The following is a 55373-nucleotide window of genomic DNA, read 5'->3' as shown; positions in this document are numbered from 1 at the left end:
CGGAGATTCACAATGCTGTTGCGCGGCCTTTCCTGGCTGGTGCTGTGTCAATTATTGGGCACGGCACTGAATGTTTTATTTTTCCCGATTTTGCCGGGGCCGATTATCGGCATGATGCTGCTGTTTATGTTTTTACTTGTTCGTGGTGAGGTTGATGCGCCGTTGCGCGAAGCCGCGAGCAGCCTGCTCAAATATCTCCCGCTGATTCTTGTGCCGCCTGCTGTAGGCGTGATGGCCTACGCCAGCGATATCGCCGCTGACTTCTGGGCGGTGGTTGGTGCGCTGGTGCTTTCACTGGTCCTCTCGCTGGTCTTCGCTGGTTGGTTGATGCAGAAACTGATTGAGCGCCAGATACGTAAGCAGGGTGGTCTATGACTTTGGACTGGTTTGCAGCGTGGCAGGCAGTCACTCACCATCCGTTATTTGGCGTGGGCATCACCCTTGGCGCCTATCAACTGGCGATGGTGGGTTATGAGAGGACGCGCTGGGTATTCTTGCAGCCGGTATTGGTGTCGATGATTATCGTTATCGCGGTACTGCTGATCTGTGGTCTGAGCTACGCCGAGTACAAGCTCAGCGTTGAATCAATGACCTTGTTCCTCGGCCCGACCACCGTTGCCCTGGCAGTGCCCTTGTACCTGAACTTGCGCAGAATCCGCCAACTGTTCTGGCCAACTGTGGCAACGTTATTGGTGGGTGGTTTTGTTGCCACCTGCCTAGGCATTGGCATTGCGTGGTTGTTCGGGGCTGAACCCCTGATGCTGATGAGTATCGCGCCAAAATCCGTGACCTCGCCAATCGCTATGCTGGTGGCCGATCAAATTGGCGGCATCGCAGCTCTGGCTGCAGTATTTGTAATGCTGACTGGTGTTGTTGGCGCCATTCTTGGGCCATCATTGTTGCGTCTGTTTGGTGTACGCCACCACGCTGCGGTTGGACTTGCGTTGGGTATCACCGCGCATGCGGTCGGTACATCGCGAGCGATGCAAGAAAGTGAAGAGTGTGGTGCGTTTGCCGCATTGGCGATGAGTTTGATGGGCATGTTGACGGCGGTGCTGTTGCCGTTGGCGATTGTGTTACTAAGGTGAGGAGGTCGCTGTGCACCTGCCATTGTTTCCGTTGAATACGGTGTTGTTTCCTGGCTGCTTGCTGGATCTGCAAATTTTCGAAGCGCGCTACCTCGACATGGTCAGCCGCTGTATGAAGCAAGGCCAAGGCTTTGGCGTGGTGTGCATTCTTGAAGGCGATGAAATCGGGGCCGCGGCCTCGCAGTTCTCGGCAATAGGTTGTGAAGCCCTGGTTCGTGATTTCCAGCAGCAGCCTAATGGTTTGCTAGGCATTCGCGTGCAAGGCGCACGTCGTTTTCGCGTTGAGCGGGCACAGCTATTGGCTGATCAACTGACCATGGCCGATATCACCTGGCTGGATGAGGCGCCTGAACAGCCATTGCTGGAGGAGCACGCCGACCTCAATGCCTTGCTGCATGCGTTGGCTGTGCATCCTATGGTCGAAGCGTTAGGCATGGAAGGCCAGGCCAATGGTCAAGCTGATCTGGCCAACCAGTTGGCTTATCTACTACCGCTTGAACCTGAACAGAAAATTCAACTGCTGGGGATTGATCAGCCCTTGGAGCGCCTGTCGGTGCTGCAAGAGGTGCTTGATCAATTGCAGGCCGAGCTCAACGCCTGACCTGATGCCCGCATTGCTCATGTGCTCTTAATAGCGATATTGCAGGGCATTGATCGATAGCTGCCAAATCGAAATACCAGCCAGCAGCGCTGTGCAGGCTGGCACTATCAGCCACCAGGCTTTCATCGATAGCGGGGCAAGCGGGTGTTTGATTTGACTGAGCGCCAGACTGGCTGCACACAGTGTGCTTGCCAGTAACGCGCCTCCAATAATGTCGGTTGGCCAGTGTACGCCGAGGTACACCCGTGAGCAGGCGATCATCAGTGCAGGCAGGCAGCTGACTATCAGCCAGGTCAAGCGCAGTCGTGCCGGTTGTCCGCGTCCGGCGAGAACGCCTAGCACCAGGAAAAAGGCAAAGGCCGCCGAACTGTGGCCGCTGGGGAAGCTAAAGCTACTCAGTGGCTCGACCAGAACGTCTGGGCGCTGGCGAGCAAACATCAGCTTTAACACATTATTGCTAACCGCCGTGCCCAGCAGGGTCATTGCGCTGAATAATGCCGAGCGCCATTGCTTGGCTGCGATTAGCAACAGGCATAGAAGTATCCCGGCCGCGAGCTGTGTAGTGAAGTCGCCAAGGTGGGTGATGCTTTGCGCCAACATATCGGCATGGCTGCTACGTTGTTCCTGAATCAAGGCCATCAAGCCTTTATCCAGCTCATCCAGATGCGGCCAGCCAATCATCATGGCAATCAGTGCAACCAGACCTGTGCCGGCGGTTATGAGTCCGGCGTGGTGCTGGTCGCGCAGGTTACTTTGTGCGGCGACCAGCAAAAACAGGCCAACACCTGCGGCGACTATGGCGGCTTCTGTCCAAAAACCAGGGGGTAAAGGCAAGCGCAGTGCCGCGCCGGTCGCCCAGCCGGGCAGCAAGTAGGCGACCGACCAGCCAGCTGCGGCGAGCAGGCTGACCACGATAAATCGCGGCAGCGGCATGTTCAGCATCCCTGCGACCATTGGCAGCATTGGTCGCAGGGGGCCGATAAAACGCCCCACTAGCAGGCTGGCAATGCCGTAGCGTTGGAAGTAGTTTTCAGCGTATGCGAGCCAGTGCGCACGTTGTCTCAAGCCTGGTAGGCGGCGGATGTCTTCATGGAAAAAGCGCCCCAGCGCGTAAGACAGGGCATCGCCGAGTAATCCGCCACAGTAGGCCAGCAACAAGGTTTCACCGAGGCTCAAGGCGCCGCTGCCTGCCATTGCCGCTACGGCAAAGAGTAAAAATGTGCCAGGTACTATTAACCCCACAATTGCCAGGCACTCGGTCAGCGCGATCAAGAATACGGCAGCGGCTAACCACTGCGGGTTGCTGGACAGCCAGCCAGTCAAGGGTTCAATCCATTGGCTCATCGGTGTGCATCCTGGCGATCAAGTCGATAAAAATCATGGCCTTCAAGCTGCCCCCGCCGCAAGGGGTTGCGCGTGCAGTGTTGTGCATAGGCTGCATCAACAAACCGATAAGGCAGTTGTTCATCGCGGCCATGTGGAATGCCAAGGCGAGTGGTTTGAATAATATGTTGGGGGTATTCGCCAATGTCTTCGACAAATAAGCGCTTTGGATCGAAGCGTTGTGCGTCCCACTCGGGCACTTTCAGGCCGAGGGCTTTACACAACAGGGTTTGTCCTGAGCAGAGCTTTTCGCGCGTGCGCGGTTGTCCTTGGCTGTCCGGGTTGTTGCTTTGCATGCGCTCCAGGCTTTGAGGGCCGGAGAGTTCATCGAGCCAGGCGAAACCGGATTTGATCAAAACTGCATTGCCTGGGCCCTGTGCGCTGAAATTGAGGGAGTCTCCACCGCGCGCGTAATACATGTAGATATGCCCGCCATCGAGAAACAAGGCGCGGCGTTTTTCGGTATAGCCAAGCGATGCGTGACTGCCTTTTTCAGCGCAGTAATACGCTTCAGTCTCGATAATTCGTGCAGAAAGCCAGAGCTCGCCCTGACGATGGCGAATGACTTTGCCGAGCAGGTCGCGGGCCAGTTCACGTGCGTCGCGATTGAAAAAATCATCGCTTAACATCTTGTGTGGCTGACTTGCTGTACTTAAGGCGGGTTTGTCAGGCATGGGCTGTCGCTGTTGGGTCGTAGGGCATAGGCTGGCTTGGATAATAACAAGACGAGCCTTAAGCATGTCTGAACGAGTTCTTCATAGCCACATAAGCCCGAGTGCGCATTTCACTGCATATGTATGGTACCGGCACGGCTTGTCGGATGCTGCATTTATCAGCTCCTTTGGCCGTTTCTCCCACTCTGTCCTAAGGCCAGTGATGTGGGCGAGCAGGCGTTTTTTTGACCTGAATCTTGAAAACATGCTGCTGCTGCGTCATCTGCAAATTGATGCAGGCCTACACCGTGCCATCGAAACATACGGGGTTCGCCAGGTGGTTGAAATCGCCTGCGGGCTCTCGCCGCGGGGGCGGCGTTTCACTCAGCGGTATCCGCAACTTCACTATATAGAAGCCGATTTACCGGATATGGCCGAACGTAAGCGTCAGTTGTTGGCCAAGCACGGCTGGCTTGGTGATAGGCATCAGGTGAGCCCGGTTGATGTGTTCGCCCAGCATGGCACTAATAGCCTTGCCAGCGCCTTTGCCCAGCTCAATCGTGATGAACCTGTCTTGGTGATTACCGAAGGGTTGGTCAATTACTTCCCGCTTAAGCAGATCGAGTTGTTTTGGACACGCTTAGCCGCAGAGCTAAGCCCCTTTTGTGCGGCAAGCTATATCACTGACTTGTACCCGGAGTTGCAAGCGCATCCGCGTCACCGACAAATCCGCTGGGGTGTCGATTTGGTGGGGAAACTGACCCGGGGAGAATATTACCTGCATTACGCCGATGCTGAGGCTATTGATGCAGGTTTCAAGGCCTGTGGTTTTGCTGCTGTCGAGGTTGTTGATCCAAGCGTGCGTGCTACAGATTTGGGCCTGCCAATCGCGAAAGGGCCAGGCTTGGTGAGAGTCGTTCACGCCCATATGTAAGGCCCTGGTAGGCATAAATGCGCCGTATGTAGTGGGCCAGCGCCTGGCTGGCTCGTGCCTCGGCGTGGGTGAAGATAAACGCCGCTCCCTGCGCTGATTGATGAACTAGCAAAATACCCTGCGGCTCAAGTTCCTGAAGTAACAGCTGCCAGCCACGAACAGCCAGTTGCTGAGTGTCCTCGGTACGCAGCAGCCCACCGAAGAACCCCAGCTCAATAACTTCCGCATGCCATTCGCGACCATCAATGTTGCGCAGGCGAGCTTGAGGCTGTAGCGGCGGGGTGCGTGCTTCCTGGCGGCGTTCGAGCTGTAATAGTGAATGGCTCTTGATGCGCCTGATGCCTGTACATTGCGTTGGCAGCGCTCTGCCTTGCAGGAACGGGAGGTAAAGCTGGCTGCAGCTTGGGCGTTGTTCCAGTTGTGCAAGGTGATCGGCGCTGTTGATGATTGCGAATTCTGCATTCGTACAGGCTGCTGCAAAATATGCATGTTCCCAAGGTTGAGTGAAGTGGTCGTATTCTCCTGCGAGTATCAGTGTTGGGCATTTGGGGTGGGAGTCAAACCCGTGGAAGTCGAGCAGGCGCCGACTGTTTTGTTGGTAGCGCTGGATTTCTGAGCTGGATAAGCGCTGCAACTGACGCAACATGGCTTTTTGAAAGGTTGGGGATATTCCGGTTTCCTCTATGCGCAAGGGGTTGATCAAACCGCTGACAACACCTTGCGCAAAGAGCTTGATATCGCCGTGCTCAAGTATATGGAGACTTTCCTCCAGTAATAGCCGTGCGCCAGGCCTGCCGAATGCCGCGACGCCGGAGAGCAGCAAGCGGTAGCACTTGCTTGGGTGGCGGCAGGCAAACAAGGCTGCCAGTGCCGAACCATACGAAAGCCCTATTGGCATGACGGCGGGTAGATTCAGTTCGCTGATAAAACCTGCAATCAGATCCGCCAGATCCTCCAGGCTCAGTTCACTGGCAGGTTGTAAATTGCCACCCTGGCCGGGCAGGTCGAGCAGGATCACGGGATGATCGGCTAACAGTTCACTGACTTCGTGACTGAAAGAGCGAAAGCTCTGGAAGGCCCCGCCTATAAACAGTACCGGTTGGCGTTTGTCATGGCTGTTGATGGAGTATGCGAGATACTGCAGGCGCCAGGGACCGATCATCAGCGTCTGATGGCTGTTATTCAATTGTGTCGGGTTGTAGTCGGTTTGATAGCGCATGGGTCAATGGCTCCGACGGTGGTCCGCCTGTCTTTATTCTCGGTATTTAGCGCCTTGGCTTGGTCGGTATTGCGTTGCCAGGCACATGCAGATGAGTGAAGGCACGGGGTAAGTGCTTTTCTGTGTAGGTAGTTTTGAAAATAGACAGCTGCATTTCTTTTGGTTACCTATCCTTAGACCTGTCTGTTGCGCGGGCCGCTTTTGTTGGCGAAATAACGGCTGTTGCGACTGTTACGGTGGAAAAACCGTAACAAGCTGTTCGCCATCTGCCAGGCACCGCTGTGCGTGAGGGCTTGCGCTCGCTATAATCAGCCGCTTTCCTTGTTGCCTGGCTACCGAGACCATGACTGAGTCCGTGCTCGACTATATGACCCGCTTGGGCCGTGCTGCCCGTGAGGCTTCGCGCGTGATTGCGCGTGCCAGTACTGCCCAGAAGAACCGCGCCTTGCTGGCCGCCGCATCGGCGCTGGATTCAGCACGCGCCGAATTGACCGAAGCCAATGCCAAAGACCTCGCCGCAGGTCGTGAAAATGGCCTTGAGCCGGCGATGCTCGATCGTTTGGCGCTGACGCCGGCGCGTATCGACGCAATGATCGAGGGGCTGCGTCAGGTCGCGACATTGCCCGATCCGATCGGTGCTATTCGGGATTTGAGCTACCGTCCGTCGGGTATTCAGGTTGGCAAGATGCGCGTGCCGCTTGGCGTGGTGGGCATCATTTATGAGTCGCGCCCAAATGTGACCATTGATGCAGCGAGCCTGTGCCTGAAGTCTGGCAACGCGACTATTTTGCGCGGTGGCTCAGAAGCCATTCACTCCAATCGGGCGGTTGCGGCCTGTATCCAGCGTGGCTTGGCCGCAGCTGACCTGCCTGCCGCCGTGGTGCAAGTGGTTGAAACCACTGACCGCGCGGCGGTCGGCGCGCTGATTACCATGCCTGAATTTGTTGATGTGATTGTGCCGCGAGGCGGCAAAGGGCTGATCGAGCGGGTAAGTCGCGATGCGCGCGTACCGGTGATCAAGCACCTTGATGGTATTTGCCACGTCTATGTTGATGCTTTGGCTGAACTGGCAAAGGCGCAAAAGATTGCCTTCAATGCCAAAACCTATCGTTACGGTATCTGCGGTGCGATGGAAACCCTATTGGTTCATCAGTCGGTTGCAGCCGATTTCCTGCCGGCAATGGCCGCACAATTCACCGAGAAAGGTGTCGAGTTGCGTGGCTGCGAGCGTACGCGCGAGCTGATTGCGGCCAATCCGGCGACTGAGGACGATTGGGCTACCGAGTATCTGGCGGCGATTTTGTCGATCCGTATTGTTGATGATCTTGATCAGGCCATTGAGCACATCAATCATTATGGTTCGCATCACACCGACTCGATCGTGACTGAGCATCAGGGGCACGCTCGGCGCTTCATGGCTGAAGTCGACTCCAGTTCCGTGATGCTTAACACGCCAACCTGCTTCGCTGATGGCTTTGAGTATGGCCTGGGCGCGGAGATTGGTATTTCCACTGATAAGCTGCATGCCCGTGGCCCTGTTGGTCTTGAAGGCCTGACGTGCGAGAAGTACGTGGTGGTCGGTGACGGTCAGTTGCGCGGGCAGAATGCCTAAACGCATTGGCCTATTTGGCGGCACCTTTGATCCGGTGCACATCGGTCATTTGCGCGGCGCGGTAGAAGTTGCCGAGTTTATGGCGCTTGATCAGCTGCGTTTGATACCGAGCGCGCGGCCGCCGCACAGGGATACACCGCTAGTCTCGGCCCATGACCGTCTGGCGATGGTTGAGTGTGCAGTGGCTGGCGTAGAACCGTTGGTGGTTGATGATCGCGAGCTCAAGCGCGATAAGCCGTCCTATAGCATCGATACTTTAGAATCGCTGCGGGCTGAGTTGGCAGCGGATGATCAACTCTATTTGTTACTGGGCTGGGATGCCTTTTGCGGGTTGCCAAGCTGGCACCGTTGGGATGAGTTATTGCTGCATTGCCATATCTTGGTATTGCAGCGACCCGATGCTGACAGTGAAGCCCCAGAGGCACTGCGCGATTTGCTAGCGGCGCGCAGTGTTAGCGATCCACATGCGATGACCGGTGCATGTGGGCAGATTTCCTTTGTGTGGCAAACGCCGATGGCGGTGTCTGCCACGCAAATTCGCGGGCTGTTGCTCGACGGAAAATCGGTACGTTATTTGGTGCCAGATACGGTGCTGACTTACATCCAAGCGCACGGGCTGTACCGTGCAGCGAACTGAGAGCTTGCAGGCAAAGGCTATGCGAGATTGAAACGGCCTGGCAATCATCGATTGATGATGTGGGGCGTCGCGATCAATAGAGCATTTTAGCAACACGCGTCTGCAAGTTCTGACACATGAGGCAAACGAGTTACCTATGAAGAATCAAATCATGCCGAGCGAAGATCTGGTCAAATTGGCCATCGCTGCGCTGGAAGACATCAAGGCACAAGACATCATCACCATTGATGTGCGTGAAAAGACCAGCATCACCGATTTTATGGTGATCGCCAGCGGTACATCCAGTCGTCACGTTAAGTCGCTGGTCGACAATGTCCTGGAAAAAGTAAAGGAACAGGGTGTTCGTCCAATCGGCAGTGAAGGCCTGGATACAGGTGAGTGGGCGCTGCTTGACCTTGGCGATATCGTGGTTCACGTCATGCTGCCGACTGCGCGTCAGTTCTATGACCTTGAGCGCCTGTGGCAGGGCGCTGAGCAGAGCCGTGCACAGCACGCGCCAGAGCAAGGCCCAGAAGCTGAGTAAGGGCGTCTAGCTGTGCGTATCAAATTGATTGCCGTCGGCTCAAAAATGCCGCGCTGGGTCGAGGATGGTTGGCAGGAATATGCCAAGCGCATGCCTTCTGAACTGGCGCTGGAGCTGATTGAGATCCCGCTGACAACGCGAAGTAAAAATGCTGATGTTGCCCGTATGATTCGCCAAGAAGGCGAAGCCATGCTGGCCAAGGTTCAGCCGGGTGAACGGATTGTGACCCTGGAAGTCGAAGGACGACCATGGAGCACCGAGCAGTTGGCCGTCGAGCTGGATAAATGGCGGCTTGATTCACGAACAGTCAATTTGATGGTCGGTGGCCCTGAAGGGCTTGCGCCTGAAGTTCAGGCGCGCAGTGAACAACGCTGGTCGTTGTCGCCGCTGACCTTGCCGCATCCGCTGGTCCGTATCCTCATCGGCGAGCAGGTTTACCGTGCCTGGACAGTGTTGTCCGGCCATCCTTACCATAAGTAGCCACAGTACCGATGCCGCAGCCGATTCGCCTAAAAGACCACGAAAAAGACGCACGACTGGTTCGTGGGCGCGCGATCGTCGGCGCCATTGTGGTTTTTCTATTGATTGGGGTGCTGGTCAGCCGCCTTTATTATCTGCAGGTGGTGCAATACGAGTATCACTCGACGCTGTCTGAAAACAACCGCGTGCATGTGCAGCCCATTCCTCCGAATCGTGGGCTTATCTATGATCGAAACGGGGTGATCATCGCCGATAATCGGCCAAGTTTCAGTCTGACGCTAACCCGCGAGCGGGCCGGTGATTGGGAAAAGGTGCTGGACGTTATCGTCGAAGTGCTGGGGCTTCCCGAAGAAGACCGGCAACTGTTCGAGAAGCGCGTGCGCCAGGGGCGCAGGCCGTTTGAGCCTGTGCCGGTGTTGTTTGAATTGAGCGAAGAGCAAATCGCCAAGGTCGCAATCAACCAGTTCCGCCTGCCGGGTGTGGAAGTGACCGCACAACTGGTCCGGCATTACCCGCTTGGCGAGCACTTTGCTCACTCGGTGGGCTATGTCGGGCGCATCAACGAAGCGGAACTGAAAAAACTCGACCCCGTTGAATACAGCGGCTCTCACCACATAGGTAAAACCGGTGTAGAGCGCTTTTATGAGTCTGACCTGCATGGCAAGGTGGGTTATGAAGAGGTCGAGACCAACGCCCGTGGTCGCGTCCTGCGGGTGCTTAATCGCACCGACCCTCAGCCGGGTAAAGACCTGGTTCTGACCATCGATACCAAGCTTCAGGAAGCAGCAGAAAAGGCGCTAGGTGGCCGACGCGGAGCGATTGTGGCTATTGAGGTGAAGACCGGGGAGGTGTTGGCAATGGTTAGCCAGCCAAGTTTCGACCCGAATCCCTTTGTCACCGGTATCAGCTTCAAGGCTTATGCTGAGTTGCGTGACTCTATCGACCAGCCCCTGTTTAACCGCGTCTTGCGCGGACTGTATCCGCCAGGCTCCACGGTTAAGCCCATGATGGCGATTGCCGGTCTAGATGCAGGGGTTATTACACCGAGCTCCAGAGTGTTTGACCCTGGGTATTACCAACTGCCTAATAACACCCACAAATACCGCAACTGGAACCGCTATGGCGATGGGTCGGTCAACCTTGAAACCGCGTTGATGCGCTCCAACGACACCTATTTCTATGATTTAGCGCATAAGCTGGGCATTGATCGCATGCATGACTACATGACCAAGTTTGGTCTTGGCCAACGTGTTTCCCTGGATATGTTCGAGGAGACGGCCGGGCTGATGCCTTCGCGGGAGTGGAAGCGCGGGCGCTATCGTCAATCCTGGTATCCGGGTGAGACGCTGATTCTTGGTATCGGTCAGGGCTATATGCAAACCACACCGCTGCAACTGGCACAAGCCACAACCTTGGTGGCTAACCACGGTAAGTGGATTCGCCCGCATCTGGCTAAAACCGTGGGTGGCGTTGCGCCAGTAGACGAAAACCCTGTTCCAGATATTGTGCTTAAAGACCCTAAATACTGGGATTATGCGCGCAACGGTATGGAAATGGTTATGCATGGCGCCCGTGGTACAGCGCGCAAAGTGGGTAACTCAGCGGCTTATCGAATTGCCGGTAAAAGCGGTACCGCACAGGTTGTGGCGATCAAGCAGGGCGAGCGTTATGACCGCAGCAAGGTACGTGAGCGCCACCGTGACCATGCCTTGTTCGTTGGTTTTGCACCGGCTGAAAATCCAGAGATTGCCGTCTCTGTGCTGGTTGAGAACGGTGAGTCCGGGTCGGGCGTTGCTGCGCCAGTGCTGAAAGCGGTCATGGATGCCTGGTTGCTGGATGAAAATGGCGTGCTCAAGGCAGAGTATGCTCCACCCGTTAAGGAACAGGTGCAGGACCAATGAGCAATAGCTTTGACCGTACCCTATCCAATGAAGATGTGATGCGCCGCAGGGCGAGCCTGCTCCAGCGTTTGCATGTTGACGGTATTTTATTGTTACTGCTGCTGACCTTGGCTGCAGGCAGCCTGTTTATCTTGTACTCGGCCAGCGGTAAAAATGTCGACCTTCTGATGAAACAGGCCAGCTCATTCGGTATTGGCCTGGTTGGCATGCTTATCATCGCTCAGTTTGAGCCACGATTCATGGCGCGCTGGGTGCTGCTTGCCTACCTCGGTGGCGTCGGCCTATTGGTGGCGGTTGATGTCATGGGGCACAACGCAATGGGGGCAACGCGCTGGATCAATATCCCAGGTGTGATCCGTTTTCAGCCGTCCGAGTTTATGAAGATCATCATGCCGGCGACCATTGCCTGGTACCTCTCGAAACGGACCCTGCCACCGCGCCTGAAACATATTGTTGTGAGTCTGGCGCTGATTGGCGTGCCTGTGAGCCTTATCCTTGTGCAGCCAGATTTGGGCACGGCGTTGCTGGTGGTCACTTCTGGTGCCTTTGTCTTATTTATGGCAGGTTTGCAGTGGCGCTGGATCATCGGTGCCGTAACTGCATTGGTTCCTGTAGCAGTTGGCATGTGGTTTTTTGTCATGCATCAGTACCAGAAGCAGCGGGTGTTGACCTTCCTCAGTCCCGAGACTGATCCGCTAGGCAGTGGCTGGAATATTATCCAGTCCAAGGCGGCGATTGGTTCTGGGGGCGTACTGGGCAAGGGTTGGCTGTTGGGCACCCAGTCGCACCTGGACTTTTTACCGGAAAGCCACACGGACTTTATCATTGCGGTCCTGGCTGAAGAGTTTGGTCTGGTTGGCGTATGTATATTGCTGTTTGTTTATCTGTTGTTGATCAGTCGTGGGCTGGTGATAACCGTGCAAGCACAGACGCTGTTCGGTAAGCTCTTGGCCGGATCGCTAACGATGACGTTTTTCGTCTACGTGTTCGTTAACATCGGCATGGTCAGTGGTTTGCTGCCTGTCGTTGGAGTTCCCTTGCCATTCATTAGTTATGGTGGAACTTCGCTAATCACGTTGTTGTCAGGGTTTGGGGTTTTGATGTCGATTCACACACACCGTAAGTGGATCGCTCAGGTTTAATTGGGGTTAGGAATTCAATGCAAATAATGCGTGGCTGGGCCGTACGACAAGCACATTGGTTAGGACTTGCCACTGCGCTCGGCTGGGTTCAGCAAGCTGGCGCGGGTGATTATTCGCAATCACCTGAAGTCGCTTCATTTATCACCGAAATGACCCGTGACTACGGTTTTGCCGAGGAGCAGCTAGTCAGCCTGTTCGGTGAAGTTGAGCGCAAGCAGTCGATAATCGACGCTATTTCGCGTCCGGCTGAGCGCGTGAAGCCATGGAAGGACTATCGTCCGATCTTCATTACTGATTCACGTATCGCTCGCGGTGTCGATTTTTGGCGTCAGCATGAGGCTGCATTGGCGCGCGCCGAGAAAGAATACGGTGTGCCAGCCCAGTACATAGTCGCAATCATCGGCGTGGAAACCTTCTACGGCGGCAATACCGGCAGTTTCCGGGTGCTGGATGCGTTGTCGACACTGGCATTTGACTACCCGCCGCGCGCACCGTTTTTCCGCAAGGAGTTGCGCGAGTTTCTGATGTTGTCGCGCGAGGAGCAGGTCGATCCGATTACCCTCAAGGGCTCGTATGCAGGCGCGATGGGGCTGCCGCAATTCATGCCGAGCAGCTTCCGGGCTTATGCCGTGGACTTTGATGGCGATGGCCACATCAATATCTGGAGTAATCCGGATGATGCGATTGGCAGCGTTGCCAGCTATTTCAAGCGCCATGGCTGGTTGCCGGGCGAGCCGACGGTCAGCCGCGCCAGTGTTTCCGGGGACAAGGTTGATCAAGGTTTGACCGAAGGCCTTGATCCGGTGAAAAATATCAACCAGCTAAAAGAGCTTGGCTGGAGCACCACCGATAAGCTTGATGGCGAGATGCCTGTAACGGCTTTTCGTCTTGAGGGTGTCGATGGCGACGAGTATTGGTTAGGCTTACCCAACTTTTACGTGATCACGCGCTACAACCGCAGCAGTATGTACGCGATGGCGGTCACTCAACTGGCCCAATTGATAGTCGAAGCACGGGGAACCCATTGATGTCGAGCCTGCCACTCAGACTCATTACGCTTGGCGCTATCACCTTGGCGCTGGCAAGTTGCTCGTCTAAACAACCCGTGGTCAAGCCAGTCGCTACGCAGCCCACAGGCATTAGCGGTCCTGGTAATTTTGCGCGCCCGCATCGGGACGGCGCGCCGTGGTGGGATGTTGATGTGTCGCTGATTCGCGACGCAGTGCCGACGCCGCACATCGGTCCTTACAAAGCCAGCCCTTACACCGTATTGGGCACCAAGTATTTCCCCATCCAGGATGGCAGCTCCTACCGTGCGACAGGGTTGGCATCCTGGTACGGTACAAAATTCCATGGCCAGGCGACAGCCAACGGCGAGACTTACGACCTGTACGGCATGACGGCCGCGCACAAGACCTTGCCACTGCCAAGTTATGTCAAGGTGACTAACCTGGAGAACGGCAAGACCGCCATTTTGCGGGTCAATGACCGGGGCCCGTTCTACTCCGATCGTATTATCGACCTGTCGTTTGCTGCCGCTAAAAAGCTGGGGTATGCCGAGAAAGGCACGGCCCGGGTCAAGGTTGAAGGCATCGACCCTCAGCAATGGTGGGCGAAGCAGGGCAAGACTGCGCCAATGGTCTTGGCTGAACCCAAGTCTGTTGCGCCAGTAAAGTCGCAAATGCAGGCCATGGCCGAACCGGTTGAGCAGTATGTACCACCGGTAAGCCAGCATGCCGCCCCCGTATTACCAGTCCAGGTCGACTCAAAAAAAAACGATTCACTCGCAGCCTCTGGCCTGTATCTCCAAGTCGGAGCCTTCGCCAATCCGGACGCTGCGGAGCTTCTCAAGGACAAGCTGAGCGGGACAGTCTCTGCCCCGGTGTTCATCAGCTCAGTGGTGCAGAATCAACGGACTCTGCATCGCGTTCGCGTCGGACCGATCAGCAATCAGGGAGAGGCTGAGCAATTGCAAGAGAGTGTGCGTCTGGCCAATCTGGGTAAGCCCACTGTGGTCAAGGCCAACTGAATTGGCGGCTTTAGTCAGCCAATAAGCAGGCAGCATGCTGTCGCGGCAACCGAGTGTTGCGACAGCCATTCATAATTTGCCCATTCGGGCTTGTTCCACCATCAGCTACTTCGAGAGACGGATGAATATCACCAGCTTTGCGCAACGCGTTTCATTGTCACTTTTGCTACTTGCTGCGCCAGTCGCATTTGCCCAGCAAATGGCTACACCTGCGCCACCTCAGTTGGCGGCAAAATCCTACGTGCTGATGGATGCAGCAACAGGGCAGGTACTGGTTGAGAATGAAGGTGACCAGCGTCTGCCACCTGCGAGCCTGACCAAGCTGATGACCGCCTACATCGCAACCCTTGAGATCGACAAGGGCCAGATCAGTGAAAGCGATATGGTCACCATTAGCGAGCACGCATGGCGCACTGGCGGCTCACGTATGTTCGTCAAGGTTAATACCCAGGTTTCGCTGAGCGACCTGCTGCACGGCATTATTATTCAGTCGGGCAATGATGCCAGCGTCGCTGTCGCCGAGCACATTGCCGGTAGCGAAGATGCATTTGCCGACATGATGAACAACACAGCGAAAGAGTTAGGGCTTACCAACAGCCACTTCATGAATGCGACTGGCTTGCCGCATCCGGACCATTACTCCTCAGCGCACGACATGGCCAAGCTGGCCCGGGCAATCATTTATGTTGACCCGACCCACTACGCCATTTATTCGCAGAAAGAGTTTCTCTGGAACAATATCAAGCAGCCAAACCGCAACCTGCTGCTGTGGCGCGACAAGACTGTTGATGGCCTGAAGACCGGTCATACCGACGAAGCTGGGTATTGCCTGGTGGCATCTGCCGTGCGTGATGGTATGCGTCTGATTGCCGTGGTCTTTGGTACCAATAGTGAGCAAGCGCGCGCTGCTGAAACGCAAAAACTGCTGACCTATGGTTTCCGCTTCTTCGAAACCCGTACTTTCTACAAGAAAGGTGCGGAGCTTGCGCAAACTACGGTGTGGAAAGGTGCTGATCGCCAAGTCAAAGCCGGTCTGGCAGAAGACCTGACCCTGACCTTGCCAAGAGGCCAAGTGGACAAGTTACAAGCCAGCATGACGATGACGCCGCAACTGATTGCACCGATCAAACAAGGTGACGTTGTTGGTAAAGTTGAAGTCAAACTAGGCGATAAAGTGGTTCAGAGCACCGACCTGATTGCACTTGAGCCTGTCGAAGAGGGTGGCTTCTTCCGCCGCGTGTGGGATAGCATTCGCTTGTTCTTCTACGGCTTGTTCAACTGATAACTTGCTTAGAGCCTCTAAATACCATTGTCTTGTTTACAGTCCTGGTATTCAGAGGCGTCTAATGCGCCCCTATCCGGGGCGTAATACTTATGGACGGGCCAAAAGCCCGCTGATGCCATGACCGATACTGACGATGTAAAAGCACCAAAAATCGAGTTTCCTTGCGAGCGCTACCCAATCAAAGTGATTGGCGATGCGGGCGAAGGCTTTGCTGATCTGGTGATTGAGGTTCTTCAGCGCCATGCACCGGATCTGGATGCCGGGACTCTGGTCACTCGCGACAGTAGCAACGGGCGTTATCTTTCTGTGCAAGTGTTGATCACCGCGACGGGTGTTGAGCAACTGCAAGCCATCCATGTTGATTTGCGAGCAACTGGCCGCGTCCACATGGTGTTGTGATGAGCCTGATCGGCTTTCGTGAGTTGGGTCGGGTGGCTTATGAGCCGACCTGGCATGCCATGCAGCGGTTTACTGACAGCCGTGGCCCTGAAACCACTGACGAAATCTGGCTGCTCGAACATCCTCCTGTATTTACCCAGGGGCAAGCAGGTAAAGCCGAGCATGTTCTACTGCCGGGCGATATTCCGGTGGTGCAGGTCGATCGTGGCGGTCAGGTGACCTATCACGGCCCGGGCCAACTGATTGCCTACCTCATGCTCGATGTCCGCCGCTCCAAGCTCGGTGTTCGTGATTTGGTCACGCGCATGGAGCAGAGCTTGCTGGATTTGCTGACCAGCTACGGCGTCAACGCATACACCAAGAGCAATGCTCCAGGTGTGTATGTGGGGGATGCAAAAATTGCTTCGCTCGGCCTGCGTATTCGCAATGGCCGCTCGTTCCACGGATTGGCCCTTAACACTGACATGGACCTGTCGCCGTTCCAACGCATAAACCCATGTGGCTATGCGGGAATGGCAATGACTCAACTGGCTGACCTGGTTGAGACGCCAATAGAATTTTCCGAGGTTAGTGCCCGGCTGCGTGACCAGCTCGTCAAACACCTCGACTACGCTGAACAGAAGACCCTTGTGGGCGGAATTGACTGATGAGCACTGTGGAAACAGCCGGCAAACCGGCCAAGGTTGAAGTTGGCGTCAAGCTGCGTGGCGCAGAAAAGATGGCGCGCATCCCGGTAAAAATTATCCCGACTGACGAGCTGCCTAAAAAGCCTGACTGGATTCGCGTGCGAATTCCGGTTTCGCCAGAGGTTGATCGTATCAAGCAACTGCTGCGCAAGCACAAGCTGCACAGCGTGTGTGAAGAAGCGTCGTGCCCGAATTTGGGTGAGTGCTTCTCCGGTGGCACTGCAACCTTCATGATCATGGGCGATATCTGTACCCGTCGTTGTCCATTCTGTGATGTCGGCCACGGCCGTCCAAAGCCGCTGGATACAGACGAGCCAACCAACCTCGCAGTGGCTATTGCCGACTTGAAGTTGAAGTACGTGGTGATTACTTCGGTTGACCGTGATGACCTGCGTGACGGCGGCGCCCAGCACTTTGTTGATTGCCTGCGTGAAATCCGCAAGCTGTCACCGAATGTGCAGCTCGAAACCCTGGTGCCTGACTACCGTGGTCGCATGGATGTTGCCCTGGCGATTACCGCCAATGAGCCGCCAGATGTGTTCAACCACAACCTTGAAACTGTGCCGCGTTTGTACAAGGCAGCGCGTCCTGGTTCGGACTTTGAGTGGTCCTTGGACCTGCTGCAAAAGTTCAAGCAACTGGTGCCGGGTGTCCCTACGAAGTCTGGCTTGATGCTGGGCTTGGGCGAAACCGATGAAGAAGTCATCGAGGTGATGAAGCGCATGCGCGAGCATGACGTGGATATGTTGACCCTGGGTCAATATCTGCAACCTTCGCGCAACCACTTGCCGGTGCAGCGCTTTGTGCACCCGGATGTGTTTGCCTGGTTTGCCGAAGAAGGCCTGAAGATGGGCTTCAAGAACGTAGCATCTGGCCCGCTGGTACGCTCCTCTTATCACGCTGACCAGCAGGCGCACAGTGCCAAGGCTTAAACAGCTTTGATGCCTCAGAGCGGCGCTGAGCCGCTCTTGAGCATGTGCATATTAAAAAGGCGACCCAGAAGGTCGCCTTTTTTGTTGCCGGGATTTGTGCGTCAGGATCAGTGGTCGCGCAATCGCTGTAGCAACTCGATGCTTGGATAGCCATCGGCAGGCTGTTGCTGCTGTTGCTGGAAGGCGCGCACGGCCTTGCGGGTGTTGGCGCCAATGATGCCGTCCGCCTTGCCCGGCTCGAAGCCCTTTTGTGCCAGCAGCTGCTGTAGCTCAATGCGCTCCTGGCGGCCAAGCTGGCGCTCTCCAACGGGCCATTTGCCTTGTACACCTGCGGCACCGCGCAAGCTGTCGCTGAGCAGGCCAATGGCCAGCGCGTAGGAGGTGGAGTTGTTGTAGCGCAGAATGCTGCGGAAATTATTCATCAGCAAGAATGCCGGGCCCTTGTAGCCAGCCGGCAGTAATAGCGTAGCCAATGAGTCAGCCGGCTGGGATGCATTACTGTTGGTCGGCTTGACGCCCAGCGCTTGCCATTGGCTCAGCGTGCGGCGCACTTCAGGGTCGGCCAGGGCGTAGTCGAAGCCAGCCGGTAGCCGGACTTCAAAGCCCCAAGGCTGATTCATTTGCCAGCCGGATACGTTCAGGTATTGCGCCGCAGAGGCGAGGGCGTCGGTGGAGGAGCGCCAGACATCACGCTTGCCGTCACCATCAAAGTCTACTGCGTGTTCGTTGTAGGTGGTTGGCATGAACTGGGTCTGCCCCATCGCGCCAGCCCATGAGCCGACCAGGTGTTCGGGGTCGGTATCGCCGTGCTGGAGAATGTGCAGCACAGCCAGCAGTTGACTGCGCCAGAAGGCCTGGCGCCGGCCTTCATAAGCGAGCGTTGCCAGTGAACGCACGACGTTGTAGCTACCGATGTTGCCACCGAAGTTACTTTCCATGCCCCAGATGGCTACCAGGGTTTCACGATTGACCCCATAGCGCTGCTCGATCCGATCCAGTGCCTGGCGTTCTTGCACCATCAGGGTCTTGCCCTGTTTGATCCGGGCTGGCGATACCGCGCCGTTCAAGTACTCCCAGACTGGTCGAGTGAACTCGGGTTGGCTGTTGTCCAGGCGCAGGACATCTGGGTTGGGGGTAATGCCTGCAAACGCTCGGTCGAACAGGGTGTCGCTTATTCCGGCGGCGATGGCATCGCTGCGCAGAAGCATGCGCCATTCGGCGAAGCTGAGTTCGGGTTGGGCTGATTGCGCAGCTTCAGGCGCTGGCGCTGGCTGGACTGTTGGCGCGACTGTCGGTGTCCCGCTCATTGATTGAGCAGGTGCTTCGGAGCAGGCACTCAAGAGTACAAAAGAGAGGGTGATCGAGGTGTGGCTCAGGCCACGGAAAAGCAGGTTTGGCATGGTGGTCTCAGCACGTTTCTCAGTGAGCTACCATAACATGGATGAGGCTGCATGCAGACTGAAACGGTGGTTTCAGGCTGCCTTAAACGAACAAGCCTCCCAGTTTTGCTGGGAGGCTTGGCGGCGGTAACTGCCTTTACCTTTCTGCGGTTTTTGTTGCTGGCTGCGAAATAACGGCTGGGCAACGATTGACTTGGCTTTATTCGGTCGTTTTTGACCTGATTTGCTCATGGTTTTCTCCATAGTGCGGGTTTACTGCATAACAACAGCAAATGATGAGCCTGCTATGGATTAAAGTCCAGATTGGCGTGAGCTTGTATTAGATGGCGCCGCATCAATCGGTTGCGCCTGAGTTATACGGCGCTGCTGATGCTCAGGCGTTTGCCGCACATGCTCAGGGTCAGCATGTTCAGGGTGCTCCAGGCATCCCCCGGGGCCTGGCCCTTGATCTGCGCATCAATGGCTTGCGCGTCTTCCAACAGTTTGGCCCAGCGCTGTGCTGAGTGGCGTTGCAGGGCTTTACTGACCAGGGGCCTGCGTTTATCCCAGACTGGTGGGCGAGCAGAGCTGAAAGCTTTGTCGAGTGGCATGCCTTGGCTGTATTGCTGGGCAATGGTTGCCAGCAAGCGAATCTCACGGGCCAATGCCCAGAGGATAACTGGTGGTTCGACACCTTCGCCGCGCAGGCCTTCAAGCATGCGCAGGGCGTGCTCGGCCTCGCCATTGAGCGCAGCATCGATCAGGCCAAAAACATCAAAGCGAGCGCTGTCGGCCACGGCTGCCTGGACGGTGTCGACATCAACCTGATTGCCCTCGGCGAGTAACTTGAGCTTTTCGATCTCCTGTGCGGCGGCAAGCAAGTTGCCTTCGACACGCACCGCAATCATCTCCACAGCTTCTTGAGTTGCGCTCAAGCCAGACTGGGCCATGCGCTGGCGAATCCATTGGCCGAGCTGGTTGGCATCCACCGGCCAGATCTGCAAGAACTGGGTGTTTGGACCTTCGATCAGGGCCTTGGCCCATTTGCTCTTTTGCGTACTACCGTCGAGTTTGGGCAGGCTTACCAGCAGGACGGTGTCTTCAGCGGGGCGCGCCAGGTACTCCAGTAGAGCAACGCCCTTGTCGCTTGGCTTGCCGCCGGGAATGCGCAACTCAAGCAGGCGTTTGTCGGCAAATAGCGAGAGGCTGGCGCTGGCCTGGAGTAAGTTACCCCAATCGAAATTAGCTTCGGCGTTGAACACCTGGCGTTCACTAAAACCCTGGGTACGGGTGGCTGCGCGTATCGCATCGCAGGCTTCCTGGCAGAGCAGAGGTTCGTCGCCGCTGACGACGTAAACGGCTGCCAGAGCACCTTGTAGGTGTTTGCCAAGTTGTGCTGGATTAAGTTTCATCTGCGCCGGGGCCTCTAGACAGTGGCGGATTAAGCCAGATCCGCCGGGCGTAGGGTGTGACGAAATGAAGCCTGTCCACCAACGTGCAGCAGTTTATTGCTGTTTGTGGCGCAAATGGGTTCACGTTGCACCATTAGCTGGGTCAAAGGGTGGACGAAAAAGCGACGCCCACCCAAGACTTTACTGTGCAGGTATTTCCATTGGCGATTGCTGCGGCTCAGCAGCTTGACGCTGGCGTGCGGCTTCTTCTGCATCTGCTTCGGCCTGGGCCTTGGCCTCTGCGGTTTGCAGCAATGCATCAAGCTGTGCCGGGGTGATCAGTTGCAGGCGCAGCATCAGCTGGTTGATCAGGTCGCGGCGCATTTCCTGGCGCAGCTGGGCCATTTCTTCATCAGAGCCCACGATGTTGTTGCCGTCGCGGGTTTGGATGCTGCGTACTTCAAGCTGGTTGCTCTGCAACAGCAGATTCTTGCTGCCACCGCGGATCTCGTAGTCGAGGCGGGTGGTTAGCTCGCTTTCTGCGGTTTGTGCGGAGCTGGTGTAGCTGGCCGCGCGTTGGGTTTCCTGCTCATTGACCAGCGCCAATGTGTAAGGCGCGCCCGCATGAACCTTGACCTTGTTGTTTTCGAGGGTCTCGGTCACTTGCTTGACTGTTTCACCGTAGGCATTGCGTGCGATCACGTTGAGTTCAGTCAGGGTGAATTGCACGTCACCGGTGCCGCGCAGCTGAAAGCCGCAGGCGCTGAGTAGAGCGGCCAGGCCGATTAGTAGCAGATTCCGTTTGATCATCTTGTATCCCCTTGGCGAGCGTCCCGGCGCGGCGTATTGCACAGCGCCGGGTTCTAATCAGTTAGCGACTATATTGACCAGTTTACCCGGCACTACTATCACTTTGCGGATGGTCATGCCTTCGGTGAAGCGCAGTACGTTTTCGTTAACCCGGGCAGCCGCTTCCACTTCTTCGCGGCTGGCGCTGGCAGGCATTTCAATTTGCCCGCGCAGCTTGCCGTTGACTTGAATCACCAGCGTCAGGTTGTCTTGCACCAGTGCCGACTCGTCCAGCTGTGGCCAGTTGGCGTCGATCGCCGCGATTTCATGGCCCAGTTGCTGCCAGATTTCGTGGCTGATGTGCGGCGTGATGGGCGCCAGCAGCAGTACCACGGTTTCCAGGCCTTCCTGCAGCAGGGCGCGGTCCTGGTCTGTGGTCTGTGCAGCTTTTTCAAGCACATTCATCAAGGTCATCACGGCGGCAATTGCGGTGTTGAACTTGTGATGCTGGCCTATATCCTGGCTGGCTTGCTTGATTGCCAGGTGAATGGCGCGGCGCACTTCTTTTTGTGCGTCGTTCAATTCGGCCTGTGGTTTGGCGCTCGGCAAGCCTGCGTTGACGTGGGCCTGAGCCAAGCGCCAGACACGGCGCAGGAAGCGACTAGCGCCTTCAACGCCCGAATCAGACCATTCCAGGCTCATGTCGGGCGGCGAGGCGAACATCATGAACAAGCGGCAAGTATCCGCGCCGTACTGGTCAATCATGGCTTGAGGGTCGACGCCGTTGTTTTTCGACTTCGACATCTTCTCGGTGCCGCCAATCTCGACTGGCATGCCATCAGCCTTGAGTTTTGCAGCAGTCACTTTGCCCTTGCTGTCGTGCTCAATCTCCACATCTGCCGGGTTGAACCAGTCCTTACCGCCGTTTTCAGCAACGCGGTAGTAGGTGTCAGCAACCACCATGCCTTGGGTCAGCAATTTCTTGAACGGTTCGTTTGAGCTCAACAGGCCTTCGTCACGCATCAACTTGTGGAAGAAGCGTGCGTACAGCAAGTGCAGGATCGCGTGTTCAATGCCGCCGATGTATTGATCAACCGGCAGCCAGTGATTGGCAGCGTCCGGGTCAACCATGCCGCCGGTGTAGTTTGGCGAAGCGTAGCGCGCGAAGTACCAGGACGACTCGACGAAGGTGTCCATTGTGTCGGTTTCGCGCTTGGCTGGTGCGCCACATTTCGGGCAGTTGCACTCATAGAACTCAGGCATGCGCGCCAGCGGTGAACCCGCGCCGTCTGGCACCACGTCTTCGGGCAGTACGACTGGAAGCTGGTCTTCCGGTACGGGTACATCGCCACAGCTGTCGCAATGCACGATTGGAATCGGGCAGCCCCAATAACGCTGGCGGCTGATGCCCCAGTCGCGCAGGCGAAATTGCGTGCGAGACTTGCCGAGGTTTTTGTTCTGCAGGGCGACTTCGATCGCGTCGAAGGCGCCAGGGAAGTCGAGGCCATCAAACTCGCCGGAGTTGATCAGCTCGCCGTGCTCGCCATAGGCTTCTTGCCAAGGCGCAGGCGTTTCATCACCTGCGCTGGTGCGCACCACGGCTTTGATTGGCAGGTCGTACTTGCTGGCGAATTCGAAATCGCGCTCATCATGCGCAGGCACGGCCATAACCGCGCCATCGCCGTAATGCATCAATACGTAGTTGGCGACCCAGACTGGCAGTTTATCGCCAGTCAGCGGGTGTTCTACGAACAAATCCGTCGGCAGGCCTTTCTTTTCCTGGGTGGCGATGTCCGCTTCAGCCACGCCGCCACGCTTGCATTCGTCGATAAATGCCTGCAGCTCCGGATTGCCTTGTGCCGCTTGTGTGGCCAGCGGGTGCTCAGCGGCCACTGCGACGTAAGTGGCGCCCATCAAGGTGTCTGGACGGGTGGTGAATACTTTCAGCTCGCCGCTGCTGCCAATGCTGGCAACGTCGTAGGGGAAGCAGACTTCCATGCCACGCGATTTACCGATCCAGTTGCGCTGCATGGTCTTGACCTGCTCAGGCCAGCCATCCAGTTCGTCCAGGCTAGTCAAGAGCTCTTCCGCGTAAGCGGTGATCTTGAAGTAGTACATCGGGATTTCGCGTTTTTCGATCAGCGCGCCACTGCGCCAGCCGCGGCCGTCGATAACCTGCTCGTTTGCCAGGACGGTCTGGTCGACCGGGTCCCAGTTCACGCTGCCGTTTTTACGGTAGATCACGCCTTTTTCAAACAGGCGGGTGAACAGCCACTGCTCCCAACGGTAATAGTCAGGCTTGCAGGTGGTGACTTCGCGTGTCCAGTCGATTGCCAGGCCCAGGCTTTTCAGCTGGGTCTTCATGTAATCGATGTTTTCGTAGGTCCATTTGGCGGGCGCTACCTTGTTTTTCATGGCGGCGTTTTCAGCCGGCATGCCAAAGGCATCCCAGCCCATCGGCTGCAGTACGTTCTTGCCCTGCATACGCTGGTAGCGGGCAATCACATCACCGATGGTGTAGTTGCGCACGTGACCCATGTGCAGCTTGCCGCTCGGGTAGGGGAACATCGACAGGCAATAGAATGTTTCCTTGCCTGGCTGTTCGCTCACTACAAAGGATTTTTGCGCATCCCACTGGGATTGCGCGGCGGCTTCGATTTCGCGTGGCTGATACTGTTCGTGCATGGCTACTTGCGCTAGGAATAGAGGCTTTCGGGAAACGCCGTAGCATACATGACCCCCGGCAACAGTGGGAAACCCTGATTTCATTATCTGGCCATCCATCAGGCAGTCGGTCGCCGTTTGTCGCAGCGGCCCACCGCATAAGTCGAGGTCGCTAAGCTATCAATTAATAGAGCATGTATGCCCGGATGAGGTGCTTGATGGACGAATTTCAAAGGGTGCAAGCCAGTGCCGGGTTATATGGTCGCTTACTGCAACGGCTGACTACCGCGCTGGATGACGCAGAAAGTGTGCGGGGGCTTGTCACAAGCGAACCGCAAGAGCTGGAGTTGCGCGGCTTGACGCCTGCCGAGTTAGGGCTGATCAACGCCTATCTAGAAGGTGACTTGAACTGGTTGCGGGGCTGGCATGCTGCCGCCACAGAGCTTGCCGGTCTTGAGCGTCGTCCCGGTTTGAATGTGCGGCATGCATCAGTCTCGCGATTAAGGCCTTTGAGTACCAGATGTGGTCAGCTAAGTTGCGCCCTCTGTGGCAGTTCCCTGGCGTTGCAGTCGCTGTCGCGGGCGTGCAGTTGCCAGGTTTGTGGGTCAACCTTGTTGCGGATGGAGCGGGCAGAGGAGCTGCATTGAGTTTTCCGCTACAGCTGGACAGTTCGCTTTAATACTCAGGACTTTGACCTGCGCTGCTGAATCAAGACAGCGGTCTGATATATTTCAGCGCTTTACCGCCCCTGTTCGTGACAATACTGTCCGCGACTGTCGATGGATTGACTCAATGCCGCTTCGTTTCCTGATCAAGCAACTGTGCATGCCGCCCGGCGTGTTGTTTATCTTGTTAATCCTCTCATGGTGGCTGCGTAAGCGGGCGCCACGGATTGCTACCTGCTGCTTCGTATGTGGCGCAGGAGGGCTCTATCTGATGAGCTTGCCGGTGACGGTTGAGTGGGCCGCGCAGCAGATCGAAACGGAGCCGGCTCTGAGCGCGGAGCAGGTCGCTCGGTTGGCCCAGCTGGGCGATGCAATCGTTGTGCTCGGGGCTGGTCGTGATCAGGGCGACGCGGCCTGGGCAGAAGACCAACCCAGCGCCTTGGCCATTGAGCGGCTGCGGTATGCCGCAAGGTTGGCCAAGGCTTCAGGGTTGCCAGTGTTGATATCCGGTGGACTGCATTTTGGTAAGCCGCCAAGTGAGGCGGCAATCATGGCCCAGGTGCTGGCCGAGGACTTTTCCGTGGCCACGCATTGGCAAGAGTCGCAGAGCCGCACTACTTGGGAAAACGCGCAGTTTAGTCGTGAGCTCCTCAAGCCCGAGCAGATCAACCGCGTGGTGTTGGTCACGCAAGCCTTTCATATGGCGCGGGCGCGCTGGAGTTTCGAGCAGCTTGGATTTGAGGTGATCCCAGCCCCGGTTGGGTCGCTGGCCAGGCTTGATGCGCGTCCGGATGCCGGCTGGTTACCAGACGGCAAGGCCTTTATGCAAAGCACCTGGCTGATTAACGAGGCGATTGGCCATGTTGGCTATCGCCTGTTTTATTAAGTAGGGGGCTGATTTGCTGCGGGTTAAACGGTTTTTGCAATGCGGCTGGCCAGCAAGGCCCAGCCGAACAGCAGGCCGCAAAGGATAATCAGCGGCCAGGAGCGAAACTGCAGGTAAGGCGTCAAGCCCTGCATCGGCTGGACGCTGCCGTAGAGCATGCCGCGCTTGAACTGTGGCAGCTTGGCGGTGATCTTGCCCATGGGGTCGATCAGTACTGTCATGCCATTGTTGGTGGTGCGAATCATCCAGCGACCTGCTTCCAGGGCGCGCATTTGCGCCATCTGCAAGTGTTGCAGTGGGCCGATTGAGTCTCCGAACCAAGCATCGTTACTGACCGTAAGCAGTAGATCGCTCTTGGCGGCAAGGCCAGCGGCGAACTCCGGATAAACCACTTCATAACAGATCAATGTTGCGATTCTGTAGCCCTTGGCTTCAAGCAGGGGCTGGTCTGAGTCGCCGCGGGCAAAGTCAGACATCGGCAAGTCAAAGAAGGCGATCAGGCCGCGCAGCACTTCCTGTAACGGTACGTATTCACCAAATGGCACCAGCTTTTGCTTGAGGTAGTCACCACTGCCTTGGCCGAGCACGGTTACGCCGTTGTAATAGCGCATCTCACCCGCTTTGTTAGGCTGGCGAATCGGTACGCCGGTGATCAGCGCCGATTTACGCTCACTGGCAAAGTTGTCCATGCTGCTCAGGTAGCCGAGCGCCTGGTCTTTGAGCACCGGCACTGCTGTTTCTGGCCAGATGATCAAGTCGGTTGGCTTGGCGTTCAGTGTCAGGTCACGGTACAGCTCAAGCTGGGCTTCGAGCTTGGCAGGGTCCCATTTCATGCTCTGTTCAATATTGCCTTGGATTGATAGCACGCTCTGCGGCTGTCCGGCGGCTTGGGTCCAGGCGTGGCCATTGAGCAGCAGGCCGCTCAGCCAGGGCGTAGCCAATAGTACTGCGCCAGCGGCTAGAAACGCTGGGCGCTTGCGCAGTGAGTAGAGGTTGATGATTAGCGCTGCGCTCAGGGCCAGGGCAAATGAGATCAGCCATACACCACCGACTGGCGCAAGCCCGGTGAGTGGCCCGTCGAGCTGGCTGTAACCAGCATAAAGCCAAGGGAAACCGGTCAGGAACCAGCCGCGGAAGGCTTCTTGGGCAACCCACAGTGAGGCAAATGCCAGGGCGTCGGCGAGCGGCGCTTCAGGTCGGCGAATCCAGCGCGCCCAGATGGCGGCCGGCAAGGCGAAAAACAACCCCAGGCCCATGACAAAACCAAGCGTCAGCAGGCCCGCCAGCAGGGGAGAGGCAGCACCAAAGGTGTGAATGCTGACGTAGACCCAGCTGGTGCCCGCGGCAAATAGACCAAAGCCATAGCACCAGCCACGGGTGGCCGCTTTGCCTGGGGCCAGGTCACGCAGGCCCAGATAAAACAGGGCGATGGACAGCAGTGCCAGCGGCCAGATATCAAAGGGTGCAAGAGCCAGTGTGGTGATGGCGCCTGCAGCCATGCTAATCAGGTTACCTAGCCAACCCGGGCGGGTGATCCAGCGCATGTTAAATCCTAGACGATAAAAGACCGCTGGAGGCTATAGGTAAGCGCCCATGTTCGGCAAGTTTACAATTGAAGTTGATGCCCCCGACCGAGCCGCAATACAGGCTCGGTCGGGGCCTGTATCAGCCTGCCAGGGGGGTGAGACGCAGCAAATGTACGCGTCGGCTGTCGGCATTGAGGATGCGAAAGCGGAAGCCGCCGATCTCGGTCACTTCGTTGCGCTTTGGCAAGTGGCCAAAGGCACTCATGACCAAGCCGCCAACGGTATCGAACTCATCGTCGGAGAATTCGGTGCCGAAGGCTTCGTTGAAGTTGTCGATCGGGGTTAGCGCCTTGACCAGGAAGTCACCGCTTGGCAGTGGTTTGACGTAGCTGTCTTCCTCGACATCGTGTTCGTCTTCAATGTCGCCGACGATCTGTTCGAGCACGTCTTCAATGGTCACCAGGCCAGCGACGCCGCCGTACTCGTCAATCACCACCGCCATGTGGTTGTGATTGGCGCGGAACTCGCGCAGCAGTACGTTGAGGCGCTTGGATTCAGGGACAAAGGTCGCCGGACGCAGCAGGTCCTTGATGTTGAAACTCTGCTGCTCTTCTTGAAGGATCAGCGGTAGCAGATCCTTGGCGAGCAGAATGCCGATCACATCATCAAGGCTTTCACCCACTACCGGATAGCGCGAGTGCGCCGCCTCGATAATTGATGGCAGAAACTCTTTTGGAGTTTGCGTGGCTTTGATGCTGATCATCTGTGAACGTGGAACCATAATGTCGCGAACTTGCAGGTCAGCCACCTGAATAGCGCCTTCAACGATGGCCAGCGCCTCGCTGTCGAGTAGCTTGTTCTGGTGCGCCTCGCGCAGGACTTCCAGCAGTTCTTGACGGTTTTTCGGCTCGTGAGCAAAAGCCTGTGTCAGCTTATTCAGCCATGACTTTTGCTCGTTGCTCGATCGGTCTTCGCTCATGGGGTTTTACTCAGGATCCTTGCTTGTGATCAATCATTCGTCGTCGGCATAAGGGTCGGGATGACCCAGCTCGGCGAGCAGTGTGCGTTCTAATGCTTCCATTTCCTCGGCTTCTGCATCTTCAATATGGTCGTAGCCTAGAAGGTGCAGGCAGCCGTGAATCACCAGATGTGCCCAGTGGGCCGTCAGGTTTTTATCTTGCTCGATGGCTTCGCGGGCAACCACTGGCGCACAAATGACCAAGTCGCCCAGCAGTGGGATATCAAGCATTTCATCCGGCACGTCCGCCGGGAACGAGAGCACGTTGGTGGCGTACTCGCGCTGGCGGTAAGTGTGATTGAGCTCAAGCCCTTCTGCTTCATCGACCAGGCGTATGGTCAACTCCGAGTCGGCACTGCGCTGGCGCAGTGCAATCTCGCACCATTCGATAAATTGCGCTTGGCTGGGTAAATCGCTGGCATCGCTGGCGATCTGCAGGTCCAGCTCAAGCATCGCTGTTGCCTCGTTCATTGGTGGGCTTGCCATTTGCGTGCTCATCGAAGCGCTCGTAGGCTTCAACAATACGTTGCACCAACGGGTGGCGGACCACGTCCTTGGGCTTGAAATGAGTGAAGCTGATGCCCGGCACATCGCGCAAAACGTCGATGACGTGAGTCAGGCCCGACTTGGTGCCGCGTGGCAGGTCAACCTGGGTGATGTCGCCGGTGATCACTGCGGTGGAGCCGAAGCCGATCCGGGTCAGGAACATCTTCATCTGCTCAAGCGTGGTGTTCTGGCTTTCGTCGAGAATGATAAAGCTGTTGTTGAGCGTGCGGCCGCGCATATAGGCCAGCGGGGCGACCTCAATCACTTGCTTCTCGATCAGGCGGGCCACGTGTTCAAAGCCGAGCATCTCGTAAAGGGCGTCATACAGCGGGCGCAGATAGGGGTCGATCTTTTGCGACAGGTCGCCAGGCAGGAAGCCGAGCTTCTCGCCCGCTTCAACTGCGGGGCGAACCAGGAGAATGCGGCGAATCTGCTCGCGCTCCAGTGCGTCAACTGCGCAGGCCACAGCCAGGTAGGTTTTACCCGTGCCAGCCGGGCCAATACCGAAGTTGATGTCGTGTTCGAGTATGGATTTGACGTAAGCCTGCTGGTTGGTTCCGCGCGGCCTGATCATGCCTTTGCGCGTGCGCAGGGCAATTTTGGATTCGACCGTTGAGTTTTTCAGCTCCTCGATACCGGATTCCTGCAGGAACAGGTGCACCGTGTCAGGCGACAGTTCCGTGCTTTTGGCTTCACGGTAGAGGCGGCGCAGCAACTGCTCTGCTGCGCGGGTTTGCTCGCCATCGCCAAGCAGTTCGAACTGATTGCCGCGATTGCGAATTTCGATTTCGAGGCGTTGCTCAATCAGGCGCAGGTTCTCGTCAAATTGCCCGCAAAGATTGGCAAAGCGGTTGGCTTCGAACGGCTCGAGGATAAAATGATGTGGTTCTGTCTGTATGTTCAAAATAATAAGATGGCCGCCAGTCGGCAGGGGTCGTTGAGCAAGAATAGCCTTAGCTGTTCACGCATGAAAGCATGAACAGCATAGGCTTTAGTCCAGTCTGTGTGAAAGGCCCTGATTTATTGGGCTGCACAGGTTTATTCTGCGCCTGAATCGGTGATCAGGCTGCCGCGCAGTGAGTAAGACTGGGCGCTGTCGATCATGACGTCGACAAATTGGCCAATCAGGCCCGGGTTGTCGCAGCGGAAGTTGACTACGCGGTTGTTCTCGGTGCGACCTTGGAGCATGCCTGGGTCTTTCCTTGAGTAATCGCTGACCAGAATGCGCTGGACGCTACCGACCATGCGTCGCGTGTTTGCCGAGCCGATCTGGTTGATGCGGTCCTGCAGGATCTTCAGTCGCTGCTTTTTCAGCTCCTCGGGGGTGTCGTCGGGCAGGTCTGCGGCCGGGGTTCCGGGGCGCGCGCTGTAGACGAACGAGAAGGAGAAGTCGAAACCGACATCCTCGACCAGCTTCATGGTTTGCTCGAAGTCTTTTTCGGTCTCGCCAGGGAAGCCGATAATAAAGTCGGAGCTGATCAGGATCTCGGGAACCACGGCTTTCAACTTGCGAATACGCGACTTGAACTCAAGCGCCGTATGGTTGCGCTTCATGGCTGCGAGAATCCGGTCGGAGCCCGATTGCACAGGCAAGTGCAGGTATTTGACCAGCTCCGGGATGTCCGCATGGGCTTGAATCAGCGCGTCGGAAAACTCCAGTGGGTGCGAGGTCATGTAGCGGATACGGTCGATGCCATCAATTGCGGCAACCGCATAGAGCAGCTCAGCAAAGTCAGCGGTCTGGCCATCGCCAGTGTCGCCGCGGTAGCCGTTGACGTTCTGCCCAAGCAAGGTCACTTCACGCACGCCGTTTTCGGCCAGGTGGATGATTTCCGAGAGCACGTCAGCCATAGGGCGGCTGACTTCTTCGCCGCGGGTGTAGGGCACTACGCAGAAGGTGCAGTACTTGCTGCAGCCTTCCATCACCGAGACGTAGGCGGTTGGACCATCAATGCGCGGCTCTGGCAGGCGGTCGAATTTCTCGATCTCGGGGAAGGAGACATCCACTTGCGGCAGCTTGGTGACGCGCGCGGCGTTGATCATCTCTGGCAAGCGGTGCAAGGTTTGCGGGCCAAATACCACATCGACATAAGGCGCACGATCGCGGATTGCGGCGCCTTCCTGGCTGGCAACGCAGCCGCCAACGCCGATAACCAGGTCCGGGTTGCTCAGTTTCAGTTCACGCCAGCGGCCCAGCTGGGAATAGACCTTGTCTTGCGCGCGCTCACGGATGGAGCAGGTGTTGAGCAGAATCAGGTCTGCATCTTCTGCGCGTTCAGTCACTTCAAGTGCTTGATGTTCGCCCAAAAGATCGACCATGCGCGAGCTGTCGTACTCGTTCATCTGGCAGCCGTGGGTTTCGATATAAAGCTTCTTGGTCATGCGGGCTCAAAGGGTGATTCGAAGAACCGCATATTATATGCCCCAAGCGCTTGTGTTCCTAGCGTTGCCTGACTGCCTGCATGCTATGATTCGCGCCCGTTATTTTTCTGGCCCGACTAAACTGCCCATATGAGCAAGCGCGAACCTATCTATAAAGTGATTTTTCTAAACCAAGGGCAGGTGTACGAAATGTACGCCAAGCAGATCTTTCAAAGCGATCTGTGGGGCTTTCTTGAGGTGGAGGAGTTTGTCTTTGGTGAGCGTACCCAGGTCGTGGTCGATCCGAGCGAAGAGAAGCTAAAGGCGCAGTTTGATGGTGTCGTGCGCAGCTTTGTCCCTATGCATTCGATCATTCGGATTGATGAAGTCGAGCGCCTGGGCACGCCAAAGATCAGCGAGGCCAAGGGCGGCGGCAATATTATGCCGTTCCCAATGCCGATGCCTGATAAGTAGATCGAGCTGCGCCCTGGCGCATCAGTCGTTGTGTGGCAACATTGATGCGCCTGCCTGCTAAGGCAGCGGATTGAAGGGCGTTATATGCTCGGCTGTTTGCAGTTCCTGCAAATAGTTGCGGAATATTTGTCCCAGCACCTGGTTGGAAATTTCCAGTTCACTGCGCTGCATCTGCGCGGCAATCAAGTCTGCGCTGTCCATGGCCTGGTCCGAGCCGTTGACCGCCGCCATTTTCAGCACAATGTAGGCCTGAATATTATTGGCTGGCACGCCTTCGCCACGGAAGAACATCATGCCGAGGTGATATTGCGCTTGCGCGTGGCCTTTGAGCGAGGCTTGCTCGAACCAGTTGAGCGATTGTTGCAGGTCGCGGGGGGCACGCTCGCCATCGTAATAGAACTCACCCAGCTCAAATGCCGCCTGGGGATCACCCGCATTGGCGGATGCCAGGCAGGCATCAAGCGCATTAGGCAGTTCTTCAGGGGCAGTATTTAGTGAGCAGCTCCCTGTCGCTGGAATAAGCAGCGAATTACCGCCCGCGAAAGCGAGTAAGGGTAGAAGCAGCAGGCAGCCCAGAGATAGGGCGCGGCCGGTGCGGTTCATGAAGGTCCGTGTTCCTCGCAGTGCAATACGACTAATGAGTGGCCCGTAAAACGTGGCGGGTGTCACATTATGAAATAAGCAGTGGTGTTCTTACAAAGTGTTTACGGTGTTTATCGTAAATAGCTGTAATGCGGCGGCTTCGCGTCCTGTTCGGATTCACTGGAAAACCATATCCATTCCATATAAATCAGATGCTTAAGCTTTTAAGTGGCTCGCCGGTGAGCTATTCCCTTGCAGGTTCACTGGTGTGAGTTGAGACCGCGCTGTGCCCTGGCAGTTTCAATAATAACCAGGCGAGTAGCGGATAGGCGGGTGTCAGCAGCAGGTGAAACAAGTCTACCCGGCGTATGCCGCCCAGGTAACCGTCGGTGCCAATAGCCAGGCCTGCAATTGCAAAGAGTCCAACCGCGACGGCCGCTGCGAGCATCATGGCCTTGTTGGGGCGTTGGATTATTCCGGCGTAGAGCACCAGTGCGAGGGTGCTGAGGTTCAGCAACAAGCGGTACTCAGCCAATAGGTTAAGTTGCCGTGCCAGTTCAAAGAAAGCACACAAACCGAGCAGTATTCGTCCCCAGTTGGCCCGACTCCAGGCCCAGCTGCGGCTTAGCGTCAAGGCTGCGCAGCCGATCAGGGGGAGGCCGAGGAAGGTGCTGGCCTGGCTTAGCCAGAGGTGAGTGCCTTGCCAGTCAGGATCCAGGCCATAGCGCACGCTGCCGCAACTAGCAGCGCCAGCTGTCAGGGCAAACCCCAGCAGGGCGCAAAACAAGGCCGGTTGATCGGCTTCGTCATAACGCGCCCGGGCCCGGCCAATGACGATGGCGCTGGCGATGCAAGCCAGCGCCAGCAATGCATCGCTGGCGGCTGTGCTGTATTGCATCAGGCTTTGGTCATCTCGGCGAACGCATTCTGCGCTGCATCGAGGGTCAGCTTGAGCTCTGTCTCGCCAAGGGCGATTGAGGTGAAGCCGGCTTCGAATGCGCTAGGCGCCAGGTACACGCCGCCCTTGAGCATCAGGTGGAAGAACTGCTTGAAGCGTTCGGTATCGCTGCTCATCACGTCTTCAAAGCTGCTGATATTCTTGCGCTCGGTGAAGTACAGGCCAAACATGCCGCCCGCTTGGGTGGTCGTGAAGGCAATGCCTGCGGCATCGGCGCGTTCTTGCAAGCCTTGCAATAACCGAGCGGTGTAGTCGCTCAATTCGGCGTGGAAGCCCGGGCGGCTGATCAAGCGCAGCGTGGTCAGGCCGGCGGCCATGGCCAGCGGATTACCAGACAAGGTGCCTGCTTGGTAAACCGGGCCAAGCGGAGCGATGTGGCTCATGATTTCGCGCTTGCCGCCGAAGCAGCCAACTGGCATGCCGCCACCAATAATCTTGCCGAAGGTCGACAGGTCCGGGGTTACGCCGTAATGCGCCTGTGCCCCACCCAGGGCGACGCGGAAGCCGGTCATGACTTCGTCGAAGATCAACACTACGCCGTGCTTGTCACACTGCTCACGCAGGCCTTCAAGGAAGCCGGGCGCCGGCGGTACGCAGTTCATATTGCCCGCCACGGGTTCAACGATGATGCAGGCCACATCCTTGCCGACCTCGCTCAGGCACTTGGTTACGGCATCGATGTCGTTGAAAGGCAGCGTCAAGGTGTGCTTGGCGAAGGCTTCGGGTACGCCCGGCGAGCTTGGTACGCCGAGGGTCAGGGCGCCGGAGCCAGCTTTCACCAGCAGGCTGTCGGAGTGACCGTGGTAGCAGCCTTCGAACTTGATGATCGAGTCGCGCCCGGTGAAACCGCGTGCCAGGCGAATCGCACTCATGGTCGCTTCGGTGCCGGAGCTGACCATTCGCACCATTTCCATGGAGGGCACGATGCTGCACACCAGGTCAGCCATCTCGGTTTCCATGGCGGTCGGTGCGCCGTAAGACAGGCCGTGTTCCAGCTGTTTGCGCACCGCGTCAAGGACGTCTGGATGGCTGTGGCCGAGAATCATCGGGCCCCACGAACCCACGTAGTCGACATAGCGCTTGTCATCTTCATCAGTGACATAAGCGCCAGCGGCGTGCTTGAAGAACAGGGGAGTGCCGCCCACGCTCTTGAAGGCGCGAACCGGTGAGTTTACGCCGCCAGGGATGTGCTGCTGGGCGTTGGCAAACAGGGTTTCTGAGCGTGACATGGGAGCCTCTTCAAGTCTGCGCAGGGTGTTGAACCCTGCAAAATTTAATCTGTGGTTGGCCTGCGGCCTAGTCAAATAGCGCGCTGAAGGCGCGGGCGCGGCGCTCGACTTCAGCCGCGGAGTCGGCGGCAAACAGCCCGTGAATAACTGCAATCATACTGGCGCCTGCGCTTATCAGCTGCGTGGCGTTCTCAAGGGTGATGCCGCCAATCGCTACGATCGGCAGGTGGAAGCGACTCGCGGCCTGATTAAGCAGTTCGACAGTCGCGGCCGGCGCACCCGGTTTGGTATTTGAGTTGAAAAAGCGGCCAAAGGCGATGTAGCTGGCGCCTTCGTTAACTGCGTTCTGTGCCAGCTCAAGTTCGGCGTGGCAGGTGCCGCCAATCACTGCGTTGCGTCCCAGCAGGGCACGCGCGACGGCCAGCGAGCCGTCACTCTGGCCAAGGTGCAAGCCGACACCGAGGCGCGCAGCGAGCTCTGCGTCATCGTTGATGATCAAGGTCGCGCCGTAGCGAGCACACAGCTCGCGCAATGCTTCAGCCTCACGCAGGCGTCGCGCTTCATTAGTCGACTTGTCGCGATACTGCAGCAGCTTGGCGCCACCTTTAAGCGCTGCCTCGGTATAGGGCAGCAACTTGTCACCTGCCAGAAGCTGGCTGTCGGTAATCGCGTAGAGCCCGCGCAATTTCATCAGATGCTCTCCATCAGAACCCGTCCAGCGGCAAGCGCCGCGGGATAAATTGGCCCTGGCCAGGTTGCTCTGCATCACGCAGGGTGCGCCAGGTGTAGTCGAGAGCTGTGCGCACGGCGCTGATCAACTCTTCGCCAATTGCCAAGCGTCCAGCCAAGGTGCTTGCCAGTGTGCAGCCCGAGCCGTGATAGCTGCCGGGCAGCCGCTGGCAGGTGAAGGTGTGCTGGTCACCGCCGCGTGAGTAAAGGCGATTGTGTACTTCATGCTCGTCACCATGACCGCCGGTAATCAGCAAATGCTCGATGAAGGGCAACAGCTTGGCGGCGCACTCATCGGCGCTGCCATCAGGCAACTCGGCCAGGATCCGTGCTTCGGGCAGGTTGGGCGTGGCAATTGTAGAGGCTGGGAACAGTCGTTCGCGCATGGCGTAGCCAACTTCATCCTTGCCCAGCGCGCCACCGCCTCCTGCGCGCAGAACAGGGTCGCATACCAGTGGAATACCGGGCAGCTTGTTGCGGATCTCCAGTACCGTCTCGACCATTTCGACCGAGCCGAGCATGCCCAGCTTGATCGCCTCGACATGCAGGTCGGCGATGACGGCATTGGCTTGCGCCAGCACCCATTCGCGATCCAGCACGCGGAAGTCACTCACGTTGACAGTGTCCTGAACGGTCAAGGCAGTCACCGTAGGTGCAGCGTGACAGCCCTGGGCGAGCAGCGCTTCGATATCGGCCTGCAAACCGGCACCACCACTTGGGTCGTGTCCAGACAGGCAAAGTACTACTGGGCGGGAAGTAGGCATTTTCATGGTGCGCGAGCTTATCATTAAATCGCGGATATTGGCCTGCGACATGAATGTCTGGCGCTATAGCGATTGGCGATTTTAAAGCGGGTGGCTAGAACGCTTGCCTGACCCATGTATCAGGATTTCAGCTTGGGTTAAAACCTTTGGCTAAATGTGAGCTGGTCAAGTTACTGCATAATATGTGAGAAGGTTGCTTATTGCAGGTTTTAGCCTGTGATATCGTGTCGATAATTCGAAGAAACAGGCATGCCAGACGGCGTCAAATAAGTGAGTTGGGGCTCACGGCGCAGTCCGAAGTTGTCGGTCATCACGTTACCGCGGGGCTGAATGCGCACCATTTTGATCCTGTTGCTTGCTGTCTGGCCGGTGTTGGCCGGGGCCGTGACATTTGATGAACATACGCGATCAGTAGATTTGGGTCGTGCGAGCTATGTGCTTGAAGACGCCAGTGGTGCAGCCACTATTGATCAAGTCTCGTCGGCTGACTTTGCGCCGCGTTTCAAACGCCAATCCGAACAGGTACTGAATGCCGGTTACTCGCGATCGGTGTTTTGGCTGCGCGTCGATCTGGATTACCAGCCGTTGCAACTGACTGGCGAGAAATCCTGGTTGCTGGAGTTGGCCTATCCACCGCTCGATCACCTGATGCTCTATATGGACAACGGCCGAGGTGGTTTCGATCTGCTGCGCACGACAGGTGACGCGCTGCCTTATGTTTCGCGAGAAATCAAAAACAATAACTTCCTGTTTGAGCTGGGCTTGCAACCTGATCAGCCCAGGCGGGTTTATTTGCGCCTGCAAAGCCAGGGGTCGATCCAGGCACCGTTGAAGCTTTGGGCGCCGAATGCCTACATCGAAAGCCAGCCGACGCGTATCTATGTGCTGGGCATCATCTACGGCGTGCTGCTGGGGATGATGGTCTACAACCTGTTCATTTATCTCAGCGTGCGCGACACCAGCTACCTTTACTACATTTTGTATATTGCTTCGTTTGGTCTTTACCAGGTGTCGGTGAACGGTGCCGGTATCGCGTATTTCTGGCCGGATAATCCTTGGTGGGCTAATGCCGCCACGCCATTCTTGATCGGCTCAGCGACATTTTTCGGCACTCAGTTCGCGCGTAGCTTTTTGCAAACTGCTCAGCACGGTAAATGGCTGGATCGCTCTTTGCTCATTGTGATGCTTGTGGCGGTGTTGGTGATGGTTTTAGCCTTGACCGCCAGCTATGCCTTGTCGTTACGCCTCGCCACTTACCTGGCGCTGGTTTTCACCTTGGTTGTTTTCTATGCGGGGCTGGCAGCCTGGTGGAGCGGCATGCGCGTTGCGCGCTACTTCATCTTTGCCTGGTCGGCGTTTTTGCTCGGCGGTATCGTCAATACGCTAATGGTGCTCGGCTTTTTGCCAAATGTCTTTATCACCATGTACGCCAGTCAGATAGGCTCGGCGCTTGAGGTGGCACTGCTGTCCTTGGCCCTGGCGGACAGGATCAACGTTCTCAAAGAAGAACGCACGGCAATTTTGCAGTCGGCCCGGCGTGAGCTGGAGTCGCTTAACCAAGCACTGGCCAATAATAACCGGCTCAAGGACGAGTTTCTGGCGACCATCAGCCACGAGTTGCGCACGCCCATGAACGGTGTGATTGGCTCTTTGGACTTGCTGCAAACCGTTCGCCTGGACAATGAAATGGAACAGTACCGCTCCATGGCACAGGGTTCTGCGCAAGAGATGATGCGCATGATCAATAACATCCTGGTCCTGACGGAGTTGCAGGCTGGCCGGTTATATCCACTGTGCGAGCCTTTCAGCTTGCGGGTGCTGATCGACTCGCTCAGCGATCAGTACATGCCGCTTGCGCAGGGTAAAGGCTTGGAATTCGTGGTTGAGTACGATGAGACGCTGGCCGATGAGCTAGAAGGTGATTTGGCCAAACTTCGCTTGAGTATCGGCATCCTCCTGGATAATGCGATTAAATTCACCGATAAAGGCCGCGTGACCTTGCGCATCAATCCACAGCCTGATGCCCAGCATGATGTGCCATTGTGCATTGACGTGATTGATACCGGTGCAGGTTTCAATCAGGCCCACAACAACTCTTTGTACCAATGCTTCCAGCAATTGGATGGCTCGATGACCCGGAGGTTTGGTGGCTTGGGCATTGGCTTGGCCATTTGTCGGCAGATGGTCGCGCTGTTGGGCGGTGACCTCAGCCATGAGTCGCAGCCGGGCAAGGGCAGCCATTTCAAACTGAAGGTGCGTCTGGCGCTTGCCGGTACGCTCGCCGCCAAGGCGCATACACAGCGTCAACCTTCATAAAGCTGATCAGTTGCCGGTCTTTTTGGCCGCAATCGCTGGCTGAAACGACCTCGAATCTGCCTTAAATCCCCCTGTATTGAAAAACTGAATTCTGATTCACTGAGCAAATGATGAATCAGGATTCAGACTATGGTTTACCGCACTAGTGCCTTACGAGTTGACCGCGACACTGCCTTGCGCTCGCGAATCCTGCGTTGTGCTTTGGCGCGCGTGAGCGAGGCTGGATTTGCTGCCCTGACCATGCAGGCGTTGGCTGAAGATGTTGGTATCGCAACGGGCAGCCTGTATCGCCACTTTCGTAATAAGGGAGAGTTGGCCGCCGAAGTATTTGCCCTCGCCAGCCAGCGTGAGGTCGATGCCATGGCGCTGGCATTGCAAACACCGGCGCCACCGGCGAAGCGACTGGCTGCTGGTTTGACCCAGTTTGCCGCGCGTGCCTGGCACAGCCGCTATTTGGCTTACGCACTGATTGCTGAACCGGTTGATCCCGAAGTGGATGAGCAACGCCTGCTATATCGCCAAGCCTATGCCGCGCTTTTGGTCGAGGTCCTGGAGGAAGGAGCTGCCAGCGGTAATTTTCGTGTGCAACACCCTCAACTAAGCGCTGCCTGTCTGGTTGGTGCTATTGCTGAATCATTGGTCGGGCCTTTATCGCCAAGTGCTTGCGCTGCTCGTGCCAAGGGCCAGCCAGCCCTGGGGCTGGGTGATATTACGGCAGGCCTGATCGCATTCTGTTTAAGCGCCGTTGGCGCCAAGGAGTCATCCGCATGAACCCGAGCCTCAACGCAGAAACCCATGAAGTATTCAACCAGGTACCGCCGCTAGATGGCGCCAATTTGTACCGTGTCGATTTGCCGCTGCAGGAGTGGAACCGTCGGTTTGGCGGTGCTTGGGCTGAAGACAGGCTGCATAACTATGGTTCGCTTGCCGGCGGCCCGTTAATGGCGGCTGGCTTTTTGGCCAACGAGCAAAAGCCTGTGTTTAAAAGTCACGATCGGTACGGCCATCGTATCGATCTGGTTGAGTTTCACCCGGCCTACCACGAACTAATGGGCGCCGCGATCAAGCACGGTTTGCCGTCGTCGCCCTGGACGGATCCGCGCAGCGGCGCTCATGTGGCACGGGCGGCCATGAGTTATTTGCACAGTCAGGCAGAGGCTGGTTCAGGCTGTCCGCTGACCATGACCTACGCCAGTGTTCCGGCGATCAAGCTGCAGCCGGATATCGCAAAAATCTGGCTGCCAAAAATTCTCTCGACGGAGTACGACCCGCGCAATCTGCCGATCGAGCAGAAAACCGGTGCGACCATCGGCATGGCCATGACCGAGAAGCAGGGCGGTACCGATGTGCGCGCCAACACCACGCGTGCCCATCCCGTGGGAATTCCGGGGCCGGGGCAGGCCTATGAATTGGTCGGCCACAAATGGTTCTGTTCGGCGCCCATGTGCGATGCCTTTCTGACCCTGGCCTACACCGACAAGGGCCTGAGCTGCTTCTTGTTGCCACGCCATCGCCCAGATGGCTCGCGCAACGAGTTCTATATCCAGCGCCTGAAAAACAAGCTGGGCAACTGGTCGAACGCCTCCAGCGAGGTGGAATACCGTGGCGCCTTGGCGTGGATGATTGGTGAGGAAGGGCGCGGCGTACCGACTATTATCGAAATGGTCTCGCTGACCCGCTTTGATTGCATGATCGGCTCCAGTGCCCTGATGCGCCAAGCCCTGACTCAGGCCGCACACCACTGCGCATATCGCAAGGTTGGCGGACGTGTGTTGGCCGAGCAGCCATTGATGCAAAACGTCCTGGCGGATTTGGCCCTAGAAAGCGAAGCTGCGCTGGCACTGACCCTGCGCATGGGCAAGGCGCTGGATAACGCCCATGACGAGCAGGAAGAAAAATTCGCCCGCCTGGTCACCGCAATCGGTAAATACTGGATCTGCAAGCGCGCGCCGGCCATGATCAACGAAGCGCAAGAATGCTTGGGTGGCGCCGGTTATGTTGAGGAAACCATCTTGCCGCGCCTGTACCGCGAAGCTCCGGTCAATTCGATCTGGGAAGGCTCGGGCAATGTGCAGTGCCTCGATGTGTTGCGCGCCTTGTCGAAGGAGCCGGGCGTGCTCGAAGCCCTGTTCAGCGAGTTGGGCGACGGCCATGGCGATGCGCGCCTGAAAGCCCATATCGGCAAGGTGCAGGCCGCATTCCGCGACACCGACGATATTCAGTTCCGCGCACGCCAGCTAACTGAGGATGTGGCCATTGCGCTGCAAGCCAAGTTGTTGCTTGAAGCGGGCAATACCACGGTGTCCGATGCTTTCCTGGCTAGCCGTCTCGGTGATGGCGGCCGGGTTTATGGCACCCTGCCACGAGGCGTTGATGCGCAGGCCTTGGTCGCGCGCAGCACGCCGCATCTGGCTTGATTTGCGGCGCTCGCCTTTTGGCGGCTGTTGCCCGATCGGCTGGCTGAGCAGTGCATAGCCTGTCATCTGGGGCTGGCTCAATCATGTCAAGCAAACCCTAGACTGGCTTAGCAGGCGGTCTAGGGTGCACTATTAGCTTGGGTGTTCAGTCAGGAAGCTTTGCCGTGAATCCATGTTCAGATGACTTTATTGTTGTAGCCAGCCCTGAAGAGGCAGTCGAGCGGCTTGCCGCATTGCATGAGCAAGCCACGCGTGCCTTGAGCCTTGCGCTCAAGGCCTACCTCAAGGATCGGGTCAAGCCTGACCCGGCCACGCATTGCCAGTTTCGCTACCCGGAATTACGCCTGACTTATTTGTGTCATGGCGAAGCGCCGGCAACTGTGCGTGCCTACGCCAAGGTTCAGGTGCCAGGCACTTACAGCATCACCGTCACCCATCCCGGTGCCTTTCGTAAGTACCTGCTCGAACAGTTGCAGCCCTTGATGAACGATTACACGCTGCGTGTTGAAGTGGGGCTGAGCGAGCAGAATATTCCCTATCCCTACGTTGTCGAGCAAGGCGATGAACTTGCCGGTTCCGGAGTGACTGCCGGTGAACTGGCGCGGGTGTTCCCGAGTACGGACCTGTCGGCTGCGACGGACAGCACGGCCGATGGCCTGTACAGCTGGGAAAGCATGGACCCCATGCCGCTGGCGCTGTTTGATGCGGCGCGGGTGGATTTCTCGCTGCGCCGGCTGGTGCATTACACCGGCAGTGACTGGCGCCACGTGCAGCCCTGGATCTTGCTGACCAACTATCACCGTTACGTTGACCAGTTCATTCGTCATGGACTGGACATGCTGGTCGGTGAGTCACGCTTTACCCGCATGGTGCTGCCGGGCAACGTGGTGATCGAGCGTGGCATGTCCGAAGGCGAGATGCAGGCGATTATCGGCGGCGTGGTTTGGCATCGCTACCAGATGCCGGCTTATCACCTGCTGTCTGGCGATAGCGGCGATGGCATCACCCTGGTCAATATCGGTGTAGGCCCTTCCAACGCGAAGAACATCACCGATCACCTTGCCGTATTGCGGCCACATTGCTGGCTGATGATTGGTCACTGCGGCGGCCTGCGCCAGTCGCAAACCATTGGCGACTATGTGCTCGCCCATGCCTACATGCGCCGCGACGGGATTCTTGACCGGGTTCTGCCGCCGAATATCCCGCTACCAGCGCTGGCCGAGGTGCAACAAGCCCTGCAAGATGCAGCAGCGCAGGTGACCGGTGAGAAGGGTGATGATCTCAAGCGCCGCTTGCGTACCGGTACTGTGCTGACCTACGACGACCGGAACTGGGAGTTGCGCTGGGCCCAGGAACGGCCACTGATCAATCAGGCGCGAGCCGTTGCGGTAGACATGGAAAGCGGCACTGTCGCCGCCCAAGGTTATCGCCTGCGCGTTCCATACGGCACGCTGCTGTGTGTTTCGGATAAACCGCTGCACAGTGAAATCAAGCTACCGGGCGCTGCTGGCGCATTCTACGAGCGTGCCGTGACCCAGCATTTGCACATTGGCATCACTGCCTTGGATTTGTTGCGTGGTCAGCTTAATTCGCTGCATTCGCGCAAGTTAAGGAGTTTCGACGAGCCGCCATTCCGCTAAGCATGCATTCCTTACTGGAATGCAAAACGCCCCAGTGCTGAACTGGGGCGTTTTTGTTTGTGGCTACTGGCTTGCATCCAAGACCACCCGATAGCGCGCTTTGCCGTCGCGCAAATGCTGGATGGCATCGTTCACCTTGCTCATCGGGAAATGCTCAACCTGCGGCAATATTTGATGGCGCGCGCAGAACTCCAGCATGCTGCGCATTATTGCCGGTGAGCCAACTGGGGAGCCCGAAATGCTGCGTTGACGTGGGATCAGGTTGAACACATGAACCGGAATCGCGCTTGGCACAATCCCGACAAAGTGCAGCTTGCCTTTACCCCCCAGGGTGCTGATCAGCGCGTTCCAATCGAGGTCGGCGCTGGCGGTTATCAGCAGGAAATCCAGCGTGCCTGCAATTTTCTTCATAGCTGCGCTGTCGGTTGAGGCGACCACATTGTGCGCGCCGAGGCGCTTGGCTTCCTCCTGCTTATTCAGCGATGAAGTAAAGGCTGTGACCTCGCAGCCCCATGCATTCAAAAAGCGCAGCGCCAAGTGACCCAGGCCGCCGATACCGACCACACCGACGCGGTCTGTTGGCTTGACGTTGAGTTCAAGCAGCGGCGCAAATACTGTCGAGCCACCACAAAACAGTGGGCCTGCCAGGCTTGGGTCGAGGCTGTCGGGGATCGGCAGGGTCCATGCCCAGTGCGCCCGCATGCGATTGGCAAAGCCCCCGTGACTGCCGACTATGGTCGGTTTGATCATATTGCACAGTTGGTGCGAGCCTTCCATGCATGAGTTGCAGTGCATGCAGCTGCTTTTTAACCAGCCGATGCCTACCCGCTGGCCGATCTTCAGGCCGCGAGCTTGCTCACCCAGGCGCACCACAGTGCCGACTACTTCATGGCCAGGGATGAACGGATAGCGCGCGTTTTTCCATTCGTTGTCGATCATTGATTGGTCGGAGTGACAAATGCCGCAGTACTCAATGGCGACTTCGACTTCCTCGGCGCCGAGCGGGCCTGGGTCATACTCAAACTGTTCAAGGGGCGCGCCTGCCTGGGTCGCAGCCCAGCCAGTGAAGGTAGAAACGACAGACTCGGTTGTGCTCATGTGCGGACTCCTGGAAACGAGTAATCAGGTGACAAGCAGCATAGACTCTTGTTCAAAATGCAGAATCAAGATAATCAGCGGTGATGCTCGGGTAAACTGCGGGTTTAGCTATGTCTTTGGGAACTCTTTGATGCCACGCCCACCACGTCCCGCCGCGCCACGGCGGCCTGAAGCCGCCAAGTCGGCGCCACGTCGTCAGGCCAAGGCACCACCCGCGGAGCCACGCTTGCTGGCCCTGAATAAACCTTTCGATGTGTTGACCCAGTTCAATGACGAGCAAGGCCGCGCCACGCTCAAGGACTTTGTCGATGTACCCGGTGTGTATCCGGCAGGCAGGTTGGATCGTGACAGCGAAGGTTTGTTGCTGTTGACCAATGACGGTCGCCTGCAGGCACGAATCGCCGATCCAAAGCACAAGTTGGCGAAAACCTATTGGGTGCAGGTTGAAGGGGAGCCGACTGACGAGCAGCTGCAGCGCTTGCGTGAAGGTGTAGAGCTTAATGACGGCATGACCTTGCCCGCCGAAGCCCGCCAGCTGGATGAACCCGAGCTATGGCCGCGCAACCCGCCGGTGCGCTTTCGTAAAAGTATCCCGACCACTTGGTTGGAGTTGGTGATACGCGAGGGGCGTAATCGCCAGGTCAGGCGCATGACTGCCGCAGTGGGTTTGCCGACATTGCGTCTGGTGCGAGTGCGTATCGGCCCCTGGAGCCTGGAGGGTTTGCAGCCGGGGCAGTGGCAGGACCTGAAGCCACGCCTTTAGGTATTGCCCGAAGCGGCAGTCTTGGGTCAGTGGCCTTCGATTTCGAGTCCGGCAATGACAAAGGTCTTGATCACAAAGCCGAGCACGCCCAAGCCCAGGGCGAGAAACAGGATCATGCTGCCAAAGCGCCCAGCTTTGGATTTTTTGGCCAGGTCCCAGACAATAAACGCCATAAACAGGATCAGCACGCTGACCAGCACTGTTGTCATCAGATCTTCGAAAACTTCGGTTTCCATCGTGGCCTCAATTACCGGGTAAATAGCCTGGGCCAGACGTCTATCAAGGCTGGCGCAGGCTCGCGATTATACGTGAGCGCCATGATTTGTCAGGTGCCATTGGGCAAGTCCAACCCTAACCCCGGCCGTGAGGTTCAGTTGCGCAAATGTTCCAGCGGTAACTGGGTGCTCGACAGTATCTGCTGCAAGACGAAGCTCGAACGCACGCTGGAGACGCCTTCGATGCGGGTCAGGGTGCCGAGCAGAAGCTTTTGATAATGGTCCATATCCGGTACTACGACTTTCAATTGGTAATCGGCGTCCATCCCTGTGACCAGGCTGCACTCAAGTACTTCCGGGCAATTGCGGATCGCTTCTTGGAAGTGTTCGAAGCGTTCCGGCGTATGCCGGTCCATGCCGATCAGCACATAGGCGGTAAGGCTCAGCCCCAGTTTTTTACTGTCGAGCAGGGCCACTTGCCTGGCGATATAGCCGTCGTCTTCGAGTTGCTTGACCCGGCGCGAGCAGGGGGAGGGTGACAGGCCAATGCGTTCGGCCAGTTCTTGATTGGATAAGCGAGCGTCGCGTTGCAATTCTGCCAAAATGCTCAAGTCATAGCGGTCTAGTTTGTTCATATTGGTCACGATTTCTATTTGGATTGCGTTAGATAATGCTTGATTAGGTAAAAATTGCGCAACCAATACTTGATTGAGCAATCTTCGCAATCATTCACTAACCGCATCGCCGTACTATTTATCTCAGTTTCAAGGCCCGGACGACATGTCCACGCCGACTCACTCAATCAGGTGAGCGGCCGCCGCCGATCCAACAGGGTCGTTTCGGCACCCGGGTCCGCACTGTCCAACCAGACGGGCGATAAAGGCGGCGACACAATTGCCAGCACAGGACAACATTCCCGAAGGGAGGCCCAAGGCCTCCCTTTTTTATGGGTTGAGATAAGTCTTAAATCAAGCCTGCCAAACGCAGTAGCCACCATAGCGTGATGACGATCTGCACCAGGAAACCTGACGAGTGCCATGGCTTTTAAGTCGCCGGGTCTATTTACCGACTCTTTACTCAGCATTGACCCTGATTTGACCGGACTTTAGTCATTCTGTAACTCAGACATACCAATGAGGTGGCAGCGATGATTAAGCGCTTTAAGTGGGTCGAAATTGGCGTACTGGTTCTGCTGGGCCTTTCACCTTTGGTGCAGGCATCGCCCAAGCATGAGCAACACCGCGATAGGCACCCAGAAGTTCGAGTGGTGAAGGTTGAACGAATATCACCGAGAATGTCGCACCAGCCTGTCAGGTATGAGCGGGTTCGCTTTAACCAGGGCGACTTTTACATGAGGGATGGTCGTTGGTACAAACCAACTGCAGGCCGCTATGTACGGGTGGCGCCGCCCTATGGTTTCACTGTCCGGCAGCTACCACGTGGCGCACATCAGGTTTGGGTGCGCGGGGTTAAATATCACCGGGTTGCGGATAGCTATTATCGCTGGCAGGGCAAGCGTGGCTATTATCAGGTCGTGCGGTTGCCGCGCTGGTAATTGCACACTCAGTGATGATTATGGCTGCGCGACGGCTGGCGGGTCGGGCAGTACTTCTGGTGGGTCGGCGTGCACCAGCACCTCTGCGCGCGGGTACTCTGCGCGGATCGCGTCTTCGACTTGCTCGCACAGTGCGTGCGCTGCGGATAAGGTCAGGTCGCCGGGAAGCTCAGCATGCAATTGTACAAACCAGCGCGTACCGGAAACCCGCGTGCGCAGGTCATGCGCGCCAAGTACGCCAGGGACTGCGCAGGCCAAGGCATGCATGTGTTCGCTGACGTCGGGCGAGAGTTCTTTATCCATCAGCACCGCTCCCGCTTCGCGGGCAATGCTGATCGCACTCCAGAGAATGTAGAAGGCAATGCCGATGGCGAAGATCGCATCGACATGCAGCCAGCCAAAACTGGCCAGAAACAGCGCCATTAAAATGCTGCTGTTGAGCAGTAAGTCCGAGCGGTAGTGCAACGAGTCCGCATGAATCGCGGTTGAACCGGTGACTTTCACAACATGACGCTGAAACATCAGCAGTGCGACGGTAACCGCCAGGGACAGAATCATTACCGCAATCCCCAGGCCTTCGCTTGCAAACGGTTGCGGGTTGATAAAGCGTTCGACACCTTGCACGCCAACCAATACGGCGCTGGCGCCGATAAACAGCGCCTGGCCCAAACCGGCGAGCGCTTCGGCCTTGCCGTGACCGTAGCGGTGATCATCATCTGCTGGGCGTAGTGCGTAATGCACAGCAATCAGATTGAGCAGAGAGGCGGCGCCATCAAGCAATGAGTCAGTCAGGCCAGCCAGCAGGCTGACCGAGCCGCTAAACCACCAGGCAACCGCCTTGGCCAGCGCGAGCGCCAGCGCAACGACTAATGCAGCAGAAGACGCTTGGCGCATCAGTCGGGCATGTTGCGGCAGTACACTCATAAACTGGCTCTAATCCGGAGGCTGTAATGGTTGGCGCCTTGGTTGTTTCGCCGTCACGCAGCCGGGCGCAGGCCGTAAGCTGCGAGTTGCTGCAGATCACCACGGTGTTCAATAACCCGAGGGTCTTCCAAAGGCAGGTTCTTGCCGGTTTTCTGCATGATCAATGCCTTGAGCTTAGCGCGATCAACCTGTCCTTGACTGTCGACCAGCTCCTTTAATGCCTGTGGGTCGACCTGGGCGGTTGTGCCACCTGGTAGGTAAATAGCACCTGTGGCGAAATCAACACCAAGAGCAATCAGGCCTGGCAGCACGTAAAACAGAATGCCGATGGCGTCCAGCGCAACAATAACCGGGTCGACTTTCCCTTCGATCTGACCGCGACGATCTGGATAAAACAGTGTGCCGCACGCACTCAATTGAGTGAGTAGGCTGGCGCTCAGAACACAGCCAAGAATGCGGGTCGAGGTGTTCATCTAGGTTCTCCTGATTGACGGGGGCGCAACTATAGCAAGGCGTTAGCCGTATTGCTGCGGCTTTAAACAGTCTCGTGATTAATGACTGTGCAAGGCTCAATCAGTTCGCCGGTATAATCGTCATCCGCACTGGAGAACTCATGAATTCGCTGCCAATCGACCACCTGTTACCGGCCCTTCGCGATGCCTTGGTTGCACGCAATGAAGCTGTGCTTGAGGCGCCGCCGGGCGCGGGTAAAACCACGCGGGTGCCGCTGGCGCTGCTCGACCAGCCATGGCTTGCCGGTCAGCAAATCATCATGCTCGAACCGCGCAGGTTGGCGGCACGCACAGCAGCTGAGCGGCTGGCCGGCGAGTTGGGCGAAAAGGTTGGGGAAACTGTCGGTTATCGTATTCGTTTGGACAGCAAGGTCGGGCCAAAAACCCGGATTGAAGTGGTCACCGAAGGTATCCTCGCTCGCCGCTTGCAAGATGATCCGGCGCTTGAAGGTGTGGGGCTGGTCATATTTGATGAGTTTCATGAGCGTAGCCTCGACGCGGACCTGGCGCTGGCGTTGACCCTCAATGGTCGGGCGATGTTTCGTTCGGCAGACTCTGGCGAGCCGCCATTAAAAGTGTTGTTGATGTCGGCCACCCTTGAAGGGCCACGCTTGGCGCAGTTGCTGGATGATGCGCCGGTGCTGACCAGTGAAGGGCGGATGTTCCCGGTTGATACTCGCTGGGGTAAACCACAGCAGGCCGGCGAATACATTGAACCGCGCGCTATCGCAGCCTGTTTAGAGGCGTTGGACGAGCAGCAGGGCAGCATCCTGGTTTTCCTGCCGGGCCAGGCTGAGATTCGACGTGTGCATCAAGGGCTGCATGAAAGCCTCGGCGATCGCCAAGATATCTTGCTTTGCCCGCTGCATGGCGAGCTTGATCTAAATGCCCAGCGCGCGGCAATCAATCCCGCCCCGCCCGGAAAGCGCAAGGTTGTGCTGGCTACCAACATTGCGGAAACCAGCATCACCATCGATGGCGTGCGGGTTGTGGTTGATGCGGGGCTTGAGCGCGTGCCGCGTTTTGATCCGCGCAGCGGCATGACCCGGCTCGACACTCAACGTATTTCCAAGGCCAGTGCGACCCAGCGCGCAGGACGAGCAGGGCGGCTTGAGCCCGGTGTTTGTTACCGGCTCTGGTCGCAGGCCCAGCATGAGCAGCTGGCGAACTTTTCTGCACCCGAAATGCTGCAGGCCGATCTGGCCGGGCTGGCGCTGCAACTGGCGCGCTGGGGCGTTGCGGTGGACGAACTGGTTTGGCTCGATTTGCCGCCTGCTGCGGCCTTCGCCCAGGCTCGCGATCTGCTGCAGCGCCTGAGTGCGCTCGATGAACGCGGCGTGCTCAGCGCCCATGGCCAGGCGATGGCTGAGCTGCCAACGCATCCGCGCATTGCCCACTTGTTGCTGCGGGGGCAGGCCCTTGGCTTGGGCAATCTTGCCTGCGATATCGCCGCATTGCTGGGTGAGAAAGACATCCTGCGGGGCGCTGGCGCCGACCTGCATGATCGTGTCGTAGCCTTGGCCAACGAGTCTTTTTCACGGGCGAGTCGAGGAACGGTTCAGCGCGCTCGCCAACTGGCTCGTCAGTTTCGAAGCCATCTGCGCGGCACTGTATCGTCGCCGGTGGCCGATCCCGATCATCCTCGCTGGCTCGCAGCGCTTTTGGCCTTTGCCTATCCAGATCGCGTCGCCCGTCAACGGCGCGAAGGCGGCGCTGAATACCGGCTGGCCAACGGCCGCGCCGCACAGTTTGGTGAGCCAGATGGATTAATGAAAGAGCCCTGGTTGGTCATCGCTGATCTTGGCAGCCGTCAAGGCCAGCGTGAAGAACGAATCTATCTGGCTGCTGCACTCGATCCGTCCCTGTTCGACACGGTGCTTGCTGAGCAGGTGGTGCAGCGCGATGAGTTGGAATGGGACGAGCGAGAAGGCGTGCTCAAGGCCGAGAGGCAGCGGCGATTGGGCGAGCTTGTGCTTAGTCGTGCAGCCTTGCCGGGGCTTAATGAAGAAGCTCGCATCAATGCCTTGGCTGGTCTGGTTCGGCGCAAGGGCATAGAGCTGCTTCCTTGGCGTCCCGAGTTGCGCCAATGGCAAGCGCGCATCGCTCTTTTGCGCAAGCTGGATATTGAACAAAGCGGTGCGAGTGAATGGCCAGATCTCACGGATGCAGCGCTGCTCGATTCTCTTGAGCATTGGCTGGCGCCGTACTTGGGCAAGGTAAGCCGCCTCAGTCATTTCGCCAACCTTGACTTAGCCAACATCCTGCTCGCTCAATTGCCCTGGCCACTGCCGCAGCGGCTGGATGAGTTGGCGCCAAAAACGCTGCAGGTGCCTTCAGGTTCGCGTATCGCCATCGACTATTCGGAGCAACCGCCTGTGCTGGCGGTGAGGTTGCAAGAGTTGTTCGGGCTGGCCGAGACACCACGTATTGCGGGCGGCAGGCAAGGCCTCTTAATGCATCTTCTATCGCCCGGGCGGCGCCCGGTTCAGGTGACTCAAGATCTCGCCAGCTTTTGGGCCAACACCTATATCGAGGTGAAGAAGGATCTGAAGGGGCGATATCCAAAACACTGGTGGCCGGATGACCCAATGGAAGCCGAACCCACCGCCAGAGCAAAACCGCGTAAAAGCTGAGTAAATTCCAGGCAATTCAGGCTGTGGCGGTTAGTCGCTCTGTGGCTAAACCGCGCCAGCCAAATAGCGTGCATTGCTGATTGTTGAGAGATTCATCTGCTGGCAGGGCTTGCCGTCGAAGAAGTTAAGGATATTGGTAAACGCCTCGCCAAAATACTGCTCATAGCTGTGCTTCTCGACGTAGCCGATGTGAGGCGAGCAGATGATTTTGGGGTGGTTGAGCAGCGGGTTATCAAGGCTGATCAGAGGTTCTGTTTCGAACACATCCAAGGCGGCATAGCCGGGGCGACCTTTATCTATTGCGGCGAGTAAAGCGCCGGGTGCAATCAACTCTGCACGGCTGGTATTGACCAATAGGGAACTGGGCTTCATCAGTGCAAGATCAACTGCGTTTATCAGGTGTTTGGTCTGCTCGGATAAGCGCAGGTGCAGGCTGATGATATCGGCCTGGGTAAAGAACGCTACGCGAGAGTCTGCGGCGCTATGGCCATCCAACTCGGCGGCTTGCCTTGATGCCTCGCTGCCCCAAACCAATACCGGCATCTCAAATGCCTGAGCGTATTTTGCCAAGCGCTTGCCGATGCGCCCATAACCCCAAATACCGAGTGTTTGCCCGCACAGCCGTTCACCCATATTGTTTTGCCAGGTGCCGGCATTAAAACTGTTTATTGCTGCAACTAATTGGCGGCGCGCGTTGAGTATCAAGGCCCAAGTCAGTTCTGCTGGCGCTATAGGTGAACCGTTGCCCTCGACTACTGCAATCCCCAGCCTATTGCAGGCTGCGACATCAACATGGGCCCCGACCTTACCGGTTTGGCTGATCAGTTTCAGTTTGGGTAATTGCATCAGTAACTTGGCATCAAGCCGGGTACGCTCGCGCGTCAGAACGATGGCATCGGCATCGCTGAAACGTTCAAGCAGTACCTCGGCCGATTGTTGCCAGTCGTGATAGAGGCTCACGCGGTGATCCGTGAGCAAGCCAAAGCAGTCCAGGTCGCGAACCGCATGTGGGTAATCATCTGGAATTACGATGTGCATTGGCTGACTCACAAGGATCCCCTCTAAGCTTATATCTATGAGCTGACGGTTGTTAGTCGGGTCAGTTTGCGTGAGCGCAAGGCTCTGCGTATCGGCAGCACGACCATGATTGCGACCAGCACCCAGGCCCCGATGGTTATTGGGCTATCCCAGAGGATGCTCAGTTCGCCATTGGATAATGACAGTGCCCGGCGCAAGTTGTCTTCCATCACGCCGCCCAGGATAAAACCAAGCAGCACAGCCGAGAGCGAATAATCCAGCTTGCGCAAGATGTAGCCACACACGCCAATCCCAATCATCAGGTAAAGATCGAAACTGGAGGCGTGTACCGCGTAAACACCGATTGAAGTAATGATGGCTATCGCGGGCACCAATGCCCAAGTCGGTACGGCGAGAATGCGCGTGAAGATTCGCACCATGGGGACATTCATCACCAGCAGCATGACGTTGGCGATAAACAATGATGCAATCAATCCCCAGACAATTTCTGGCTGATTCTGAAACAGCATTGGCCCTGGCGTTATGTTGTATAGCGTAAGCGCACCCAGCATCACGGCTGTAGTCCCCGAGCCCGGTACGCCCAGGGTCAGCATAGGAACCATCGAGCCACATGCCGCGCCACTGTTGGCTGTTTCTGGTGCAGCCAGGCCGCGTAGATCACCTTGCCCGAATTTGCTGTCCTTTCCGGCTAGACGCTTTTCAGACATATAAGCCACTGCGCTGGCGAGAGTGGCTCCTGCACCAGGCAATACGCCCAATACAAAGCCAATGATGCCGCTGCGCAAATTGGTGGCAATGACAAAGCTGCCTTCCTTGAGGTTGAAGAGCATGCGCCCGGTTGCCTTGGCTGCTTTATGTCCGTGATGGGTGCGCTCAAGCAAAACCAATATTTCACTGACACTGAATAGACCGAGAACCAGGACAATAAATTGAATACCGTCAGCCAGGCCCAAGGTGCCGAAAGTGAAACGGTAGACGCCACTATTGGCATCAATACCAACGCAGGAAAGGAGTAAGCCTATCAGCGCGGCAGTGGCGGTTTTAAGGGGTTTGTTATCGGCCATCCCAGCGAGGCAGGTGATGGCAAAGACCATCAGCACGAAATACTCAGCTGGCCCAAATGCAACTGCCCACCTGGCTAGAAATGGCGCAAACAAGACCACGCCGATCGTTGCGATGGTGCCGCCAATAAATGAGCTCCAAGCGGACAGGGAAAGGGCAATGCCTGCTTTGCCTTGTTGGGCAAGCGGGTAGCCATCAAGGGTGGTCATTACGGCAGATGCTTCGCCAGGAATATTCAAAAGAATTGATGAGATCCGGCCGCCGTACTCACAACCCAAATAGACAGCAGCCAGAAGAATCAGCGCGGTTTCCGGAGGCAAACCCAAGGCAAATGCAATCGGAATCAGCAGCGCCACGCCATTGACCGGACCCAAACCCGGCAGCAGACCGACCACTGTGCCGATCAGGGTTCCACAGAATGCAGTTGCCAGATTGAAGGGGCTGAGCGCAACCCCAAAACCCAGCTCCAGGTAGTGCAAGGTATTTTCCATGGTTTAGCTCCCGACTTGCGCGAATATGCCGAGCGGCAGAGGCACATCAAGGCCGTAGTCAAATAACAGGTAAAGCCCAATAGCGATCAGTACACCGCTGATCAACCCATGCAGTTTGCTAGCGCCATACAAGTAACCAATGGCGATGGCAAACAACATGCTGCTGGCGATAAAACCGAGCACCTCAAACAGCCCTGCATAAACGGTCATGATCAGGACGCACAGTGCGATTTTTTTGATGACATGACGGTCGAGGCTCGGCTCATCCGACTTGGCATGATTTGCCGAGGGCTTAAGCGCTTGATAAAGCGTGCTGACAATCAGCAACGCAAGCAATAACAGGGGGAATGCCCGTGCGCCGACAGGTTCATATGAAAAGGGCGCCTGATACCCCCAAGCCACAATTGCCAGCCCGGCACAGATCAAAAGGCTGCTGCCTGCAAAAATACGATCTTGCATAATCTTGCTCCCGAACAGGCTGCTTTCAGCCAGTCTGTTCTGTGGATTGATCTACTTAGTGACGAGGCCAAACTCCGCGCCAAGCTGTCGATAGTTATCAATTTGCTTCTTCACCAAGGCCTGAAGCTCTGGGCCGGTGACTGTTAATGGGATCACATCGCGGTCGATCAAGTACTGCTGGAATTCTGCAGAGCTGGTGAGCTTGGCAAAGGTGGTCTTCCAGAAAGCCAGTTCTTCACCTTTGACTTCAGGGCCGACGTAATAGCCGCGAATAAGTGGCCATTGAATGTCATAGCCCTGTTCTTTGGCCGTCGGCACGTCAGACAGATCGCCAGGCAGGCGTTCTTCGCTATAGACCGCCAGGGCGCGGATGTGATTGCCGCGCTGGGCACGGATCTCGCTGGCACTGCCGGTGACCAGGTCAACGTGTTTGCCCATTAACGCCATGTAGTGTTCCGAGCCGCCTTCAAATGCGGCGTATCGCAGTTGCCTTGGGTCGACACCTGCTGCCTTGGCCAACAGTGCAATCTTCGCCCAGCCTTGGCCGCCGATACTGCCACCACCGCCTACAGCGACACTTTTGGGATCTTTTTTCAGTGCCTGAATGACGTCATCGAGGGTTTTGAATGGTGAGTCGTCACGCACTGCCAAAGTGCCGTAATCAGTTCCTACAGTCGTTAACCACTGCACGGCTGTTTCGTCATAACGACCGTATTTACCCAATGCAAGGTTAAGCAGTGAGGCGCCCGAGAAGGCGACTATGGTGCCTGGTTCATCGCGGCGATTGGCGGCAATGGCGTTATAAGCGACAGCGCCGATACCGCCAGGCATGTAGGTCACCCGCATGGGGGCATCGAGCAGTTTTTCATCTTTGAAGCCTGCTTGAGCGAGCTTGCAGGTCATGTCGAAGCCACCGCCTGGCTTACTTGGGGCGATACACTCAGGGCGGTGTGGTTGGCCAGCGTTTGCTTGCACTGCTGAAATTGTCAGTGCGCAGGCCAAGGGCAGGATTTTTTTCAGTACTGGGATTTTCATAGTGCTTCCTGTTATTGGATTTATTTGCAGGATGGATGGATGGGTGAGTCACCAGGTAACTCAGAGAAAGCTGAAGGTGTAATCGAGATAAAGCCGATTGTCGGTTTGATCTTCCTTAACACCGTCGAGGCGTCCGGTTTTATCCGAGTTGTAATCCAGGAATATGTAGCGGAACACCAAGCCTTTAACGGCTGGGATTTGATAGTTCACATCGAATGCCAATTCGCTTTCATCCGCTTTGCCAAGTGAGGTGTTGGCGCTGTTACGCGCACCTGAGCCACTTTTGTAGCTGACAACAGTCTTTAAGCCCTTTGCTAGCTGGTCCCATTTGTAACCGGCTTTAAGCATCCAGACTTTCTCGTCACGGTTGGAAAAGTCGGCTAGCACGCCTCCGGTAGGAAATGGGTTGGTGCCGTGGTCACCGGCGTAGTTGTCTTCAATCCAGGCATCGCTGAATTTTGTGATTGCACCGCCAAACTCGATATTGGAAAACACCCAGTCAGCGGCGAGATAAACACCTTTGCCATCGTTGTGACTGCGTGTTTGTCCGACCACGGCTCCAGCGTCGTCTTCGTCATCATATTCAGCACTTTCTGCGCCGGTGACGAACAGCTTTCCGTCATCGCTGGAGGTGTGCATGCCTGCTGTAAACTTCAGGTTTGAAGCGTTCGGTAGCGTGAACCGATAACTGGCGACCACCCCTGTTTTGTTCAGGAAGTCCTGGGCTCGCAAGTACTCGACATTCAGATTAAATGGGCCGTTGAGATAGCTGGCACCGTAGTTTTCCAGCGCATTAATTGCACCTTTGGAGCTGGTGTCGGTTTGAAACTCGACAAATGAGCTGTCGGAGCGTGATGACCACCGGTCATACCAGGCGCCGTAAAGGGTGAGGCCGTTAAATGGCTTCAGGTCGAAGCTGGCACCCGAATAGGTATTTGGGATTGCACGGCTGTTTGAACTGGATAGCAGCAAGCTTTTATGGAGTTGACGGCCAATTTTTCCAGAGGCGATGCCTTGGTACTTCAGCTTCAAAAAGGCTTGGCCAAGCTTGCCGAATGAGTCCTCGAAGTCGCCGTCGTTATCGACAGATAAAACATCAGAGCTATTACGTCCCGACGACTCTAGCTTGGTCACGCTGTAGCCAGATAAGCCGACACCAAGCATATCGGCGAGGTAGGCCGACTCATAATTCAGCTGTAAGCCCAGGCCACCTTGGTTGCGGTCATTACGGTCAGACTCATAATCACGATCAAAGTAGATTGCCCGGGTTTTCAGTTCGAGTGTTTGCCCGTCTGCGGTAGCTGCAAGTAAGGGCGATGACAAACCAATACTCAAAATGGCTACCGGGCAGATCATGTAATTATTTTTATAGGTGCACATAAACACGGACTCCGATATTTCTTTTATCGCGTGGTGTAGCCAACTCACGCATTTGGCGCTCAGTGGCAGGTGGGGAAGCGGCTGTGGTCGTACGGCTACTTCCGTTGGTTAGCGTGAAACTGAGGGCACAAAGACGTCTCCGGTGAATAATCGCCGCGCTGTACGCACCAGCGACGCCCGCATGGCTTCTGGTCTTTGGTCCTCGGCGGGCTCTAGTGAGACTTCAATCTGGCCTCCTGCATGTTCCAGGCGGATCAGGGCAGGTCCATTAACTGGGGATAATTCATGGGCAACGCTGCCTTGCAGTGCGCAGGCGCTTGCCAAGCCAATCGCACCTGTCGCGGCAAGCGAGCGATGACAGTTGTGTGGC

55 protein-coding genes (1 of these 55 only partly in view) are annotated in these 55373 nt (G+C 56.7%); 26 read left to right on the top strand and 29 right to left on the bottom strand.

Going from position 1 to position 55373, the window contains the following annotated elements; genetic code table 11:
• The first annotated feature begins 12 nt into the window (after window positions 1–12).
• From AACY26_RS19595 to AACY26_RS19585, 3 genes are read left to right on the top strand one after another with little or no spacing between them, the layout of a single operon-like run.
• Window positions 13–375: a CidA/LrgA family protein gene (locus tag AACY26_RS19595; RefSeq protein ID WP_339516515.1), complete on the top strand. Its 363-nt coding sequence runs from the start codon at window positions 13–15 to the stop codon at window positions 373–375.
• A gap of 2 nt (window positions 376–377) precedes the next feature.
• Complete coding sequence (locus AACY26_RS19590) at window positions 378–1088, top strand: LrgB family protein (protein WP_339516646.1); 711 nt, start codon at window positions 378–380, stop codon at window positions 1086–1088.
• Window positions 1089–1098: 10 nt separating this feature from the next.
• Window positions 1099–1689 (top strand): LON peptidase substrate-binding domain-containing protein, encoded by a 591-nt coding sequence (locus tag AACY26_RS19585; RefSeq protein WP_339516513.1) that lies wholly within the window; start codon window positions 1099–1101, stop codon window positions 1687–1689.
• 27 nt (window positions 1690–1716) lie between these two features.
• Here the strand turns inward: AACY26_RS19585 and AACY26_RS19580 are convergent, their stop codons facing one another.
• Window positions 1717–3033 carry a bifunctional DedA family/phosphatase PAP2 family protein gene (locus AACY26_RS19580; protein ID WP_339516512.1) on the bottom strand — a complete coding sequence of 439 codons (1317 nt, stop codon included), beginning with the start codon at window positions 3031–3033 and terminating at the stop codon, window positions 1717–1719.
• Window positions 3030–3746 carry a DNA-3-methyladenine glycosylase gene (locus tag AACY26_RS19575; RefSeq protein ID WP_339516511.1) on the bottom strand — a complete coding sequence of 239 codons (717 nt, stop codon included), beginning with the start codon at window positions 3744–3746 and terminating at the stop codon, window positions 3030–3032. The genes AACY26_RS19580 and AACY26_RS19575 overlap by 4 nt, the downstream gene beginning before the upstream one ends.
• 64 nt (window positions 3747–3810) lie before the next feature.
• Between AACY26_RS19575 and AACY26_RS19570 the strand changes: the two genes are divergently transcribed.
• Window positions 3811–4659, top strand: coding sequence for a class I SAM-dependent methyltransferase (locus tag AACY26_RS19570; RefSeq protein WP_339516510.1), 849 nt, complete (start codon window positions 3811–3813; stop codon window positions 4657–4659).
• Here AACY26_RS19570 and AACY26_RS19565 read toward each other — a convergent pair.
• Entirely contained in the window at window positions 4592–5878 is a 1287-nt protein-coding gene (locus AACY26_RS19565) for an alpha/beta fold hydrolase (protein ID WP_339516509.1), read from the bottom strand. The genes AACY26_RS19570 and AACY26_RS19565 overlap by 68 nt on opposite strands.
• Window positions 5879–6221: 343 nt before the next feature.
• Here AACY26_RS19565 and AACY26_RS19560 point away from each other — a divergent pair, with 343 nt between their 5' ends.
• From AACY26_RS19560 to lipA, 12 genes are all read left to right on the top strand, one after another.
• Window positions 6222–7490 (top strand): glutamate-5-semialdehyde dehydrogenase, encoded by a 1269-nt coding sequence (locus AACY26_RS19560; protein WP_339516508.1) that lies wholly within the window; start codon window positions 6222–6224, stop codon window positions 7488–7490.
• A complete protein-coding gene (nadD, locus tag AACY26_RS19555; protein WP_339516507.1) occupies window positions 7483–8127 on the top strand; it encodes a nicotinate-nucleotide adenylyltransferase in 645 nt (214 codons plus the stop codon). Before AACY26_RS19560 ends, nadD begins: the two co-directional genes overlap by 8 nt.
• A gap of 151 nt (window positions 8128–8278) precedes the next feature.
• Complete coding sequence (gene rsfS / locus AACY26_RS19550) at window positions 8279–8650, top strand: ribosome silencing factor (protein WP_339516645.1); 372 nt, start codon at window positions 8279–8281, stop codon at window positions 8648–8650.
• Between the two features lie 12 nt (window positions 8651–8662).
• Entirely contained in the window at window positions 8663–9130 is a 468-nt protein-coding gene (gene rlmH, locus AACY26_RS19545) for a 23S rRNA (pseudouridine(1915)-N(3))-methyltransferase RlmH (RefSeq protein WP_010487239.1), read from the top strand.
• Between the two features lie 11 nt (window positions 9131–9141).
• Window positions 9142–11031 (top strand): penicillin-binding protein 2, encoded by a 1890-nt coding sequence (mrdA, locus tag AACY26_RS19540; RefSeq protein WP_339516506.1) that lies wholly within the window; start codon window positions 9142–9144, stop codon window positions 11029–11031.
• Window positions 11032–11069: 38 nt separating this feature from the next.
• Window positions 11070–12173, top strand: coding sequence for a rod shape-determining protein RodA (rodA, locus tag AACY26_RS19535; RefSeq protein WP_339516644.1), 1104 nt, complete (start codon window positions 11070–11072; stop codon window positions 12171–12173).
• Between the two features lie 17 nt (window positions 12174–12190).
• Window positions 12191–13201: a lytic murein transglycosylase B gene (gene mltB, locus AACY26_RS19530; RefSeq protein WP_339516505.1), complete on the top strand. Its 1011-nt coding sequence runs from the start codon at window positions 12191–12193 to the stop codon at window positions 13199–13201.
• The gene (locus tag AACY26_RS19525) at window positions 13201–14202 is read left to right on the top strand and encodes a septal ring lytic transglycosylase RlpA family protein (RefSeq protein ID WP_339516504.1); all 1002 of its coding nucleotides are present in this window, start codon (window positions 13201–13203) and stop codon (window positions 14200–14202) included. Before mltB ends, AACY26_RS19525 begins: the two co-directional genes overlap by 1 nt.
• Before the next feature lie 121 nt (window positions 14203–14323).
• Entirely contained in the window at window positions 14324–15484 is a 1161-nt protein-coding gene (locus AACY26_RS19520) for a D-alanyl-D-alanine carboxypeptidase family protein (RefSeq protein ID WP_339516502.1), read from the top strand.
• A gap of 120 nt (window positions 15485–15604) precedes the next feature.
• Entirely contained in the window at window positions 15605–15886 is a 282-nt protein-coding gene (locus AACY26_RS19515) for a DUF493 domain-containing protein (protein WP_339516500.1), read from the top strand.
• Entirely contained in the window at window positions 15886–16533 is a 648-nt protein-coding gene (gene lipB / locus AACY26_RS19510; RefSeq protein ID WP_445261333.1) for a lipoyl(octanoyl) transferase LipB, read from the top strand. Before AACY26_RS19515 ends, lipB begins: the two co-directional genes overlap by 1 nt.
• Window positions 16533–17504, top strand: a complete 972-nt coding sequence (gene lipA, locus AACY26_RS19505; protein WP_339516496.1) for a lipoyl synthase — start codon at window positions 16533–16535, stop codon at window positions 17502–17504. The genes lipB and lipA overlap by 1 nt, the downstream gene beginning before the upstream one ends.
• A gap of 107 nt (window positions 17505–17611) precedes the next feature.
• On the opposite strand, the gene AACY26_RS19500 is transcribed toward lipA, so the two are convergent.
• The 5 genes from AACY26_RS19500 to leuS all read right to left on the bottom strand — a co-directional run bounded on the left by AACY26_RS19500 (window position 17612) and on the right by leuS (window position 23748).
• A complete protein-coding gene (locus tag AACY26_RS19500) occupies window positions 17612–18904 on the bottom strand; it encodes a lytic murein transglycosylase (protein WP_339516494.1) in 1293 nt (430 codons plus the stop codon).
• A gap of 72 nt (window positions 18905–18976) precedes the next feature.
• On the bottom strand, window positions 18977–19135 hold the full coding sequence (gene arfA / locus AACY26_RS19495) for an alternative ribosome rescue factor ArfA (protein WP_339490160.1): 159 nt from the start codon (window positions 19133–19135) through the stop codon (window positions 18977–18979).
• A 122-nt stretch (window positions 19136–19257) separates the two neighbouring features.
• On the bottom strand, window positions 19258–20295 hold the full coding sequence (gene holA, locus AACY26_RS19490) for a DNA polymerase III subunit delta (RefSeq protein WP_339516492.1): 1038 nt from the start codon (window positions 20293–20295) through the stop codon (window positions 19258–19260).
• Window positions 20296–20475: 180 nt separating this feature from the next.
• Window positions 20476–21084: an LPS-assembly lipoprotein LptE gene (locus AACY26_RS19485; RefSeq protein WP_339516490.1), complete on the bottom strand. Its 609-nt coding sequence runs from the start codon at window positions 21082–21084 to the stop codon at window positions 20476–20478.
• Window positions 21085–21141: 57 nt separating this feature from the next.
• Window positions 21142–23748, bottom strand: coding sequence for a leucine--tRNA ligase (gene leuS / locus AACY26_RS19480; RefSeq protein ID WP_339516489.1), 2607 nt, complete (start codon window positions 23746–23748; stop codon window positions 21142–21144).
• A 197-nt stretch (window positions 23749–23945) separates the two neighbouring features.
• On the opposite strand from leuS, the gene AACY26_RS19475 reads away from it, so the two are divergent.
• Together AACY26_RS19475 and AACY26_RS19470 are read left to right on the top strand one after the other, a co-directional pair.
• Window positions 23946–24374, top strand: a complete 429-nt coding sequence (locus AACY26_RS19475) for a hypothetical protein (protein WP_339516488.1) — start codon at window positions 23946–23948, stop codon at window positions 24372–24374.
• Window positions 24375–24519: 145 nt separating this feature from the next.
• Window positions 24520–25278 carry a YdcF family protein gene (locus AACY26_RS19470; protein ID WP_339516486.1) on the top strand — a complete coding sequence of 253 codons (759 nt, stop codon included), beginning with the start codon at window positions 24520–24522 and terminating at the stop codon, window positions 25276–25278.
• A 23-nt stretch (window positions 25279–25301) separates the two neighbouring features.
• Here the strand turns inward: AACY26_RS19470 and lnt are convergent, their stop codons facing one another.
• From lnt to miaB, 5 genes are all read right to left on the bottom strand, one after another.
• Window positions 25302–26822, bottom strand: a complete 1521-nt coding sequence (gene lnt, locus AACY26_RS19465; protein WP_339516484.1) for an apolipoprotein N-acyltransferase — start codon at window positions 26820–26822, stop codon at window positions 25302–25304.
• A 121-nt stretch (window positions 26823–26943) separates the two neighbouring features.
• Window positions 26944–27783: an HlyC/CorC family transporter gene (locus AACY26_RS19460; RefSeq protein WP_339516482.1), complete on the bottom strand. Its 840-nt coding sequence runs from the start codon at window positions 27781–27783 to the stop codon at window positions 26944–26946.
• Window positions 27784–27816: 33 nt separating this feature from the next.
• Window positions 27817–28275: an rRNA maturation RNase YbeY gene (gene ybeY, locus AACY26_RS19455; RefSeq protein WP_339516643.1), complete on the bottom strand. Its 459-nt coding sequence runs from the start codon at window positions 28273–28275 to the stop codon at window positions 27817–27819.
• Window positions 28268–29272, bottom strand: a complete 1005-nt coding sequence (locus AACY26_RS19450; protein WP_339516479.1) for a PhoH family protein — start codon at window positions 29270–29272, stop codon at window positions 28268–28270. The genes ybeY and AACY26_RS19450 overlap by 8 nt, the downstream gene beginning before the upstream one ends.
• Before the next feature lie 134 nt (window positions 29273–29406).
• Complete coding sequence (miaB, locus tag AACY26_RS19445) at window positions 29407–30750, bottom strand: tRNA (N6-isopentenyl adenosine(37)-C2)-methylthiotransferase MiaB (protein WP_339516476.1); 1344 nt, start codon at window positions 30748–30750, stop codon at window positions 29407–29409.
• Between the two features lie 129 nt (window positions 30751–30879).
• Here miaB and AACY26_RS19440 point away from each other — a divergent pair, with 129 nt between their 5' ends.
• Window positions 30880–31203, top strand: a complete 324-nt coding sequence (locus tag AACY26_RS19440; protein WP_010487263.1) for a DUF1820 family protein — start codon at window positions 30880–30882, stop codon at window positions 31201–31203.
• Window positions 31204–31260: 57 nt separating this feature from the next.
• Here AACY26_RS19440 and AACY26_RS19435 read toward each other — a convergent pair whose 3' ends face one another.
• The 5 genes from AACY26_RS19435 to AACY26_RS19415 form a co-directional block, all read right to left on the bottom strand.
• Window positions 31261–31806: a tetratricopeptide repeat protein gene (locus tag AACY26_RS19435; protein WP_339516472.1), complete on the bottom strand. Its 546-nt coding sequence runs from the start codon at window positions 31804–31806 to the stop codon at window positions 31261–31263.
• Window positions 31807–32029: 223 nt separating this feature from the next.
• Entirely contained in the window at window positions 32030–32683 is a 654-nt protein-coding gene (locus AACY26_RS19430) for a DUF6962 family protein (protein WP_339516470.1), read from the bottom strand.
• Window positions 32683–33972 (bottom strand): glutamate-1-semialdehyde 2,1-aminomutase, encoded by a 1290-nt coding sequence (hemL, locus tag AACY26_RS19425; protein ID WP_339516469.1) that lies wholly within the window; start codon window positions 33970–33972, stop codon window positions 32683–32685. Before hemL ends, AACY26_RS19430 begins: the two co-directional genes overlap by 1 nt.
• A 67-nt stretch (window positions 33973–34039) precedes the next feature.
• The gene (gene thiE / locus AACY26_RS19420; protein ID WP_339516467.1) at window positions 34040–34663 is read right to left on the bottom strand and encodes a thiamine phosphate synthase; all 624 of its coding nucleotides are present in this window, start codon (window positions 34661–34663) and stop codon (window positions 34040–34042) included.
• A 13-nt stretch (window positions 34664–34676) separates the two neighbouring features.
• Entirely contained in the window at window positions 34677–35471 is a 795-nt protein-coding gene (locus tag AACY26_RS19415; protein WP_339516464.1) for a bifunctional hydroxymethylpyrimidine kinase/phosphomethylpyrimidine kinase, read from the bottom strand.
• 324 nt (window positions 35472–35795) lie between these two features.
• On the opposite strand from AACY26_RS19415, the gene AACY26_RS19410 reads away from it, so the two are divergent.
• The 4 genes from AACY26_RS19410 (at window position 35796) to amn (ending at window position 41838) form a co-directional block, all read left to right on the top strand.
• Window positions 35796–37781 (top strand): sensor histidine kinase, encoded by a 1986-nt coding sequence (locus AACY26_RS19410; protein WP_339516463.1) that lies wholly within the window; start codon window positions 35796–35798, stop codon window positions 37779–37781.
• Window positions 37782–37910: 129 nt separating this feature from the next.
• The gene (locus AACY26_RS19405) at window positions 37911–38552 is read left to right on the top strand and encodes a TetR/AcrR family transcriptional regulator (RefSeq protein WP_339516462.1); all 642 of its coding nucleotides are present in this window, start codon (window positions 37911–37913) and stop codon (window positions 38550–38552) included.
• Window positions 38549–40198, top strand: a complete 1650-nt coding sequence (locus AACY26_RS19400) for an acyl-CoA dehydrogenase family protein (RefSeq protein WP_339516461.1) — start codon at window positions 38549–38551, stop codon at window positions 40196–40198. The genes AACY26_RS19405 and AACY26_RS19400 overlap by 4 nt, the downstream gene beginning before the upstream one ends.
• A gap of 164 nt (window positions 40199–40362) precedes the next feature.
• Window positions 40363–41838 (top strand): AMP nucleosidase, encoded by a 1476-nt coding sequence (gene amn / locus AACY26_RS19395; RefSeq protein WP_339516460.1) that lies wholly within the window; start codon window positions 40363–40365, stop codon window positions 41836–41838.
• A 63-nt stretch (window positions 41839–41901) separates the two neighbouring features.
• Here amn and ahr read toward each other — a convergent pair whose 3' ends face one another.
• Window positions 41902–42936, bottom strand: coding sequence for an NADPH-dependent aldehyde reductase Ahr (gene ahr / locus AACY26_RS19390; protein WP_339516458.1), 1035 nt, complete (start codon window positions 42934–42936; stop codon window positions 41902–41904).
• A gap of 130 nt (window positions 42937–43066) precedes the next feature.
• Here ahr and AACY26_RS19385 point away from each other — a divergent pair, with 130 nt between their 5' ends.
• Window positions 43067–43699, top strand: a complete 633-nt coding sequence (locus tag AACY26_RS19385; RefSeq protein WP_339516456.1) for a pseudouridine synthase — start codon at window positions 43067–43069, stop codon at window positions 43697–43699.
• Window positions 43700–43725: 26 nt separating this feature from the next.
• Here the strand turns inward: AACY26_RS19385 and AACY26_RS19380 are convergent, their stop codons facing one another.
• Together AACY26_RS19380 and AACY26_RS19375 are read right to left on the bottom strand one after the other, a co-directional pair.
• A complete protein-coding gene (locus tag AACY26_RS19380; RefSeq protein ID WP_339516454.1) occupies window positions 43726–43935 on the bottom strand; it encodes a DUF2788 domain-containing protein in 210 nt (69 codons plus the stop codon).
• A gap of 134 nt (window positions 43936–44069) precedes the next feature.
• A complete protein-coding gene (locus tag AACY26_RS19375; RefSeq protein WP_339516452.1) occupies window positions 44070–44549 on the bottom strand; it encodes an Lrp/AsnC family transcriptional regulator in 480 nt (159 codons plus the stop codon).
• Between the two features lie 512 nt (window positions 44550–45061).
• Here AACY26_RS19375 and AACY26_RS19370 point away from each other — a divergent pair.
• On the top strand, window positions 45062–45469 hold the full coding sequence (locus AACY26_RS19370) for a DUF6515 family protein (RefSeq protein WP_339516451.1): 408 nt from the start codon (window positions 45062–45064) through the stop codon (window positions 45467–45469).
• Between the two features lie 18 nt (window positions 45470–45487).
• Here AACY26_RS19370 and AACY26_RS19365 read toward each other — a convergent pair whose 3' ends face one another.
• Window positions 45488–46393: a cation diffusion facilitator family transporter gene (locus tag AACY26_RS19365; protein ID WP_339516450.1), complete on the bottom strand. Its 906-nt coding sequence runs from the start codon at window positions 46391–46393 to the stop codon at window positions 45488–45490.
• Window positions 46394–46446: 53 nt separating this feature from the next.
• Window positions 46447–46866, bottom strand: a complete 420-nt coding sequence (locus tag AACY26_RS19360) for a polyribonucleotide nucleotidyltransferase (RefSeq protein WP_339516448.1) — start codon at window positions 46864–46866, stop codon at window positions 46447–46449.
• 140 nt (window positions 46867–47006) lie between these two features.
• On the opposite strand from AACY26_RS19360, the gene hrpB reads away from it, so the two are divergent.
• A complete protein-coding gene (hrpB, locus tag AACY26_RS19355; protein WP_339516447.1) occupies window positions 47007–49538 on the top strand; it encodes an ATP-dependent helicase HrpB in 2532 nt (843 codons plus the stop codon).
• Between the two features lie 45 nt (window positions 49539–49583).
• Here hrpB and AACY26_RS19350 read toward each other — a convergent pair whose 3' ends face one another.
• From AACY26_RS19350 to AACY26_RS19325, 6 genes are all read right to left on the bottom strand, one after another.
• Window positions 49584–50576 (bottom strand): D-2-hydroxyacid dehydrogenase family protein, encoded by a 993-nt coding sequence (locus AACY26_RS19350; RefSeq protein ID WP_339516445.1) that lies wholly within the window; start codon window positions 50574–50576, stop codon window positions 49584–49586.
• 35 nt (window positions 50577–50611) lie between these two features.
• Complete coding sequence (locus tag AACY26_RS19345) at window positions 50612–52129, bottom strand: tripartite tricarboxylate transporter permease (protein WP_339516443.1); 1518 nt, start codon at window positions 52127–52129, stop codon at window positions 50612–50614.
• Window positions 52130–52132: 3 nt separating this feature from the next.
• Complete coding sequence (locus tag AACY26_RS19340; protein ID WP_339516642.1) at window positions 52133–52591, bottom strand: tripartite tricarboxylate transporter TctB family protein; 459 nt, start codon at window positions 52589–52591, stop codon at window positions 52133–52135.
• Window positions 52592–52639: 48 nt separating this feature from the next.
• Window positions 52640–53623 carry a Bug family tripartite tricarboxylate transporter substrate binding protein gene (locus AACY26_RS19335; RefSeq protein WP_339516442.1) on the bottom strand — a complete coding sequence of 328 codons (984 nt, stop codon included), beginning with the start codon at window positions 53621–53623 and terminating at the stop codon, window positions 52640–52642.
• A gap of 60 nt (window positions 53624–53683) precedes the next feature.
• A complete protein-coding gene (locus tag AACY26_RS19330) occupies window positions 53684–55003 on the bottom strand; it encodes an OprD family outer membrane porin (protein WP_339516440.1) in 1320 nt (439 codons plus the stop codon).
• A gap of 108 nt (window positions 55004–55111) precedes the next feature.
• Window positions 55112–55373, bottom strand: the end of a protein-coding gene (locus AACY26_RS19325) for a 4-oxalomesaconate tautomerase (protein WP_339516437.1). It continues 806 nt past the right edge of the window; only the last 262 of its 1068 coding nucleotides appear in the window; its start codon lies beyond the right edge, outside the window; its stop codon occupies window positions 55112–55114.

It is taken from the genome of Pseudomonas sp. RL_15y_Pfl2_60 (assembly GCF_963970595.1).
In the GTDB taxonomy this organism is placed as follows: Bacteria; Pseudomonadota; Gammaproteobacteria; order Pseudomonadales; family Pseudomonadaceae; genus Aquipseudomonas.
Note: the sequence above shows the minus strand (reverse complement) of the source record. Positions and strands in the feature narration are given on the sequence as shown.

What these genes read in the sequence shown, in the direction of transcription:
- AACY26_RS19335 (WP_339516442.1), bottom strand. Translation starts at nt 53,623, where the DNA reads ATGAAAATCCCAGTACTGAAAAAAATCCTGCCCTTGGCCTGCGCACTG.
- arfA (WP_339490160.1), bottom strand. Translation starts at nt 19,135, where the DNA reads ATGAGCAAATCAGGTCAAAAACGACCGAATAAAGCCAAGTCAATCGTT.
- AACY26_RS19360 (WP_339516448.1), bottom strand. Translation starts at nt 46,866, where the DNA reads ATGAACACCTCGACCCGCATTCTTGGCTGTGTTCTGAGCGCCAGCCTA.
- AACY26_RS19430 (WP_339516470.1), bottom strand. Translation starts at nt 32,683, where the DNA reads ATGCAATACAGCACAGCCGCCAGCGATGCATTGCTGGCGCTGGCTTGC.
- AACY26_RS19500 (WP_339516494.1), bottom strand. Translation starts at nt 18,904, where the DNA reads ATGCCAAACCTGCTTTTCCGTGGCCTGAGCCACACCTCGATCACCCTC.
- mrdA (WP_339516506.1), top strand. Translation starts at nt 9,142, where the DNA reads ATGCCGCAGCCGATTCGCCTAAAAGACCACGAAAAAGACGCACGACTG.
- AACY26_RS19470 (WP_339516486.1), top strand. Translation starts at nt 24,520, where the DNA reads ATGCCGCTTCGTTTCCTGATCAAGCAACTGTGCATGCCGCCCGGCGTG.
- AACY26_RS19380 (WP_339516454.1), bottom strand. Translation starts at nt 43,935, where the DNA reads ATGGAAACCGAAGTTTTCGAAGATCTGATGACAACAGTGCTGGTCAGC.
- holA (WP_339516492.1), bottom strand. Translation starts at nt 20,295, where the DNA reads ATGAAACTTAATCCAGCACAACTTGGCAAACACCTACAAGGTGCTCTG.
- lipA (WP_339516496.1), top strand. Translation starts at nt 16,533, where the DNA reads ATGAGCACTGTGGAAACAGCCGGCAAACCGGCCAAGGTTGAAGTTGGC.
- miaB (WP_339516476.1), bottom strand. Translation starts at nt 30,750, where the DNA reads ATGACCAAGAAGCTTTATATCGAAACCCACGGCTGCCAGATGAACGAG.
- AACY26_RS19475 (WP_339516488.1), top strand. Translation starts at nt 23,946, where the DNA reads ATGGACGAATTTCAAAGGGTGCAAGCCAGTGCCGGGTTATATGGTCGC.
- AACY26_RS19485 (WP_339516490.1), bottom strand. Translation starts at nt 21,084, where the DNA reads ATGATCAAACGGAATCTGCTACTAATCGGCCTGGCCGCTCTACTCAGC.
- mltB (WP_339516505.1), top strand. Translation starts at nt 12,191, where the DNA reads ATGCAAATAATGCGTGGCTGGGCCGTACGACAAGCACATTGGTTAGGA.
- AACY26_RS19410 (WP_339516463.1), top strand. Translation starts at nt 35,796, where the DNA reads ATGCGCACCATTTTGATCCTGTTGCTTGCTGTCTGGCCGGTGTTGGCC.
- AACY26_RS19595 (WP_339516515.1), top strand. Translation starts at nt 13, where the DNA reads ATGCTGTTGCGCGGCCTTTCCTGGCTGGTGCTGTGTCAATTATTGGGC.
- AACY26_RS19580 (WP_339516512.1), bottom strand. Translation starts at nt 3,033, where the DNA reads ATGAGCCAATGGATTGAACCCTTGACTGGCTGGCTGTCCAGCAACCCG.
- ybeY (WP_339516643.1), bottom strand. Translation starts at nt 28,275, where the DNA reads ATGCTTGAGCTGGACCTGCAGATCGCCAGCGATGCCAGCGATTTACCC.
- AACY26_RS19385 (WP_339516456.1), top strand. Translation starts at nt 43,067, where the DNA reads ATGCCACGCCCACCACGTCCCGCCGCGCCACGGCGGCCTGAAGCCGCC.
- AACY26_RS19560 (WP_339516508.1), top strand. Translation starts at nt 6,222, where the DNA reads ATGACTGAGTCCGTGCTCGACTATATGACCCGCTTGGGCCGTGCTGCC.
- AACY26_RS19520 (WP_339516502.1), top strand. Translation starts at nt 14,324, where the DNA reads ATGAATATCACCAGCTTTGCGCAACGCGTTTCATTGTCACTTTTGCTA.
- AACY26_RS19565 (WP_339516509.1), bottom strand. Translation starts at nt 5,878, where the DNA reads ATGCGCTATCAAACCGACTACAACCCGACACAATTGAATAACAGCCAT.
- thiE (WP_339516467.1), bottom strand. Translation starts at nt 34,663, where the DNA reads ATGAAATTGCGCGGGCTCTACGCGATTACCGACAGCCAGCTTCTGGCA.
- ahr (WP_339516458.1), bottom strand. Translation starts at nt 42,936, where the DNA reads ATGAGCACAACCGAGTCTGTCGTTTCTACCTTCACTGGCTGGGCTGCG.
- AACY26_RS19525 (WP_339516504.1), top strand. Translation starts at nt 13,201, where the DNA reads ATGTCGAGCCTGCCACTCAGACTCATTACGCTTGGCGCTATCACCTTG.
- nadD (WP_339516507.1), top strand. Translation starts at nt 7,483, where the DNA reads ATGCCTAAACGCATTGGCCTATTTGGCGGCACCTTTGATCCGGTGCAC.
- lnt (WP_339516484.1), bottom strand. Translation starts at nt 26,822, where the DNA reads ATGCGCTGGATCACCCGCCCGGGTTGGCTAGGTAACCTGATTAGCATG.
- AACY26_RS19375 (WP_339516452.1), bottom strand. Translation starts at nt 44,549, where the DNA reads ATGAACAAACTAGACCGCTATGACTTGAGCATTTTGGCAGAATTGCAA.
- leuS (WP_339516489.1), bottom strand. Translation starts at nt 23,748, where the DNA reads ATGCACGAACAGTATCAGCCACGCGAAATCGAAGCCGCCGCGCAATCC.
- lipB (WP_445261333.1), top strand. Translation starts at nt 15,886, where the DNA reads ATGAGCCTGATCGGCTTTCGTGAGTTGGGTCGGGTGGCTTATGAGCCG.
- AACY26_RS19370 (WP_339516451.1), top strand. Translation starts at nt 45,062, where the DNA reads ATGATTAAGCGCTTTAAGTGGGTCGAAATTGGCGTACTGGTTCTGCTG.
- AACY26_RS19415 (WP_339516464.1), bottom strand. Translation starts at nt 35,471, where the DNA reads ATGAAAATGCCTACTTCCCGCCCAGTAGTACTTTGCCTGTCTGGACAC.
- AACY26_RS19405 (WP_339516462.1), top strand. Translation starts at nt 37,911, where the DNA reads ATGGTTTACCGCACTAGTGCCTTACGAGTTGACCGCGACACTGCCTTG.
- AACY26_RS19400 (WP_339516461.1), top strand. Translation starts at nt 38,549, where the DNA reads ATGAACCCGAGCCTCAACGCAGAAACCCATGAAGTATTCAACCAGGTA.
- AACY26_RS19345 (WP_339516443.1), bottom strand. Translation starts at nt 52,129, where the DNA reads ATGGAAAATACCTTGCACTACCTGGAGCTGGGTTTTGGGGTTGCGCTC.
- AACY26_RS19440 (WP_010487263.1), top strand. Translation starts at nt 30,880, where the DNA reads ATGAGCAAGCGCGAACCTATCTATAAAGTGATTTTTCTAAACCAAGGG.
- hrpB (WP_339516447.1), top strand. Translation starts at nt 47,007, where the DNA reads ATGAATTCGCTGCCAATCGACCACCTGTTACCGGCCCTTCGCGATGCC.
- rsfS (WP_339516645.1), top strand. Translation starts at nt 8,279, where the DNA reads ATGCCGAGCGAAGATCTGGTCAAATTGGCCATCGCTGCGCTGGAAGAC.
- AACY26_RS19330 (WP_339516440.1), bottom strand. Translation starts at nt 55,003, where the DNA reads ATGTGCACCTATAAAAATAATTACATGATCTGCCCGGTAGCCATTTTG.
- hemL (WP_339516469.1), bottom strand. Translation starts at nt 33,972, where the DNA reads ATGTCACGCTCAGAAACCCTGTTTGCCAACGCCCAGCAGCACATCCCT.
- AACY26_RS19460 (WP_339516482.1), bottom strand. Translation starts at nt 27,783, where the DNA reads ATGAGCGAAGACCGATCGAGCAACGAGCAAAAGTCATGGCTGAATAAG.
- AACY26_RS19435 (WP_339516472.1), bottom strand. Translation starts at nt 31,806, where the DNA reads ATGAACCGCACCGGCCGCGCCCTATCTCTGGGCTGCCTGCTGCTTCTA.
- AACY26_RS19575 (WP_339516511.1), bottom strand. Translation starts at nt 3,746, where the DNA reads ATGCCTGACAAACCCGCCTTAAGTACAGCAAGTCAGCCACACAAGATG.
- rodA (WP_339516644.1), top strand. Translation starts at nt 11,070, where the DNA reads ATGCGCCGCAGGGCGAGCCTGCTCCAGCGTTTGCATGTTGACGGTATT.
- AACY26_RS19365 (WP_339516450.1), bottom strand. Translation starts at nt 46,393, where the DNA reads ATGAGTGTACTGCCGCAACATGCCCGACTGATGCGCCAAGCGTCTTCT.
- AACY26_RS19570 (WP_339516510.1), top strand. Translation starts at nt 3,811, where the DNA reads ATGTCTGAACGAGTTCTTCATAGCCACATAAGCCCGAGTGCGCATTTC.
- AACY26_RS19350 (WP_339516445.1), bottom strand. Translation starts at nt 50,576, where the DNA reads ATGCACATCGTAATTCCAGATGATTACCCACATGCGGTTCGCGACCTG.
- AACY26_RS19515 (WP_339516500.1), top strand. Translation starts at nt 15,605, where the DNA reads ATGACCGATACTGACGATGTAAAAGCACCAAAAATCGAGTTTCCTTGC.